The 52,228-nt window shown below is 65.4% G+C and carries 46 protein-coding genes and 1 pseudogene; 25 read left to right on the top strand and 22 right to left on the bottom strand.

The window, feature by feature from the left end; translation table 11 throughout:
* Positions 1–142: 142 nt before the first annotated feature.
* The 6 genes from moaE to ABE459_RS15130 form a co-directional block, all read right to left on the bottom strand.
* A complete protein-coding gene (gene moaE / locus ABE459_RS15155; protein ID WP_323830720.1) occupies positions 143–589 on the bottom strand; it encodes a molybdopterin synthase catalytic subunit MoaE in 447 nt (148 codons plus the stop codon).
* A gap of 2 nt (positions 590–591) precedes the next feature.
* On the bottom strand, positions 592–837 hold the full coding sequence (locus ABE459_RS15150) for a MoaD/ThiS family protein (RefSeq protein WP_125462677.1): 246 nt from the start codon (positions 835–837) through the stop codon (positions 592–594).
* Positions 837–1,307 carry a cyclic pyranopterin monophosphate synthase MoaC gene (moaC, locus tag ABE459_RS15145; RefSeq protein ID WP_125462676.1) on the bottom strand — a complete coding sequence of 157 codons (471 nt, stop codon included), beginning with the start codon at positions 1,305–1,307 and terminating at the stop codon, positions 837–839. The genes ABE459_RS15150 and moaC overlap by 1 nt, the downstream gene beginning before the upstream one ends.
* Positions 1,308–1,423: 116 nt before the next feature.
* Positions 1,424–2,818, bottom strand: coding sequence for a PhoH family protein (locus ABE459_RS15140; protein WP_110991660.1), 1,395 nt, complete (start codon positions 2,816–2,818; stop codon positions 1,424–1,426).
* A 265-nt stretch (positions 2,819–3,083) separates the two neighbouring features.
* Positions 3,084–3,431, bottom strand: a complete 348-nt coding sequence (locus ABE459_RS15135; protein WP_323830719.1) for a hypothetical protein — start codon at positions 3,429–3,431, stop codon at positions 3,084–3,086.
* Positions 3,432–3,464: 33 nt separating this feature from the next.
* The gene (locus ABE459_RS15130; RefSeq protein ID WP_323830736.1) at positions 3,465–4,583 is read right to left on the bottom strand and encodes a polysaccharide deacetylase family protein; all 1,119 of its coding nucleotides are present in this window, start codon (positions 4,581–4,583) and stop codon (positions 3,465–3,467) included.
* A gap of 149 nt (positions 4,584–4,732) precedes the next feature.
* Here ABE459_RS15130 and yaaA point away from each other — a divergent pair, with 149 nt between their 5' ends.
* The 15 genes from yaaA to ABE459_RS15055 all read left to right on the top strand — a co-directional run bounded on the left by yaaA (position 4,733) and on the right by ABE459_RS15055 (position 24,146).
* Positions 4,733–5,512 (top strand): peroxide stress protein YaaA, encoded by a 780-nt coding sequence (gene yaaA / locus ABE459_RS15125; RefSeq protein ID WP_125462675.1) that lies wholly within the window; start codon positions 4,733–4,735, stop codon positions 5,510–5,512.
* 798 nt (positions 5,513–6,310) lie between these two features.
* A complete protein-coding gene (locus tag ABE459_RS15120; protein WP_125462674.1) occupies positions 6,311–7,627 on the top strand; it encodes a UDP-glucose/GDP-mannose dehydrogenase family protein in 1,317 nt (438 codons plus the stop codon).
* A gap of 71 nt (positions 7,628–7,698) precedes the next feature.
* Positions 7,699–9,180: a mannuronan synthase gene (alg8, locus tag ABE459_RS15115; protein ID WP_125462673.1), complete on the top strand. Its 1,482-nt coding sequence runs from the start codon at positions 7,699–7,701 to the stop codon at positions 9,178–9,180.
* Between the two features lie 36 nt (positions 9,181–9,216).
* Positions 9,217–10,383: an alginate biosynthesis protein Alg44 gene (locus ABE459_RS15110; protein WP_125857514.1), complete on the top strand. Its 1,167-nt coding sequence runs from the start codon at positions 9,217–9,219 to the stop codon at positions 10,381–10,383.
* Between the two features lie 13 nt (positions 10,384–10,396).
* On the top strand, positions 10,397–11,929 hold the full coding sequence (gene algK / locus ABE459_RS15105) for an alginate biosynthesis TPR repeat lipoprotein AlgK (RefSeq protein WP_223277180.1): 1,533 nt from the start codon (positions 10,397–10,399) through the stop codon (positions 11,927–11,929).
* Positions 11,926–13,404, top strand: a complete 1,479-nt coding sequence (locus ABE459_RS15100) for an alginate export family protein (protein ID WP_125462671.1) — start codon at positions 11,926–11,928, stop codon at positions 13,402–13,404. Before algK ends, ABE459_RS15100 begins: the two co-directional genes overlap by 4 nt.
* Positions 13,405–13,423: 19 nt before the next feature.
* Positions 13,424–14,980 carry a mannuronan 5-epimerase AlgG gene (gene algG, locus ABE459_RS15095; RefSeq protein WP_125462670.1) on the top strand — a complete coding sequence of 519 codons (1,557 nt, stop codon included), beginning with the start codon at positions 13,424–13,426 and terminating at the stop codon, positions 14,978–14,980.
* Positions 14,981–14,993: 13 nt separating this feature from the next.
* A complete protein-coding gene (locus tag ABE459_RS15090; protein ID WP_323830718.1) occupies positions 14,994–16,439 on the top strand; it encodes an alginate O-acetyltransferase in 1,446 nt (481 codons plus the stop codon).
* A gap of 7 nt (positions 16,440–16,446) precedes the next feature.
* A complete protein-coding gene (locus ABE459_RS15085) occupies positions 16,447–17,550 on the top strand; it encodes a mannuronate-specific alginate lyase (protein WP_323830717.1) in 1,104 nt (367 codons plus the stop codon).
* 178 nt (positions 17,551–17,728) lie between these two features.
* Positions 17,729–19,186 carry an MBOAT family protein gene (locus tag ABE459_RS15080; protein ID WP_323830716.1) on the top strand — a complete coding sequence of 486 codons (1,458 nt, stop codon included), beginning with the start codon at positions 17,729–17,731 and terminating at the stop codon, positions 19,184–19,186.
* 10 nt (positions 19,187–19,196) lie between these two features.
* Positions 19,197–20,357 (top strand): alginate O-acetyltransferase, encoded by a 1,161-nt coding sequence (locus tag ABE459_RS15075; protein WP_125462666.1) that lies wholly within the window; start codon positions 19,197–19,199, stop codon positions 20,355–20,357.
* Positions 20,358–20,377: 20 nt separating this feature from the next.
* Positions 20,378–21,025 (top strand): alginate O-acetyltransferase AlgF, encoded by a 648-nt coding sequence (locus ABE459_RS15070; protein ID WP_125462665.1) that lies wholly within the window; start codon positions 20,378–20,380, stop codon positions 21,023–21,025.
* 35 nt (positions 21,026–21,060) lie between these two features.
* Positions 21,061–22,515: a mannose-1-phosphate guanylyltransferase/mannose-6-phosphate isomerase gene (locus ABE459_RS15065; protein ID WP_346648054.1), complete on the top strand. Its 1,455-nt coding sequence runs from the start codon at positions 21,061–21,063 to the stop codon at positions 22,513–22,515.
* Between the two features lie 175 nt (positions 22,516–22,690).
* Entirely contained in the window at positions 22,691–23,155 is a 465-nt protein-coding gene (locus tag ABE459_RS15060; RefSeq protein ID WP_125462663.1) for a multidrug transporter, read from the top strand.
* Between the two features lie 166 nt (positions 23,156–23,321).
* Entirely contained in the window at positions 23,322–24,146 is an 825-nt protein-coding gene (locus ABE459_RS15055) for an SDR family oxidoreductase (RefSeq protein WP_232882164.1), read from the top strand.
* A gap of 145 nt (positions 24,147–24,291) precedes the next feature.
* Here ABE459_RS15055 and ABE459_RS15050 read toward each other — a convergent pair.
* From ABE459_RS15050 to ABE459_RS15035, 4 genes and pseudogenes are all read right to left on the bottom strand, one after another.
* Positions 24,292–25,686 (bottom strand): annotated as a pseudogene (locus ABE459_RS15050) (efflux transporter outer membrane subunit); the annotation flags it as partial.
* A gap of 158 nt (positions 25,687–25,844) precedes the next feature.
* Complete coding sequence (locus ABE459_RS15045; protein ID WP_323830715.1) at positions 25,845–26,906, bottom strand: HlyD family secretion protein; 1,062 nt, start codon at positions 26,904–26,906, stop codon at positions 25,845–25,847.
* Positions 26,907–26,933: 27 nt separating this feature from the next.
* Positions 26,934–28,475: an MFS transporter gene (locus tag ABE459_RS15040; protein WP_323830714.1), complete on the bottom strand. Its 1,542-nt coding sequence runs from the start codon at positions 28,473–28,475 to the stop codon at positions 26,934–26,936.
* A 237-nt stretch (positions 28,476–28,712) separates the two neighbouring features.
* Positions 28,713–29,648 carry a LysR family transcriptional regulator gene (locus tag ABE459_RS15035; RefSeq protein ID WP_346648053.1) on the bottom strand — a complete coding sequence of 312 codons (936 nt, stop codon included), beginning with the start codon at positions 29,646–29,648 and terminating at the stop codon, positions 28,713–28,715.
* A gap of 216 nt (positions 29,649–29,864) precedes the next feature.
* On the opposite strand from ABE459_RS15035, the gene ABE459_RS15030 reads away from it, so the two are divergent.
* Positions 29,865–30,320, top strand: a complete 456-nt coding sequence (locus tag ABE459_RS15030) for a universal stress protein (RefSeq protein ID WP_323830713.1) — start codon at positions 29,865–29,867, stop codon at positions 30,318–30,320.
* A 146-nt stretch (positions 30,321–30,466) separates the two neighbouring features.
* On the opposite strand, the gene ABE459_RS15025 is transcribed toward ABE459_RS15030, so the two are convergent.
* The 4 genes from ABE459_RS15025 to ABE459_RS15010 are packed head-to-tail and all read right to left on the bottom strand — an operon-like array spanning position 30,467 to position 35,240.
* Positions 30,467–31,327: an HlyD family secretion protein gene (locus tag ABE459_RS15025; protein ID WP_323830712.1), complete on the bottom strand. Its 861-nt coding sequence runs from the start codon at positions 31,325–31,327 to the stop codon at positions 30,467–30,469.
* Positions 31,328–31,337: 10 nt separating this feature from the next.
* On the bottom strand, positions 31,338–31,538 hold the full coding sequence (locus tag ABE459_RS15020) for a DUF1656 domain-containing protein (RefSeq protein WP_028689551.1): 201 nt from the start codon (positions 31,536–31,538) through the stop codon (positions 31,338–31,340).
* Complete coding sequence (locus ABE459_RS15015; protein ID WP_125462654.1) at positions 31,528–33,705, bottom strand: FUSC family protein; 2,178 nt, start codon at positions 33,703–33,705, stop codon at positions 31,528–31,530. The genes ABE459_RS15020 and ABE459_RS15015 overlap by 11 nt, the downstream gene beginning before the upstream one ends.
* Positions 33,702–35,240 (bottom strand): efflux transporter outer membrane subunit, encoded by a 1,539-nt coding sequence (locus ABE459_RS15010; protein ID WP_323830711.1) that lies wholly within the window; start codon positions 35,238–35,240, stop codon positions 33,702–33,704. The genes ABE459_RS15015 and ABE459_RS15010 overlap by 4 nt, the downstream gene beginning before the upstream one ends.
* A 180-nt stretch (positions 35,241–35,420) precedes the next feature.
* Here ABE459_RS15010 and ABE459_RS15005 point away from each other — a divergent pair, with 180 nt between their 5' ends.
* Complete coding sequence (locus ABE459_RS15005) at positions 35,421–36,368, top strand: LysR family transcriptional regulator (protein ID WP_125462652.1); 948 nt, start codon at positions 35,421–35,423, stop codon at positions 36,366–36,368.
* Positions 36,369–36,483: 115 nt separating this feature from the next.
* Positions 36,484–37,458, top strand: a complete 975-nt coding sequence (locus ABE459_RS15000; protein WP_125462651.1) for a D-glycerate dehydrogenase — start codon at positions 36,484–36,486, stop codon at positions 37,456–37,458.
* A 159-nt stretch (positions 37,459–37,617) separates the two neighbouring features.
* Here the strand turns inward: ABE459_RS15000 and ABE459_RS14995 are convergent, their stop codons facing one another.
* Positions 37,618–38,520, bottom strand: coding sequence for a DMT family transporter (locus ABE459_RS14995; protein ID WP_323830710.1), 903 nt, complete (start codon positions 38,518–38,520; stop codon positions 37,618–37,620).
* Positions 38,521–38,781: 261 nt separating this feature from the next.
* On the opposite strand from ABE459_RS14995, the gene ABE459_RS14990 reads away from it, so the two are divergent.
* Positions 38,782–39,657, top strand: a complete 876-nt coding sequence (locus ABE459_RS14990; RefSeq protein WP_323830709.1) for an AraC family transcriptional regulator — start codon at positions 38,782–38,784, stop codon at positions 39,655–39,657.
* Between the two features lie 114 nt (positions 39,658–39,771).
* Here ABE459_RS14990 and ABE459_RS14985 read toward each other — a convergent pair whose 3' ends face one another.
* The 6 genes from ABE459_RS14985 to ABE459_RS14960 all read right to left on the bottom strand — a co-directional run bounded on the left by ABE459_RS14985 (position 39,772) and on the right by ABE459_RS14960 (position 46,053).
* Complete coding sequence (locus tag ABE459_RS14985) at positions 39,772–42,174, bottom strand: TonB-dependent receptor (protein ID WP_323830708.1); 2,403 nt, start codon at positions 42,172–42,174, stop codon at positions 39,772–39,774.
* Positions 42,175–42,314: 140 nt separating this feature from the next.
* A complete protein-coding gene (locus ABE459_RS14980; RefSeq protein ID WP_323830707.1) occupies positions 42,315–43,286 on the bottom strand; it encodes a FecR domain-containing protein in 972 nt (323 codons plus the stop codon).
* Positions 43,283–43,858, bottom strand: a complete 576-nt coding sequence (locus ABE459_RS14975; protein WP_125462646.1) for a sigma-70 family RNA polymerase sigma factor — start codon at positions 43,856–43,858, stop codon at positions 43,283–43,285. Before ABE459_RS14975 ends, ABE459_RS14980 begins: the two co-directional genes overlap by 4 nt.
* 4 nt (positions 43,859–43,862) lie before the next feature.
* The gene (locus ABE459_RS14970; protein WP_323830706.1) at positions 43,863–44,189 is read right to left on the bottom strand and encodes a DUF3325 domain-containing protein; all 327 of its coding nucleotides are present in this window, start codon (positions 44,187–44,189) and stop codon (positions 43,863–43,865) included.
* Positions 44,189–45,751: a PepSY-associated TM helix domain-containing protein gene (locus ABE459_RS14965; protein ID WP_323830705.1), complete on the bottom strand. Its 1,563-nt coding sequence runs from the start codon at positions 45,749–45,751 to the stop codon at positions 44,189–44,191. Before ABE459_RS14965 ends, ABE459_RS14970 begins: the two co-directional genes overlap by 1 nt.
* A complete protein-coding gene (locus tag ABE459_RS14960) occupies positions 45,748–46,053 on the bottom strand; it encodes a DUF3649 domain-containing protein (RefSeq protein WP_323830704.1) in 306 nt (101 codons plus the stop codon). Before ABE459_RS14960 ends, ABE459_RS14965 begins: the two co-directional genes overlap by 4 nt.
* A 170-nt stretch (positions 46,054–46,223) precedes the next feature.
* Between ABE459_RS14960 and ABE459_RS14955 the strand changes: the two genes are divergently transcribed.
* From ABE459_RS14955 to ABE459_RS14935, 5 genes are all read left to right on the top strand, one after another.
* A complete protein-coding gene (locus tag ABE459_RS14955; protein WP_323830703.1) occupies positions 46,224–46,718 on the top strand; it encodes a sigma-70 family RNA polymerase sigma factor in 495 nt (164 codons plus the stop codon).
* The gene (locus ABE459_RS14950; protein WP_323830702.1) at positions 46,715–47,638 is read left to right on the top strand and encodes a FecR family protein; all 924 of its coding nucleotides are present in this window, start codon (positions 46,715–46,717) and stop codon (positions 47,636–47,638) included. The genes ABE459_RS14955 and ABE459_RS14950 overlap by 4 nt, the downstream gene beginning before the upstream one ends.
* Positions 47,639–47,885: 247 nt before the next feature.
* A complete protein-coding gene (fecA, locus tag ABE459_RS14945) occupies positions 47,886–50,216 on the top strand; it encodes a TonB-dependent Fe(3+) dicitrate receptor FecA (protein WP_323830701.1) in 2,331 nt (776 codons plus the stop codon).
* Between the two features lie 178 nt (positions 50,217–50,394).
* The gene (locus tag ABE459_RS14940; protein ID WP_110991697.1) at positions 50,395–50,742 is read left to right on the top strand and encodes an HPF/RaiA family ribosome-associated protein; all 348 of its coding nucleotides are present in this window, start codon (positions 50,395–50,397) and stop codon (positions 50,740–50,742) included.
* 126 nt (positions 50,743–50,868) lie between these two features.
* Positions 50,869–51,156, top strand: a complete 288-nt coding sequence (locus ABE459_RS14935; protein ID WP_125462639.1) for a DUF3509 domain-containing protein — start codon at positions 50,869–50,871, stop codon at positions 51,154–51,156.
* A 3-nt stretch (positions 51,157–51,159) separates the two neighbouring features.
* Here the strand turns inward: ABE459_RS14935 and ABE459_RS14930 are convergent, their stop codons facing one another.
* Positions 51,160–51,630 (bottom strand): phosphate-starvation-inducible PsiE family protein, encoded by a 471-nt coding sequence (locus ABE459_RS14930; protein ID WP_125462638.1) that lies wholly within the window; start codon positions 51,628–51,630, stop codon positions 51,160–51,162.
* A gap of 241 nt (positions 51,631–51,871) precedes the next feature.
* Here ABE459_RS14930 and ABE459_RS14925 point away from each other — a divergent pair, with 241 nt between their 5' ends.
* Positions 51,872–52,135: a YebG family protein gene (locus tag ABE459_RS14925; RefSeq protein WP_012274138.1), complete on the top strand. Its 264-nt coding sequence runs from the start codon at positions 51,872–51,874 to the stop codon at positions 52,133–52,135.
* Positions 52,136–52,228: the final 93 nt, after the last annotated feature.

Raw genomic sequence — 52,228 nt, 5'->3', positions numbered from 1 at the left:
CGCTCCTACAGGCGATCTCGGTTACCTGTAGGAGCGGCCTTGTGTCGCGAAAGGGCTGCAAAGCAGCCCCAGCGGTCTCAAGTCAACGTCAGATTCGAATTACCTTGAAGGGCTGCCCCCGTAAAAGACAGGCAAGCACGCCTCACCAGCGCCGGGCCGCGTCCTCATCGCTCTGCTTGCCCTCGACCCAGCGCGGGCCGTCGCCGGTCTGCTCTTTCTTCCAGAACGGCGCCCGGGTCTTGAGGTAATCCATGATGAAATTGCAGGCGTCGAATGCCGCCTGGCGGTGTGCGCTGGCCACGCCGACGAACACGATCGGCTCGCCCGGCTCCAGCGCACCGATGCGGTGCAGCACCTCGACCTTGAGCAGCGGCCAGCGCTGCTCGGCCTCGACCACTATCTTGGCCAGGGCCTTCTCGGTCATGCCGGGGTAGTGCTCGAGGAACATCCCCGCCACCTCCTGGCCATCGTTGAAATCGCGCACATAGCCGACAAAGCCGACCACCGCACCCACGCCGACGTTGGCGGCGTGCATGGCGTTGACCTCGAACCCCGGGTCGAACGCCGCCTCTTGCACACGTACGGCCATGGTCAGCCTCCGGTCACCGGCGGGAAGAACGCGACTTCATCGTCCTCCTCCAACGGCTCATCGAGCCTGCACAGCTCTTCGTTGCGCGCGCACATCAGGTTCTGCTCGGCCAGCACGGCGTACTGCCCGCCCTTGGCCACCAAGGCCTGGCGCACATCGTCCAGCACCTTGAAGGTGCCCTCGACCCGCTCGACATCGACGCCCAGCAATTCGCGATAGCGGGCGAAATACATGACCTTGACCTTCATCACCCCTCCACCTTGTAGTGGCCGCTCTTGCCGCCGACCTTCTCCAGCAGGCGCACCTGCTCGATGACCATGCCTTTGTCCACCGCCTTGCACATGTCGTAAATGGTCAACGCGGCGACACTGGCCGCAGTCAGCGCTTCCATCTCCACCCCGGTCTGCCCGGCCAGCTTGCAGCGCGCGACGATATGCACCACGTCCTCGCCCTCGGCCGCCAGCTCGACCTTGACGCTGGTGAGCATCAACGGGTGGCACAACGGGATCAGGTCACTGGTCTTCTTCGCCGCCTGGATGCCAGCGATACGCGCCACGGCGAACACGTCACCCTTGGGGTGTTCGCCATCGACGATCATGCGCAAGGTGGCCGGCAACATGCGCACCCGCGCCTCGGCCAGCGCCTCGCGTGCGGTCACGGCTTTTTCAGTGACGTCGACCATGTTGGCGCGCCCCTGGGAATCAAGATGAGTCAGCACAGCTCTGCTCCTGTGAAGGGAAAGCAGAGTGTAAACCCGTGGGTCAGGTTTGAGCAGAGGGCATCGCGGGGCAAGTCGCATCGAGGGAATGCCGATGCGACTTGCCCCGCGAAGTGTTACAGATGCGACTCGGCGTACTCGGCCAGTACCGAGCGCGGCACACCCTGCAGGGTGATGTGCACGCCGTGGGGGAAGTCCTTGAAGCGTTCGGTCAGGTAGGTCAGCCCGGAACTGGTGGCCGACAGGTAGGGGGTGTCGATCTGCGCCAGGTTGCCCAGGCAGACCACCTTGGAACCGGCACCGGCACGGGTGATGATGGTTTTCATCTGGTGCGGGGTGAGGTTCTGGCACTCGTCGATCAGGATCAGGCTCTGCTGGAAGCTGCGCCCGCGGATGTAGTTCATCGACTTGAACTGCAGCGGGACCCTTTCGAGGATGTACTCGACGCTGCCGTGGGTACTCTCGTCATCCATGTGCAAGGCTTCGAGGTTGTCGGTGATGGCGCCCAGCCAAGGTTCCATCTTCTCCGCCTCGGTGCCCGGCAGGAAGCCGATCTCCTGGTCCAGCCCCTGCACGCTGCGGGTGGCGATGATGCGCCGGTAGCGCTTGCTGACCATGGTCTGCTCGATGGCCGCGGCCAGTGCCAGGATGGTCTTGCCGGAACCGGCCGCGCCGGTCAGGTTGACCAGGTGGATATCCGGGTCGAGCAAGGCGAACAGCGCCAGGCTCTGATGGATGTCGCGCGGTTTCAGGCCCCAGGCCTCCTGGTGCAGCAGCGGCTCCTGGTGCAGGTCGAGCAGCAGCAGTTCGCTGTCGCGGATGCCCTTGACCCAACCGACGAAGCCCTGCTCATCGATGATGAACTCGTTGATGTGCACAGCCGGCAGGTTGTCGATCATCTGTACCCGGTGCCAGGTGCGGCCCCGCTCCTGACGGGTGTCGACCTTGCTGACCCGGTCCCAGAAGGAGCCGGTGACCGAGTGGTAGCCCTTGGACAGCAAGGACACGTCGTCGACCAGCTGGTCGGTGCTGTAGTCCTCGGCGGCAATCCCGCAGGCGCGCGCCTTCAGGCGCATGTTGATGTCTTTGGTGACCAGCACCACGTCCAGGTCCGGGCGCTTGGCGCGCAGGTCCAGCAACTGGTTGATGATGATGTTGTCGGCAAGGTTTTCGGGGAGCAGGCGGTTCGGCTCGTTGCGCGTGCTCATGAGGATGGACAGGAAGCCCTTGGGCCCGCTCTTGCCGCGCTGGATCGGGACACCCTTCTCGACATCGCTGGGCGAGGCGTCGCCCAGGGTCTGGTCGATCAGGCGGATGGCCTGGCGACATTCGGCGGCGATGGTGTGTTTACCGGTCTTGAGCTTGTCGAGTTCCTCCAGCACCGTCATCGGCAAGGCGACGTGGTGCTCCTCGAAGTTGAGCAGGGCGTTAGGGTCGTGAATCAGGACGTTGGTATCGAGCACATACAGGATTGGCTGGTTGGAGGAAGGGTTGCGTCCTTGGTCATCCATACTCGGTCACCTTATGTGAAAGCCACACGGCGCATACGGCTGCGCCGCAAAGTGACTGCCGTTTCCCCCGTATCCGCGTTGTTACGGGCGGGGATTTCACCTGGCAAGGCTGGCGTGGATGACGCCACCTGTGCTGCAGGTTTCGGCTGTCTGGTTCCTTGATACCGCAAAAACCATGACGGTAAAAAGTCTTTTTACGCACAGATGAAGTTTATTTTTCCGATTGACGAACAGGGCTTGGCGTGAGGGTTGGGTAGGACTACGCTCAGAGATCAAATGCGGTGTTTTGGCTGGATTTTTTGGCGATCCGTTCGGACATTGCAGCGCCTATCAGATCGAGCGCCGCCCGCGCGGCGCATCGCTGGCAAGCCAGCTCCCACATCTGTTTCGGGCCAATCACTCCAGCAAGTTCATCACTGTCCGCCTTGTTGGTTCGACTCGATATTGAGGTGGGCACCACTGGCGCCTCGCCGGACTCAAGACATGCACCAAGGCAGGCAGCGGTACCTTCACAGACATAATTGGCCCGAAACAAATGTGGGAGCTGGCTTGCCAGCGATGCGCCGCGCGGGCGGCGCTCGATCTCATAGGCGCTGCAAATCCATCGCCCCACACCTAGCCGCCACCACGCAATCACCAGCCAAACCTACTCCACCACCCCATACTCCCGACACCCCTCCCAACCAATCCCGCTCTGCGCCGTATGCTGCAACAGCCACTCCAGCGCCGGCTGCGCCTTGGGCAGGTGGTCGCGGAACTGGATCACCCCCTTGCGCCACAGCAGCATCAGGGTCATCACCCGCTGCGCCGAAGCCTCGGCGGTCAACGGCCCGTCATCCTGGGCATCGATATCCCACAACGACACCCGCAACCGCTGGCTGGCCATGAACGCCTCGCCATCCCCGCGCCGCTGCCCGTAGGGCGGGCGGAACAACGGCACATATTGCGCTGGCAGGTCCGCCTGAACCCGCGCCTGGCTGCGCCGCAGCGAGTCCTGCCAACCCTGCCACTGGGCATGGGAGCGGTACTCCCAGCCCTGGATGCCCACGCACTGGCCTGCATACAGCCCGGCCAGCGCCCCACTGTCACGACGCTGTTGCAGCCGATTGCCCAGCACGAAGAAGATGCCGTCGAGCTTCTGCCGGCGCAGATAGTCGGCCAGGCCATCGGTGTTGCCGCCCACAGGACCGGGGCCGCCGACGAAGCTCAGGAGGAACATGCGGTCGTTGAGCTCATCGCCGTTTCGCTCGCGCGCGGACAGCTTTTCCACCTCGCTGGAGGTCTGCGGGAACACCGCCGCCTTGCGCAGCAGCTCGTCCAGGTAGCGAGTGTGGAACTGGTGGCTGGGCTCGATCCAAACGGCGTAGAACTTGCCGACTTCCGCGGCGAATGTGGCCGACTTCATGCGTAAATCAGCCATTGATTCCAGCGGATAGCAAAACGACGCATCCTGCTCGCAACTCTGCTGCGCCTGCTGATAGTTGCTCCACAGCCGCTGCCACATGCGCGCCCGCAGCGCACGGATCACCGGCAGGTTGACCTGGCGCAAGCCCAGGCGCTCCGCCAGCGCCTGCTCATCGAGCATCTCGCTTTCCTGCAGCACCCTGGCAAACGAAAGGATCTCCGCGCGCGAGGCCACGTCGAACAACGCCGGGCTGTCGAGTTTCTCGGGCCACAGGCTGCGCTCGAAGCTGACGAAATCTGCAGGGGCGGCCTGCACGCCCAGGCTCAGCAGCCCGGCCAGCAGGGCAATAGCGATACGCACGATGAACGGTCTCCATGAAGGCATGCCGCGCACTATAGCGCGACACCCGGCGAAACTCCGTGGCCATGTGCCCAGGCTATCGTCGCCATAGTTTGGCGTTGCCCCGCCAGCCCCGTAGAATCCGCCGATTGATTCCAGGAGCCGACCCGATGCTGACGGTGATTTCCCCCGCCAAGACCCTCGACTACGACACCCCGCCGGTAACCCAGCGCTACACCCTGCCCCAGTACCTGGACGACTCCCAGGCGTTGATCATGCAGTTGCGCGAGCTGTCGCCGGCCCAGATCAGCGAACTGATGCACCTCTCCGACAAGCTCGCCGGCCTCAATGCCGCGCGCTTCGGCAGTTGGACTCCGGATTTCACCCCGGCCAACGCCAAGCAGGCGCTGCTGGCGTTCAAGGGTGATGTGTACACCGGCCTGGACGCCGAAAGCCTCGGCGAAGACGACTTCAGCTATGCCCAGGACCACCTGCGCATGCTCTCCGGCCTGTACGGCCTGCTGCGCCCGCTGGACCTGATGCAACCCTACCGCCTGGAAATGGGCACCAAGCTGGCCAATGCCCGCGGCAAGGACCTCTATGCCTTCTGGGGCACGCGCATCAGCGAGTGGCTGAACCAGGCCCTGGCCGAACAGGGTGACGACGTGCTGCTCAACCTGGCCAGCAACGAATACTTCAGCGCGGTGAAGAAGAGCGCCTTGAAAGCGCGGGTGATCAATGTCGACTTCAAGGACCTGAAGAACGGCCAGTACAAGATCATCAGCTTCTACGCCAAAAAGGCCCGCGGGATGATGAGCCGCTTCGTGATCGAGCAGCGCATCAACGATCCCGAGCAGCTCAAGCGCTTCGATGTGCAGGGCTACTACTACAGCGCCGAGCAGTCCAAGCCCGATCACCTGGTGTTCCTGCGCGATCACGCCGAAGGCTGATTTTTCATCGCGGGGGCAGCCCGCGCCCCCCACCGCCGGGGAGCGGGGGTGGCCCGCCCGTGCATTGGCAGCCCAGCATGGGGCACGCCCAGAAAAGCCATTTTTCAGACGCCAAAAAACCACCACTCATACCTTTATCGCAAAACGCCATAAGACCGTTCGTACTTTTTTGACGAATTTTGAAAAATATTTTCGAATGCTGGCATATAACCATCCCGCTTGGTTTTCGCCCTTTATAGACGGGGGTGAAACTAGCGCGTGCCATCAAAGTGAAAGTATTTGCCACTGAAAAAATATTTAGAAATCTTTCATCCGCGCCGAACCCGGCCAGGAACTTCTACCGCGCCGCATGGCTCATAGCACCCGTAACAAGTTTCAAGCGCCGCAGCGTGAGAGATGACTTACAGATGACAAAGTGCCGCTATCGCGCACAACCAACAAACTTCAAAGGCGGTACAGGAAGTGCCAAAAGCCATTATCCATGCAGGAGAGAAGCGCCCATAACATACGTCCTAGTGGTTGATTTCAAAGGATTTATCCACTTGAAAGAACAAGCACAGCAGTACGCATACGGCGAACTGCAATAAAGACGGCTGCATTTCAGGGCACGCCTTTTTAATACTGGCCTTAGCATGCCAACGTTGAGTGCATAACTTTCTGCGCTCCGGATTTATTCATGCCTGCGCACGGTGAAGTGTCAATTCGCCAGGGAGCCGTGCGCCCGAAAACTGCTGGTCAATCAACCCGGCTGGCTCTTTCGAAGAAGGGCTGGCGTGATAAACACACGAGGTGAATACGATGCGTATCAGCATCTTTGGTTTGGGTTATGTGGGTGCAGTCTGTGCCGGTTGCCTGTCGGCACGCGGCCATGAAGTGATTGGTGTGGACGTGTCCAGCACCAAGATCGACCTGATCAACCGGGGCAAGTCGCCCATCGTCGAGCCGGGCCTGGAAGCACTGCTGCAACAGGGCGTGGCCAATGGCCGCCTGCGTGGCACCACCGATTTCGCCGAAGCCATCCGTGCCAGCGACGTGTCGATGATCTGCGTCGGTACCCCGAGCAAGAAAAACGGCGACCTGGGCCTGGAATACATCGAGTCGGTGTGCCGCGAAATCGGCTACGTACTGCGCGACACCAGCCGCCGCCACACCATCGTGGTGCGCAGCACCGTGCTGCCGGGCACCGTCAAGAACGTGGTGATCCCGATCCTCGAAGACTGCTCGGGCAAGAAGGCCGGCGTCGACTTCGGCGTCGCGGTCAACCCCGAGTTCCTGCGCGAAAGTACCGCGATCAAGGACTACGACCAGCCACCGATGACCGTCATCGGCGAACTGGACAGCGCCAGCGGCGACGTGCTGCAAGCACTGTACGAAGAGCTCGACGCCCCGGTGATCCGCAAGCCGATCGAAGTCGCCGAGATGATCAAGTACACCTGCAACGTGTGGCACGCCACCAAGGTCACCTTCGCCAACGAGATCGGCAACATCGCCAAGGCCGTGGGCGTCGACGGCCGCGACGTGATGGACGTGGTCTGCCAGGACAAGGTGCTCAACCTGTCCCAGTACTACATGCGCCCGGGCTTCGCCTTCGGCGGCTCGTGCCTGCCCAAGGACGTGCGCGCCCTCACCTACCGCGCCGCAAGCCTGGACGTGAAGGCACCGCTGCTCGACTCGCTGATGCGCAGCAACGAATCCCAGGTACAGAACGCCTTCGACATCATCGAAAGCCACGACAAGCGCAAGGTCGCCCTGCTCGGCCTGAGCTTCAAGGCCGGTACCGACGACCTGCGCGAAAGCCCGCTGGTCGAACTGGCCGAGCGCCTGATCGGCAAGGGCTACCAGCTCGACATCTACGACCAGAACGTCGAGTACGCCCGGGTGCATGGCGCCAACAAGGACTACATCGAGTCGAAGATCCCCCACGTTTCCTCGCTGCTCAACGCCAACTTCGAGCAGGTGGTCAACGACGCCGAGATCATCGTCCTGGGCAACCGTGACGAGCAGTTCCGCGCCCTCGCCCAGCAAGCGCCGGAAGGCAAGCAAGTGATCGACCTGGTCGGGTTCATGAGCAAGCCAACCTGCACCACCAGCCGTACCGAAGGTATCTGCTGGTAACCCCGGCCGGGCGGCGCGTCCCTCCCCAGCGCGCCGCCCGTCCACCCCCGAATTCTCGACGGATGCCGAACATGCAAAGGTTCCAGACAGTGCTGTTGCAGTGCGCCGGCTGGCTGCTCTACATGAGCCTGCTCATGCTGATCGCCCTGGCCCTGCCCAGCGATATCTTCGATTCGCAGTCGAAGCACTTCATCTTCCTGGTCGGTGCTGTCGGCATCTGGCGCTACTCCATGGGCGCCACCCATTTCATCCGCGGCATGATCTTCCTGTACATCGTCTACCCCTACCTGCGCCGCAAGGTGCAGAAGCTGGGCTCCGCGGCCGACCCGTCGCACGTGTACCTGATGGTCACCAGCTTTCGCATCGACGCCCTGACCACCGCCCAGGTGTACAGCTCGGTGATCCGCGAGGCGATCGACTGCGGCTTCCCCACCACCGTGGTCTGCTCGCTGGTGGAAAAGTCCGACGAACTGCTGGTGAAGAGCCTGTGGGCCAAGTACAACCCGCCCGCCCACGTCGCCCTGGACATCGTGCGCATCGCCGGCACCGGCAAGCGCGACGGCCTGGCCTACGGTTTTCGCGCCATCTCGCGGATGCTGCCCGACGACCACGCCGTGGTGGCGGTGATCGACGGTGACACCGTGCTCGGCGAGGGCGTGGTCCGCAAGACCGTGCCCTGGTTCAAGCTCTACCCAAACGTCGGCGGCCTGACCACCAACGAATTCTGCGAAGTGCGCGGCGGCTACATCATGAGCGAGTGGCACAAGCTGCGCTTCGCCCAGCGCCACATCAACATGTGCTCGATGGCCCTCTCCAAGCGCGTGCTGACCATGACCGGGCGCATGTCGATGTTCCGCGCAAGCGTAGTGACCGACCCCGAGTTCATCGCCGATGTGGAAAGCGACTCGCTGATGCACTGGCGCCTGGGCCGCTTCAAGTTCCTCACCGGCGACGACAAGTCGAGCTGGTTCAGCCTGATGCGCCTGGGCTACGACACCTTCTACGTGCCGGACGCGGCGATCAACACGGTCGAGCACCCGCCGGAGAAGAGCTTCGTCAAGGCCAGCCGCAAGCTGATGTACCGCTGGTACGGCAACAACCTGCGGCAGAACTCCCGCGCCCTCGGCCTGGGCCTCAAGCGCCTGGGGCTGTTCACCAGCATCGTGCTGTTCGACCAGCGCGTGTCGATGTGGACCAGCCTGCTGGGCCTGACCGTGGCGGTGATCGCCAGCTTCAAGTTCGGCCTGCAGTTCCTGCTGGTGTACCTGCTGTGGATCGGCATCACCCGCCTGATCCTGACGATCATGCTGCTGTGCTCGGGCCACAGCGTCGGCCCCGCCTACCCGCTGATTCTCTATTACAACCAGATCGTCGGCGCGCTGATGAAGATCTACGTGTTCTTCCGCCTCGACAGGCAGTCCTGGACCCGCCAGCCCACTGCCCTCAAGCGCGACCTCGCCAGCTTTCAACAATGGTTCAACACCTGGTCCTCGCGGACCATGACCTTCTCGGCCGCGAGCATCTTCGTCGCCGTGCTGTTCATGGTCGTGTGAGCCCAACCCGGATCGGATAACAGGAACGAAATCGCCATGAATACCGCCGTGAACGTCAATGTCGTGCATGAGTCCGAAGCGCAGCGCCAGCACGCCCGGGTCCGCATCCCCGCCAAGCTGCGCTACCTGGACGGCAACCGCGAGCCACACGATGTGAAGGTGGACGATCTTTCCGCCGGGGGCCTGTCCTTCCACGCCAAGAAACCCCTCGCCGAAGGCGAAGTGCTGCGCGGGCGTCTGCAGTTCGTGGTCGACAACCTGGGGCTGTCGATGGACGTCGAGCTGCTGGTGCGCACCAGCAGCCGCGACAGCGGCCGCACCGGCACCGAGTTCCAGAACCTGGAGCCGCGCGACATCGCCACCCTGCGCCACATCATCACCAGCCACCTGTCCGGTGAATTGATCAGCGTCGGCGACGTGCTCAGCACCCTGCAACGCGACAACTTCACCAAGGCGCGCAAGCAGAACAACACAGGCTCCGGCCTCTCGGCCTTCGGTCGCCTGCGGGCGGTCACCGTCACCGCCGGCGTATTCGTGGTCGGCCTGGTGGCCTTTGGTTTCGTCGCCAAGTCGCTGTACGGCCTGTACTTCGTCAGCCATGCCGAAGCCGGCGTGGTCGCGGTCCCCACCACCACCGTCACCATGCCCCGTGACGGCAGCGTGCAGAGCCTGGTCGAGAACGGCACCCCGGTGGCCAAGGGCGCACCGCTGGCGACCTTCAACACCAGCATGCTCGACCTGCTCAAAGGCCACCTGGACGACGCGCAGCTGGAGCCGGCCAAGGTCGAGGAGCTGTTCGGCAAGCAGCTTTCCGGCACCCTCACCAGCCCGTGCGATTGCGTGGTGTCGCGCCAGCTGGTGGATGACGGCCAGTACGCCAGCAAAGGCCAGCCGGTGTTCGCGCTGATCCCGCGGACCAGCAACCCGATGGTCGAAGCGCGCTTCAGCTACCGCCAGTTCGACGAAGTGAAGCCGGGCACCCGGGTCAACTTCCAGATCGCCGGCGAAGACGAAGTGCGCAGCGGCCGCATCGTCGGCAGCACCAGCCTGGACACCGACAACCTGGCCTCGGACATCCGCGTGCAGATCAAGCCCGACGACGGCCTGCCGGCCGAACTCGCCGGCCGCCCGGCCGCGGTCAACAGCGACCGTGGCCCGTCGCTGAACTGGCTGATCGACAAGGCCGTGGCCCGCGGGCTGTAAGAGGATCATGCCGATGACCAGCAGACACCCCGATACCTGTGGGAGCCGGCTTGCCGGCGATCGAGTGCGCAGCACTCGCCCAACGGATGTAGCGCCTGCACTGGCCAATCGCCGGCAAGCCGGCTCCCACAGTGATTGCATCAGCCTCGGGCTATGCACCCTGGCCCTGGCCATCACCCTGGCCGGCTGCGCCGGCCTGCCCGACCAGCGCCTGGCCAATGAAGCGCTCAAACGCGGCGACACCGCCACCGCCGAGCGCAACTACAAGGCCCTGGCCGACCTGGGCTACAGCGACGCGCAAGTGGGCCTGGCCGATATCCAGGTGGCCACCCGCGAGCCGGCCAAGCTCAAGCAGGCCGAGGCCACTTACCGCGCGGCAGCCGCCACCTCGCCCCGCGCCCAGGCCCGCCTTGGCCGCCTGCTGGTGGCCAAGCCCGACAGCACCCAGGCCGAGCGCGAGGAGGCCGAGCGCCTGCTCAAACAGGCCGCGCTGCAAGGCGAAGGCAACACCCTGATCCCGCTGGCGATGCTCTACCTGCAGTACCCGCAGAGCTTCCCCAAGGTCAACGCCCAACAGCAGATCGACCAGTGGCGCGCCGCCGGCAACCCCGAGGCGGGCCTGGCCCAGGTACTGCTGTACCGCACCCAGGGCAGCTACGACCAGCACCTTGGCGAGGTGGAAAAAATCTGCAAGGCCGCGCTGGCCACCACCGACATCTGCTACGTCGAATTGGCCACCGTCTACCAGAAACGCGCCCAGCCCGAACAACAGGCCGCCCTGCTTGAGCAGCTCAAGGCCGCCTACGCCCGTGGCACGGTGCCGGCCACCCGGGTCGACAGCGTCGCCCGCGTGCTGGCCGACCGCAGCCTCGGCCAGACCGACGAGAAGACCGCCAAGGCCCTGCTGGAGCAAGTCGCCCCGGCCAACCCGGCGTCCTGGGTGAGCCTGGCGCAGCTGCTCTACGACTTCCCCGAACTGGGCGACACCGACCAGTTGCTGGCCTACATCGACAAGGGCCGCAAAGCCGAACAGCCGCGCGCCGAACTGCTGCTGGGCCGCCTCTACTACGAAGGCAAGACCGTGCCGGCCGATGCCGCCAAGGCCGAGCAGCACCTGCAGGCCGCCGCCGACGCCGGTGAAGTCAGCGCCGACTACTACCTCGGCCAGCTCTACCGCCGTGGCTACCTGGGCAGCGTGGAGCCGCAGAAAGCCGTCGATCACCTGCTCAGCGCCGCCCGTGGCGGGCAGAACAGCGCCGATTACGCCCTCGCCCAGCTGTTCAGCGAAGGCCATGGCATCCGCCCCGCGCCCACCAATGCCTGGGTGTTCGCCCAGCTGTCGCAGGTCAACCCCACGCCGCAGTCGAGCGAGCTGTTGCAGCAGCTCGACCAGCAGCTCACGCCCGAGCAGCGCAGCCAGGCCCAGCAACTGCTGGCACAGGAAAAACAGGCGCGCAGCAGCCTGTTCCAGGGCGCCAACAGCACCCTGGCCATCGAGGCCCTGCAAGACGACGAAACAGCCGTAGACGCCGAGGATTCGCTATGACGCTCAACCCCTTCGTGAAAGCCGGCATCGGCCTGAGTTTCGCCCTGTTGTGGTCGATGCCGACCCTGGCAGCCGAAACCGCACAGAAGAACTTCGGCCTGGATGTGAAGATCACCGGCCAGTCCGAGGACGACCGCGACCTGGGCACCCGCTCCGGCGGCGACGTCAACGGCCTCGGCCTCGACCTGCGCCCCTGGGTGTACGGCGAGCGTGGCAACTGGAGCGCCTTCGCCATGGGCCAGGCGGTCACCGCCACCGACATCATCGAAACCGACACCCTGCGCCAGAACGACGACGGCAGCACCACCGACAATGGCGACGACAGCCGCAAGCCGGACAAAAGCTACCTGGCCATGCGCGAGTTCTGGGTCGGCTACAGCGGCCTCACCGCCTACCCCGGCGAGCAACTGCGCCTGGGCCGCCAGCGCCTGCGCAGCGACGATGGCATGTGGCGCGACACCAACATCGAAGCACTGAACTGGACCTTCGACACCACCCTGCTCAAGGCCGACCTGGGCGTGGCCCAGCGCTTCAGCGAATACCGCACCGACCTCACCGAGCTGGCCCCGGAAGACAAGGACCGCACGCACATTTTCGGCAACGTCGCCACCCAGTGGACGCCCGGCCATTGGGTCGGCGTGCGCGCCCACCACACCCACGACAGCGGCAGCCTGAAGAGCCCCGGCGAAACCGTCGACGCCCTCGACAAGACCCGCACGGGCGATCTCACCTGGCTGGGCCTGGAAGCCAACAGCGACGCCTACAACTGGCGCAACGACCACACCGTCAACTACTGGGGCAGCCTTACCTGGCTGACCGGCGACCGCGACACCCTCAGCAGCCAGGCAGTGGGCAACGACCAGGTCGCTACCGGCAAGCAGAGCGGCGACGTCAATGCCTGGGCCACCGACCTTGGCATCCGCCTGCGCCTGGACCCCAACTGGCAGGTCGGCGCGGCCTACGCCCGAGGCAGCGGCGGCGGTGGCAGCGACGGCTCGAACAACTTCGAGCAGACCGGCCTTGAGAGCAACCGCTCCAACTTCACCGGCACCCGCTCGCGCGTGCACCGCTTCGGCGAGGCCTTCCGCGGCGAGCTGGGCAACCTGCAGGCAGCCACCCTGTTCACCTCCTGGCAGCTGCGCGACGACTACGACGCCAGCCTCATCTACCACAAGTTCTGGCGCGTCGACGGCAAGCAGAACATCGGCTCCAGCGGCATCAACGCGGTGGTCGACGACGGCGGCGTGAACCGCCCGCTGGTCAACGGCGAGAAAGACCTCGGCCAGGAAATGGACGTGGTCGTGACCAAGTACTTCAAGCAAGGCCTGCTGCCGGCCTCGCTCAGCCAGTCGATCGACGAGCCTTCGGCCCTGGTGCGCCTGCGCGCCGGTGTGTTCAAGCCAGGCGACGCCTATGGCAAGGAAGCCGACTCGTACATGCACCGCGCCTTCGTCGACGTGATCTGGCGCTTCTGAGGCCGGGAGAGGATTTGACATGAACCTGCACCCGAACCTTCGCCATAGCCTGCTGGCCAGCGCCCTGCTGCTGGCCGCAGGCCTGGCCCAGGCCGCCGAGCCGGAAATGGCCAAGGGGCTGCAACAGGCCAAGACCTACACCGTTGCCAGCGCGCCGATCGAGCCGCTGCTGATGGACCCGCCCAAGCTGCCCGACCTGTCCGGCTACACCGCCGCCGCCGTGCAGCAAAAGATCGACCGCGCGCACAAGGGCAAGGTCAGCGTGCGCCGCATGCTCCAGGAGGACACCCTCAAGGAGTTCATCGGCGGCGACAACAAGGGCGCCGAATGGGTGCGCCGCCAGCACGGCATCCCCCAGGCGATCTTCATCGACGACGGGCATGTCGACCTGGTGGAACTGAGCAAGAAGGTCCCCAACCAGTACCTGCGCGAAACCGCGCCGGGTGTCTACCTGGCGCGCCTGCCGATCGTGGTCGGGCGCAAGGGCGTGCTGGAGATCGACGGCAAGGTCAAGGAGCTGCGCCTGTCCGAAGAGGGCGGCGCGTTCATCGTCAACGACGGCAAGCTGTTCGTCAGCGACACCCAGGTGACCGGCTGGCGTGAACAGGCCAATGGCCCGGCAACCTTCCGCAAGCCCGATGAGTTCCGCCCGTTCCTGCTCAGCTGGGGCGGCACCGAGACCTACATCGTCAACAGCAAGATGGCCAGCTTCGGTTACGCCAAGTCCAAGTCATACGGTGTGAGCATCTCGCAGTACACGCCGAACATGGCCAAGCAGATGGGCCGCCCGGAACCCACCGGCTGGATCATCGGCTCCGAGTTCAGCGACATGTGGTACGGCTTCTACTGCTACGAGACCAGCGACTTCGTGGTCAAGGACAGCACCTACCGCGACAACATCGTCTACGGCATCGACCCCCACGACCGTTCGCACCGCCTGATCATCGCCGGCAACACCGTGTACGGCACCAAGAAGAAACACGGGATCATCGTCTCCCGCGAGGTCAACGACAGCTGGATCATCAACAACAAGAGCTACGACAACAAGCTCTCGGGCGTGGTGATCGACCGTAACAGCGTCAACAACCTGATCGCCTACAACGAGATCTACCGCAACCACACCGACGGCATCACCTTGTACGAAAGCGGCGACAACCTGATCTGGGGCAACAAGCTGATCAACAACCGCCGCCACGGCATCCGCGTGCGCAACAGCGTGAACATCCGCCTGTACGAGAACGTCGCCATGGCCAATGGCCTGGTGGGCGTGTACGGGCACATCAAGGACCTCTCCGACACCGACCGCGACATCGCCCTCGACCCCTTCGACACCAAGGTGTCGCTGATCGTGGTCGGCGGCGAGCTGGCGGCCAACGGCTCCGGCCCCTTGTCGATCGACTCGCCGCTGTCGGTGGAGCTGTACAAGGTGTCGATGCTGATGCCGCGCAAGGCCAACGGCATCAGCTTCAACGGTGTGCTGGGCGAGCGCCAGGACGAAATCCTCGACCTGCTGGTGCGCCAGCAGAAGGCCGTGCTGATCGACCCGGTCGAACGCCAGACCGAAATGATCGATTAAGGAAGCCCAGACCATGACCCCACACCTGATCAAACTGCTCGGCCTGTCCGCCGCCCTCCTGGCCATCAGCCAGGGCGTGCGCGCCGAGGACGTCAAGGCGCCGACCTTCAGCGCCGAACCCTGCTGCCAACTGTGCCCCGAGGCCCATGACGCCAGCCGCTATACCACGCGCTACCAACAGAACTTCACCACCCTGGTGCAAGCCCAGGGCGACTGGCTGTTCCGCACCCGTGAAGACCTGCGCACCGAGTTCGACACCACCCCCGGCGGCTACAAACGCCTGCAGCAGGTGCACGACGCGTTCAAGAAGCGCGGCGTCGAGCTGGTGGTGGTGTACCAGCCCACCCGTGGCCTGGTGAACCGCAACATGCTCAAGCCCGAAGAGAAGGCCGCGTTCAATTATCAGAAGGCCCTGCACAACTACCAGGCCATGCTCGCCCGCTTCGCCAAGATGGGCTACAACGTGCCCGACCTGTCGCCGCTGACCAACGAACAACTGGCCGCCGCCGACCAGGGCAAGGACTTCTACTTCCGTGGCGACCAGCACTGGACGCCCTACGGTGCCGAGCGCGCGGCAAAAATCGTGGCCGACACCGTGCAGCACATGCCGGCCTTCGAAGGCATCCCGCGTAAAGAGTTCGAGACCAAAAAATCCGGGCGCATGGGCAAGACCGGCACCCTGCACAACGTCGCCGGCCAGCTCTGCGGCACCAGCTACGCGGTGCAGTACATGGACCAGTTCGCCACCGAGCCCAAGGGCGGCGCCAGCGGCGGCGACGACCTGTTCGGCGACGCGGGCAACGCGCAGATCACCCTGGTGGGCACCAGCCACAGCGGCAAGAACTACAACTTCTCGGGCTTTCTGGAGCAGTACATCGGTGCCGACGTGCTCAACGTCGCCTTCCCCGGCGGTGGCCTGGAGGGCTCGATGATCCAGTACCTGGGCAGCGAAGAGTTCCAGAACCACCCACCGAAGATCCTGATCTGGGAGTTCTCCCCGCTGTACCGCCTGGACCAGGAAACCATCTGGCGGCAGATCCTCGGCCTGCTCGACGACGGCTGCGACGGCCGCCCTGCGCAGATGAGCGCCAGCGCCACCCTCAAGCCCGGCAAGAATGAGCTGATGGTCAACGGCAGGAATGGCGTGATCAAGGACCTGGTCAACCGCAACCACCAGCTCGACATCAAGTTCGAGGACAGCTCGGTGAAAGTGCTGCAGGCCACCCTGTGGTACCTCAACGGCCGCCACGAGGACATCAAGATCGAGAAGCCCTCGACCTCCGACACCGACGGCCGCTTCGTCTTCCAGATGCGCGAGGACGAAGACTGGGCCGGGCAGAACCTGCTGGCCCTGGAAGTCCAGGGGCCGGAAAGCGGCACCCAGAAAGTCGAAGCGAAACTGTGCAAACGCAACAACTTCGCCAGCCCAGCGCAACACACCGCGCAAGCTGGCCAGTGAGGCGACCATGACATCCATCAGCCACAAGACCGCTCCCGCCCTGCTCGCCCTCGCCCTGTTCGGCGGTGCGGCGCAGGCCGCGCTGGTACCGCCCCAGGGGTACTACGAGGGCATCGAAAAGCTCAAGACCGGCGACGGCAACTTCCGCTGCGAAGCGGCGCCCAGGCCCTACACCGGCTCGCTGCAGTTTCGCAGCAAGTACGAGGGTTCCGACAAGGCCCGGGCGACACTCAATGTCGCCTCGGAGAAAGCCTTCCGTGACTCGACCAAGGACATCACCACCCTTGAGAAGGGCGTGAGCAAGATGATCGGCCAGTACATGCGCGACGGCCGCCCGGCCCAGCTCGACTGCGCCCTGGACTGGCTCGGCAGCTGGGCCCGCGCCGACGCGCTGATGTCCACCGACTACAACCACACCGGCAAGTCCATGCGCAAATGGGCGCTGGGCAGCATGAGCGGTTCGTGGCTGCGCCTGAAGTTCTCCAACTCGCAGCCGTTGGCCGCGCACCAGGCCGAAGCCGAAGCCATCGAAAAATGGCTGGGCCGCCTGGCCTCGCAAACCGTGCGCGACTGGAGCGACCTGCCGCTGGAAAAGATCAACAACCACAGCTACTGGGCGGCCTGGTCGGTGATGGCCACCGCCGTGGCCACCGACCGGCGCGACCTGTTCGACTGGGCCGTGAAGGAATACCGGGTCGGCGCCAACCAGGTCGATGCCCAGGGCTTTTTGCCCAACGAGCTCAAGCGCAAGCAGCGCGCCCTGGCCTACCACAACTACGCCCTGCCGCCGCTGGCGATGATCGCCAGCTTCGCCCAGGCCAATGGCGTGGATGTGCGCGGCGAGAACAACAACGCCCTGCGCCGCCTGGGCGAGAAGGTGCTGAACGGCTCGAAAGACCCCAGCGCGTTCAAGACCCGCAACGGCGAGAAGCAGGACATGGGCGACCTGAAGATCGACAGCAAGTACGCCTGGCTCGAACCCTGGTGCCAGCTGTACCGCTGCGACGCCCAGACCCTCAAGCGCAAGCACGGCATGCAGCCGTTCAACAGCTTCAGGCTGGGTGGTGATTTGACCCGGGTCTACGACCCGAGCGCAGAGCAAAAGAAATAGGAGATCCCTGTGGGAGCGGGTTTACCCGCGAACAAGGGCGAAGCCCTTGCCAGGCACCTCGGTGGCTGCTTCGCGGGTAAACCCGCTCCCACAGAGTAATAAGTTGCTCCCCGGTCCACGGCTGGGGGGTTTGGGGGGCGCTGTGCCCCAGGTGCTGTGCATAACTAGGAGAACCGGGATGGTCTTCTCGTCCAACGTGTTCCTGTTCCTGTTCCTGCCGGTCTTCCTCGGCTTGTACTACGTGAGCGGGAACCGCTATCGCAACCTGCTGCTGCTGGTTGCCAGCTACATCTTCTACGCCTGGTGGCGGGTGGACTTCCTCGCCCTGTTCGCTGGCGTGACCCTGTGGAACTACTGGATCGGCCTCAAGGTGGGCGCCGCTGGCGTACGCACCAAGCCCGCCCAGCGCTGGCTGCTGCTGGGCGTGGGCGTCGACCTGTGCATCCTCGGCTACTTCAAGTACGCCAACTTCGGGGTCGACAGCCTCAACGCGATCATGACCTCGATGGGCCTGGAGCCGTTCATCCTCACCCACGTGCTGCTGCCGATCGGCATCTCGTTCTACATCTTCGAGTCGATCAGCTACATCATCGACGTGTACCGCGGCGACACCCCGGCCACCCGCAACCTGATCGACTTCGCCGCGTTCGTGGCGATCTTCCCGCACCTGATCGCCGGCCCGGTGCTGCGCTTCAAGGACCTGGTCGACCAGTTCAACAACCGCACCCACACCCTGGACAAGTTCTCCGAAGGCTGCACCCGCTTCATGCAGGGCTTCATCAAGAAAGTGTTCATCGCCGACACCCTGGCGGTGGTCGCCGACCACTGCTTCGCCCTGCAGAACCCCACCACCGGCGATGCCTGGCTCGGTGCGCTGGCCTACACCGCGCAGCTGTACTTCGACTTCAGTGGCTACAGCGACATGGCAATCGGCCTGGGCCTGATGATGGGCTTCCGCTTCATGGAGAACTTCAAGCAGCCCTACATCAGCCAGTCGATCACCGAATTCTGGCGGCGCTGGCACATCAGCCTGTCCACCTGGCTGCGCGACTACCTGTACATCACCCTGGGCGGCAACCGCAAAGGCACCTTCAACACCTACCGCAACCTGTTCCTGACCATGCTGCTGGGCGGGCTGTGGCACGGCGCCAACTTCACCTACATCATCTGGGGCGCCTGGCACGGCCTGTGGCTGGCCATCGAACGCGCACTGGGCCTGGACACCAACCCACAGCGCTTCAACCCGGTGAAATGGGCCTTCACCTTCCTGCTGGTGGTGGTCGGCTGGGTGATCTTCCGCGCCGAGAACCTGCACGTGGCCGGCCGCATGTACGGCGCCATGTTCAGCTTCGGCGACTGGCAGTTGTCGGAACTCAACCGCGCCAACCTCACCGGCCTGCAAGTCGCGACCCTGGTCGTGGCCTACCTGAGCCTGGCGTTCTTCGGCCTGCGCGACTTCTACCGCAATGCCGCGCCTGCCCCCAGGGCCACCCCGCTGCAGATCAACGCCGATGGCTCGGTCGGCCTGGACTGGACGCGGATCATGACCCGCGCCCTGGTGCTGCTGCTGTTCATCGCCTCGGTGCTCAAGCTCTCGGCGCAGAGCTACTCACCCTTCCTGTACTTCCAGTTCTGAGGCCCGACACATGAACCGGACACTTCGCATCACCTACTCGCTGTCGTTCATGGGCCTGCTGGTCGGGCTGGGCGCCTGGTCGGTCGGTGGCCTGGACAGCTTCACCCGCACCGGGCAGATGACCCTGCTCGACGGCAAGCTGGCCAAAGCCGCCGAAACCCACTACGACGAGCAGTTCCCGATCAAGCGCCTGGGCACCAACCTGTGGGCCGCGCTGGACTTCAAGCTGTTCAATGAAGGCCGCCCCGGCGTGGTGCTGGGCCGCGACCAATGGCTGTTCAGCGACGAAGAGTTCAAGCCCGCCGTCGACGCGCAACAGCAGATGCAGGACAACCTGGCGCTGGTGCGCGGCATCCGCGACACCTTGCAGCGCCAGGGCGTGCAACTGGTGCTGGCGATCGTCCCGGCCAAGGCCCGCCTGTATGCCGAGTACCTCGGCAAGGAGACCCCGGCCAGCCTGCACGACGACCTGTTCAACCAGTTCCACGCCCAGGTGCGCCAGGCCAATGTGTTCGCCCCCGACCTGCTGGCCCCGCTGGAGCAAGCCAAGGCTCGTGGCCAGGTGTTCCTGCGCACCGACACCCACTGGACGCCGCTGGGCGCCGAGGTGGTCGCGCAATCCCTGGCCGAAGCCGTCAACCGCCAGGGCCTGCTCAGCGGCGAGCCCCAGGCGTACATCACCGAGGCCGGCGCCAGCGCGCCGTACAAAGGTGATTTGACCAACTTCCTGCCGCTGGACCCGCTGTTCAGCAACCTGCTGCCCACCCCGGACACCCTGCAGCAGCGCAAGACCCAGCCGGTGCAGGCCGAAGGCGAAAGCGGCGACGACGCGCTGTTCGACGACAGCCAGATCCCGGTGGCGTTGGTGGGCACCAGCTACAGCGCCAACCCGCACTGGAACTTCCTCGGCGCCCTGCAGCAGGCCCTGCGCAGCGACGTCGCCAACTACGCCGAAGACGGCCACGGCCCACTGCTGCCGATGCTCAAGTACCTGCAAAGCGACGCCTTCAAGAACGCCCCGCCACAGGTTGTGGTGTGGGAATTCCCCGAACGATATCTGCCAATGAAGAACGACCTCAGCGCCTTCGATCCGCAGTGGATCGCGCAGCTGAAGAACTCCCGCAAATCCGAAGAAAACCTGGCCCTGTCGTCCAACCGGACGGACCACTGAAGATAGAGAGGAACACGCACATGACCACCAAGACTTCCATTGCCAAAGCCCTCACCCTCGCTGCCGGCCTGACCCTGGCCTCGATGCAGGCCTTCGCCGGTGCCGACGCCGCCCTGTACGGCCCGAGTGCGCCGAAAGGTTCGACCTTCGTGCGCCTGTACAACGCCACCAGCGCCCCTACTGCGGCAAGCGTGGGCAATACCCAGATCAAGCAGGTCGGCGCCCAGGCCAGCAGCGACTTCAGCTTCCTGCCCGGCGGTGACTACACCGCCCAGGTCGGCGGCAAGAACGTCCCGGTCAAGCTGGCCGCCGACAAGTACTACACCCTGGTCAACAACGCCAGCGGCAACCCGCAGCTGATCGAAGAGCCACCGTTCAAGAACAAGCAGAAAGCCCTGGTCCGCGTGCAGAACCTCAGCGACCAGCAACTGACCCTGAAAACCGCCGACGGCAAGACCGAAGTGGTCAAGCCGGTGGCGGCCAAGGGCCGTGGCGAGCGCGAGATCAACCCGGTGAAGGTCAACCTCGCGCTGTATGCAGGCGACAAGAAAGTCGGCGACGTCAAACCCGTCGCCCTGGAGCGCGGCGAAGCAGCCGTGCTGTATGTCACCGGCTCCGGCAGCAGCCTGTCGCCGGTCTGGGTCACCCGCCCAGTGTCCACTAACTGATCCCTGCCTCTTAACGACCTTATTGGAGAAACAACATGATCCCGGTAATTCTTTCTGGTGGTAGCGGTTCGCGTCTGTGGCCTTTGTCGCGCAAGCAGTTCCCCAAGCAGTTCCTGGCCCTGACCGGCGAGCACACACTGTTCCAGCAGACCATCCAGCGCCTGGTGTTCGACGGCATGGACACGCCCATCGTGGTCTGCAACAAGGACCACAAGTTCATCGTCCAGGAGCAGTTGGGCGCGCTGAAGCTGCAAACCCAGGCCATCCTCATGGAGCCCTTCGGCCGCAACACCGCACCGGCGGTGGCGATGACCGCCATGAAGCTGGTCAATGAAGGCCGTGACGAACTGATGCTGGTGCTGCCGGCCGACCACGTGATCGAGGACCAGAAGGCCCTGCAACGCGCCCTGGCCCTGGCCACCGTGGCCGCCGAGCGCGGCGAGATGGTGCTGTTCGGCGTGCCGGCGACCAAGCCCGAGACCGGCTACGGCTACATCCGCTCAAGCCAGGATGCGCTGCTGCCCGAAGGCGTGGCCCGGGTGGCGCAGTTCGTCGAAAAGCCCGACGAAAAGCGCGCCGCCGAGTTCGTCCGTGCCGGCGGCTACTTCTGGAACAGCGGCATGTTCCTGTTCCGCGCCAGCCGTTTCCTCGAAGAGCTGAAGAAACACGACCCGGACATCTACGACACCTGCCTGCTGGCCCTGGAGCGCAGTGACGAAGAGGCCGATGTGCTGAGCATCGACGAAGCCACCTTTGCCTGCTGCCCGGACAACTCCATCGACTACGCCGTGATGGAAAAGACCCAGCGCGCCTGCGTGGTGCCGCTATCGGCCGGCTGGAGCGACGTGGGCTGCTGGTCGTCGCTGTGGGACGTGCACGAAAAAGACGAAAACGGCAACGTCACCAAGGGCGACGTGGTGGTGCAGGACAGCCACAACTGCATGATCCACGGCAACGGCAAGCTGGTGTCGGTGATCGGCCTTGAGAACATCGTGGTGGTTGAGACCAAGGACGCCATGATGATCGCCCACAAGGACAAGGTTCAGGGGGTCAAGCAACTGGTCAACACCCTCGATGCCCAGGGCCGCAGCGAGACCCAGAACCACCTCGAGGTGTACCGCCCGTGGGGCTCGTACGATTCGGTGGACATGGGCGGGCGCTTCCAGGTCAAGCACATCACCGTCAAGCCGGGCGCCGCGCTGTCGCTGCAGATGCACCACCACCGCGCCGAGCACTGGATCGTGGTGTCCGGCACCGCCGAGGTGACCTGTGACGAGAACGTGTTCCTGCTGACCGAGAACCAGTCCACGTACATTCCAATCGCCTCGGTGCACCGCCTGCGCAACCCGGGCAAGATCCCGCTGGAGATCATCGAAGTGCAGTCCGGAAGCTACCTGGGCGAGGATGATATCGAGCGCTTCGAGGATGTGTATGGGCGTACTTCCACGCCGGTAGAGCGTGGGATTTCGGTGAAGACCATCGCGCAGTAAAACGTTGGGACCGCTTCGCGGTCCATCGCGGCACAAGGCCGCTCCTACAGGGGAATGCAATCCTCAGTTGGAGCGGGCTTGTGCCGCGAAAGGAGGGCAAAGCCCTCCCGCTTTTGAGGCATTCCCCATTTCCCGCTAGGATGATCAAACCCCCGCCACCAAGGCCTGCTCCACCATGATCATCGGCGCCCTGCTCGTCCTCACCTGGCTGGTCCTGCTGCTGCGCTACCCGGCCAAGGCCCTGCCGATTTCCCTGGCGGCCGTGTGCGGCCTGGGGCTGGTGGCACTGGGCGTCGCCTGGCAAGACAACCGCGAAGCGTCGCAACTGGCGCGCCTCGATCTGCGCCTGAGTTACGCCCCCGACCAATGCCCCGCCGACCGCGCCCTGCAGGTGCGCATGAAGAACGGCAACGACGTCCCCTTGTCAGAGCTGCGCTGGCGCGTGGGCGCCTATGCCCCGGGCGATACCGTGAACCTGGCCGAGAACACCTATGCCGCACCGCGCTATCGCGGCCCGGGCGAATTGCAGCCCGGCGCCGAGTGGAGCGACTGCCTGCCAGTGCCACCGTTGCGTTCGGGGTATCGGCCGCAGACCCTGGAGTTTCGTGCCGAGCATCTGCAGGGTACATTCGCCAATTGATTCTTTGCCTGTACCGGCCTCTTCGCGGCGGTTCGACGCTTCGATGAACCCGCTCCCACAGGTACCCCACAGTATTCAAGGCCTGTGCGATACCTGTGGGAGCGGGTTTACCCGCGAAGAGGCCAGAACAGCCAACACAAACCTCCCTTCATGAAAGGCCTCAAAGATGCCCACCGTCCTCATCACCGGTTGTTCCAGCGGCATCGGCCGCGCCCTGGCCGACGCCTTCCGCGATGCCGGCCACGAAGTCTGGGCCACCGCCCGCAAGCTCGACGATGTCGACACCCTGCTCGCCGCCGGCTTCGCCGCACGGCAACTGGATGTGAATGACAGCGAGGCACTGACCCGCCTGGCCGACGAGCTGGAAGACCGCCACGGCGGCCTCGACATCCTCATCAACAACGCCGGCTACGGCGCCATGGGCCCACTGCTCGACGGCGGTGTCGAGGCCATGCGCCAACAGTTCGAAACCAACGTCTTCGCCCTGGTGGGCGTGACTCGCGCGCTGTTCCCGCTGCTGCGCCGTTCGCGTGGGCTGGTGGTGAACATCGGCAGTGTCTCGGGCGTGCTGGTCACGCCATTCGCCGGTGCCTACTGCGCCTCGAAGGCGGCGGTGCATGGGCTGACCGACGCGCTGCGGCTGGAGCTGGCGCCGTTCGGTATCCGGGTGATGGAAGTGCAGCCGGGGGCGATTGCCTCGCAGTTCGCCAGCAATGCTCAGCAACAGGCGGAACAGGTGCTGGCGAGCGATTCGCCGTGGTGGCCGTTGCGTGAGCAGGTGCAGGCCCGGGCGCGGGCTTCGCAGGATCGGCCGACTTCGGCGGCAGTGTTTGCCCAGCGGTTACTGGCCGCTACGCGCAAGTCGCCAGTGCCGGCGCTGGTGCGTATCGGCAATGGCAGCACGGCGTTGCCGTTGATGGCGCGGGTGCTGCCGCAGAGGCTGCTGGATTGGGTGCTGCGCAAGCGGTTCGGATTGTTGCGACCGCTCTGACGTCATCGCGGGACAAGTCGCCCCTCATCGAACTGTGGGAGCGGCTTTAGCCGCGAACACCGGCAGAGCCGGAGCCATCCACCGCGCCGCCTGCTTCGCGGCTAAAGCCGCTCCCACAGGTTGTGTGGCGCGCTGGCGAACACAGTTCCTGGTCGAACGCCTGCCAGCCGCCACCCAGGGCCTTGTACAACCCCACCAACGCCTGCGACACCGCCGCCGAGCTGTCGATCCACTGCTCTTCGCTGGCCAGCAGCGCCCCCTGCACGGTCAGCACATTGAGAAAGTCCACCGCCCCTTCCACGTACTGACGCTGCGCCGTCTCCAGGGCGATGCGGTTCTGCCGCACGGCCTCGGCCAAGTGGTCGCGGCGCAACTGGCTGGCGTTGTACAGGCGCAGCACGTCATCGATCTCATGCCAGGCGCCCAGCACCACCTTGCGGTAGTTCAGCGCCGCTTCCTGTTGCTGGGCTTCGCGCAGCTCCAGCGTGCCCTTGAGCCGCCCACCCTCGAAAATCGGCAGCGACAGTTGCGGCCCGAAGGCAAAACGGCGTGAGTCCCAGCCGCCGAAATCGGACAGCTGCATAGCCTGGAAACCGACACTGCCCGACAGGCGAATGCTCGGGTAGAAGTCAGCCTTGGCCACGCCGATGCTGGCGGTGGCCGCATGCAGGCGGGCTTCGGCCTGGCGGATGTCCGGGCGGCGCTCGGCCAGTTCGGACGGCAAGCCGATGGCAAACTTCTGCTGCGGCGCGGGCAGTTCGCCGCCCCGCAGCAACTCGGCCTGCAAGCTGCGCGGCGGTTCGGCGGCGAGCAGGCTGAGGGCGTTGATCAGGTCGTCGCGGCGGGCTTCCAGGCTGGGCAGTCGCGACTCGATCGACGCGACCTGGGCGCTGGCCTGGGCCACATCAAGGCGCGTGGCAACACCCTCGGCCTGGCGGTCTTCGGACAGTTTCAGGCTGTGACGGGCAACCTTGAGGTTGTCCTGGGTCACCTCGAGGGTGTGCTGCACGGCGCGCATTTGGATGTAGTTGCCGGCGGTTTCCGACAGCAAGGCCAGCAGCACCCCACGGCGGTCGTTCTCAGCCACTTCGACACTGGCATCGGCCGCCTCGACCTGGCGCCGCACACGGCCCCACAGGTCCAGCTCCCAGCCGGCGACCAGGTCGCCCTGCCAGAGGTTGAAGGCCGATTTGCCCGCCTTGCCCGACGGATCGCTCAAACCTTCGGCGCTGTTGCGCGCACGGCTGTAGCCGGCGTTCGCGTCCACCGAAGGCATTTCGTCGGCGGCCACGGTGCTGCGCAGGGCGCGGCTTTGCAGCAGGCGCGCGCTGGCCATCTGCAGATCGAGGTTGCGCTCGGCGACCTTCTGGATCAGCGCACTCAACTGCGCATCATGGAAACTGTCCCACCAGCGCAGCTCCAACGGCTCAGCCACCGGTTGGCTTGGGGCCGCCTGGGCCTGCAGCGCGGCCCAGTCTTTTGGCGCGTCACCGACAGGGCGCTGGAAGTCCGGCCCAAGGGTACAGCCGGCTAGCAACATGGCCAACAGGACGGGGGCCGCTGCGCGCCCCTTTCGCGACACAAGGCCGCTCCTACAGGGAATCGCGCTCGCCTGTAGGAGCGGCCTTGTGTCGCGAAAGGGCTGCGCAGCAGCCCCGACGCTCTCAAGTCTTTCAACCACATCGATCAGTTGGCCACTCATCGCGCAGTCACCTCTTTGCCGTCGAGCCGGTCCCCCTGGGTATCGATGGTCGCCTCCACCGACATGCCCACCCGCAGGCGAGCAAGCAGCGGCTGGCCGTCATCGAAGACGATCTTCACCGGGATGCGCTGCACCACCTTGGTGAAGTTGCCGGTGGCGTTGTCGGGTTTGACGGCGGCGAAGGTAACGCCAGTGGCCGGGGCGATGCTTTCGACATGACCGTGCAGCTTTTCACCGGAGAAGGTGTCGACGCTGATGCTCACCGGCTGGCCCGGCTGCACGTGGGTCAGCTGGGTTTCCTGGAAATTGCCGACGATATAGGCGCGCGCCAGCGGTACCACCGACAGCAGCCGCGCCCCCGGATTCACGTAGGCACCCACGCGCAAGGCGCGCTCGCCGACCATGCCGTCCACCGGCGCGGTGATGCGGGTGTAGGACAGGTCCAGCTGCGCTTTCTCCAGCCCCGCTTCGGCACGTTTAAGCTGGCCATCGGCGCTGGCCACCTGGGCGCTGAGGATGTCCACCTGCTTGCGCGTGGCCACCAGCGCCGCTTGTACGTTGGCCAGCCGTGCCCGGGCCTGATCGACCCGGCTGCGCGCCTGCTGAGCATTCTGCACGGTGCCAGCGCCCTGCTCGGCCAGGCGGCCGTAGCGGGTGACTTCGTGGTCGGCGAAAGCGGCTTCGGCCTGGGCCGCTTTCACCGCCGCCTCGGCCTGGGCAATCACGGCAGCCTGACGTTCCAGGGTGGCGCGGGCATCCAGGCTCTGGGCCTTGGCCACCAGCAATTGGGCCTGGGCAGCATCGAGGGCCGCCTGGTAATCGCGTGGGTCGATGGTCGCCAGCAACTGGCCGGCCGTGACCTGCTGGTTGTCTTCCACCAGCACCTCCTTGATGAAGCCCGCCACCTTGGGCGCGACCACGGTGTAGTCGGCGGTGATGTAGGCATCGTTGGTGCTCTGGCGATGATCGCTGCCGAGCATCCAGGGCCCGACGATGGCGGCCAGCACGGCCACGGCCAGTACAGAGCCAATGAACAGGGTTTTGCGGTTGTTGGTCATTTCAATGTCTCGAATTCATCCACAGGCTCAGGCCACCGCACGCGGTGGATAGATGCGGGTAGGCACGAAGGGGATCAGGCAGATCAGGGCGACGGCGAAGCCCGCCATCACCAGGTAAAGGTCGGCCGAGGTCAGCACCAGAGCCTGGTCATGAATGCGCTTGGCCAGGCCGGCGGTGTTGTCGTCGATCAGTGGCGCATTGCCCAGGCGGTCGACCAGGTGGTTGGAATGGAAATGCCGGCGCACGGTGCCCAGGGCATCGAGCAGGCCACCGGCGATCACCGCCGACAGGCCCTTGACCGTGTTGAACCAGCTGGAGGCGAACGGGCCTTCCTGTGGGGTCATGCCGTTGGTCGAGAGCATCAGCAGCGGCAGCACCGCCATCGGCTGGCCGAACACCTGCAGCAGGTAGAAGGGGTAGAAGTCGCCGCGGATCCACTGCGAGGTGAGCAGGCTGCTGCCCACGCACGACGCCGCCAGCATGGCCAACCCGAGCGCCAGCACCCAGCGGCAGTCCACCGCGCGGATGTTGCACAGCGCCGCCGTCAACGGCAGGGCAATGAGTTGCGGCATGGCCACCAGCATCATCAGCGGGCTGGTCTGCGCCGGGCGATAGCCCTGGATTTGCGCCAGGTACGCAGACGGAATGCTGCCCACGCCAGAGAGCACGATCAGCACCCCGGCCAGTGTCACCAGAGCAAAGCTCAGGTTGCGCCGCGACAGCATGCGCAGCTGGAAGAACGGCAGCGGCTCGGACCATTCGTTGTACATGAACAGCACCAGCAACAGCAGGCCGCCGCCGAGCAGCCAGCAGATCAGCGGCGAATCGAACCAGCCCCAGCGATCGCCCAGCGACAGGCCAAGGACGATGCTGCTGATCGCCGGCAGGCCGAGCAGCACGCCGCGCCAGTCGAACTGCTTGAAGCGCTCCAGGCGCAGCGGGTCCTGGGGCAGGCCCCAGCCCACGCAGGCGATGGCCAGCAAGGAGGGCAGGATGATCTGCCAGAACGCCCACTGCCAGCCGACGTATTCGGTCCACAGGCCCGCCAAGGGTGTGCCCAGGTTGGGCCCGAAGGTGGCGGTCAGGGCGTAGCAGGCCAGGCCGTAGACCTTGATGCCCGGTGGCAGGAAGCGCAGCGCCACGCTCATCAGCATCGGTGGCAGGGCACCGGAGGCGAAGCCCTGCAGAATGCGCAGCAACATCAGGCTGTGCAGGTTGGGGGCGAAGGGTTGGATCAGGCCAAGCACGGCGAACAGGCCGACGGCGGACATGGTGAAGCGGCGCAGCGAAAAGGTGGTGGCCAGCCACGGCGCAAAGGCCATGGCCGACACCGAGGCGGCGCTGTACACCGCCAGCAACCAGGCGCCTTCGTCGGCACCGATGCCCATGGCGCCACGGATGTCGCTCAGGGAAATCTTGGTCACCGACTCGTTGAGCCCGGCGCACAGCACCGCCAACAACACGCCGAACAGCCCCACTACCACCCGCAGGCCGAACGCCGTCTGCACAGGGGCGGCCGGCGCGGGGGCGGCGGCCAGCGCGGCAGAGGGCGCGGTCAGGGAACTCATGGAATGACATCTCCAGCAACAAATTCAGGGCTGGGGGAAGTCTAAGAAGGTCGAATGCTGACGAAAACTGACTTGTTGGCAGGTTTATGTTGCGTCAGACGCAATCCATGGAAATCGCGCATCCCCTGTAGGAGCGGCCTTGTGTCGCGATGGGCTGCAAAGCAGCCCCGGCGATCTTAGCGTGATCGCCGAAATCCGGGGGCCGCTGCGCGCCCCTTTCGCGACACAAGGCCGCTCCTACAGGGGATGCGCAAGGCTTGAGGCTGGCATGGGCTCGCCCGCGCAGCAGGCCCGCATGGTCCGGCGCAACCAGCGATGCGCCGGGTCGTTGTCGAATCGCGGATGCCAGGCCTGCATCACCCGCACCTTTTCCAGCGGCACCGGGATATCGAACGAACGCAACGGCAGGCCGAACTTGGCCACGCTGCCGAGGATGTTCGCCGGCATCGGCAGGAGCAGGTCCGACTCCGGCAACGAGAACATCGCCGAATGAAAGCTCGGCGTGATCAGCGCTACCCTGCGCTGCACGCCATGGGCGCCCAGCTCCACATCGATCGGGCCGTTGGCCCGCCCGCGTCGCGATACGCTGATCTGCGGGTAGCGGGCAAAGCGCTCCGGGGTGATCTCGGCGTCGAAGATCGGGTGGTCACCCCGCGCCAGCCCGACGAACCAGGTGTCGAACAGGCTCTGCACCTTGATCTCCGGCCCCATGTCGATGCTCGAACTGACCACCAGGTCGATCTGCCCGTGGCGCAGCACCAGGTCGTCGTCGCCCTGGTGCTCAGGTACGAAACGCAGCACGGTGTTGGGTGCCTGTTCGAGCATCATGTGCAGCAGGCGCGCGCCGTACAGGGCAATGAACAGGTCGTTGGTGCGGATGTTGAAGGCCCGGTCGAGGTTCGCCAGGTCGACCTCGTCGCCACTGCGAAACACCAACCCGGCCTGCTCCACCAGCGCCCGAACCTGGTCGCGCAGGGCCAGCGCCCGGGGCGTCGGCACCAGCCCGCGGCCGGCGCGCACCAGGATCGGATCGCCCATGGCCTCGCGGATACGCCCGAGCGTGCGGCTCATGGCCGCCGGGCTCAGGTTCATGCGCTGGGCGGCACCGACCACACTGCCTTCGTCGAGCAGGGCGTCGAGGGCGACGAGCAGGTTCATGTCCGGGAGTTGCATGGCCGTTTTCCGTGACAGCTGTGGGAAACGAGATGGTATCAGGTTGGTGGATTGCGTCTGGCGCAATGGCACCGTGCGTGGGGGGCCATTTATCCCGGCCGATCGATGCGTCAGCCTGTAACGGCCCAATCGCGGGGCAAGCCCGCTCCCACGAGGGAGACCTGTGGGAGCGGGCTTGCCCCGCGATTGGGCCGCCACTGCCAACAAGGAACTCCCATGCCCCAATCAGTCCTGATCGCCATCGACGCGTCCCCCGCCAGCCACGCCCTGCTCGACCTTGCCCGCCGCTACTGCCGCTCGGGCGAACACACCCTGCACGTGCTGCTGGCCATCGACGCGACCTTCGCCGTGCACGAGCAGCGCACGGCCTACACCGAGCAAGAGCTGGAGGAATACCCCGCCGCCTGCGACGAGCAGCAGTTGGCTGAACATGCCGTGAGCAACGCCGTGAAGACCCTGCGCGAAGCCGGCTTCGACAGCCTGGGCTGCATGGTCGCCGGCCAGCCGGAGGACGTCATCGTCGCCAAGGCCCGGGAGTTGGAGTGCGTGCTGATCATCATGGGGCACCGGCATCTGTCGCGGCTGGGGCGACTGCTGGATCCGTCGATCAGCGCCAAGGTGATCGACCGGGTACAGGTGCCGGTGCTGGTAGGTGCAGCGACAGGGGCGTGAATCTGGCATGGCCGGAATCTGTAGTGGTTTCGCCGACGCCATCGCGGGGCAAGCCCGCTCCCACGTTGTTGAGCTTCAACTGCCCAGTTTTCCTGGGGACAGTCCATCTCGTGGGAGCGGGCTTGCCCCGCGATAGCGTCCTCGAATCACTCCCCGCTCGGCTTGACCACCACAGTACAAGTCGTCCCCGCCGCCAGCAGGTAGCCGTCCGGCACTTCATCGATATGAATCCGCACCGGCACCCGCTGCGCCAGCCTTACCCAGTTGAACGTAGGGTTCACATCGGCGATCAACTCGCGGCTCTGCGGGTTGTCGCGGTCGTAGATACCCCGGGCGATGCTCTCCACATGCCCGCGCAGGCGCTCGCCGCTCATCATCTGCAACTCGGCCACGTCGCCCACCTTTACATGGGGCAACTTGGTCTCCTCGAAGAAGCCGTACACCCAGAACGAGTTTTCATCCACCACCGCCATCACCGCCTCGCCGGTGCGGGCGTAGTCGCCCTTGTGGATGTTCAGGTTGGTCACGTAGCCGTCGACGGTGGCGACGATCTGCGTACGCTTGAGGTTCAGCTCGGCCGCCGCCAGCTGGGCCTGGGCCTGCTGGTAGTCGGCCAGCGCCGAGTTGGCGATGTTGCTGGCGTCGTCGCGGTTCTCCTTGGATATCACCAGGTTGTCCATGTCGGCACGGCGCTTGGCGTTGACCTTGCGCATTTCCCAGGTGGCCTTGCGCGAAGCGACCAGCGCCTTGGCCTGGTCCACCGCCAGCTGGTAGTGCTCGGGGTCGATGCGGATCAGCACATCGCCCTTCTTCACCCGCTGGTTGTCCTTGACCGGTACATCCACCACATAGCCCGGCGCGTCGGCGGCGACGTTGATGATGTCGGCGCGCACCCGGCCGTCGCGGGTCCAGGGCGTGGTCATGTAGTGCAGCCACAACTGGCGGCCGATCACCACGGCAGCGGTCAGCACCAGCAGGGTGGCGATCAGGCTGAAGAACTTTTTCATCGAGGGTTTCTCACCAGTAGAGCGATAGCGCCAGGGCGCCGAACAGGCAGACGAACAGGGAAAGGCGCAGCAGCGCCGGGTGCCAGAAGAAGCGGTAGCCATCAACGCTTGCAATGAACCGGTCGAGCCCCCAGGCCAGGCCCAGGGCGAACAGGAACATCAAGGTCATGGTGGGCATGTACACGCCATGGAAGGCGATCTCACGGGGCATCGTGCAATCCTTTCGCCGGAGCCAACGGCGACTGTGGGTCGAGCAGGGAGGTTCGGATGAAGTGCAGGTAGCTCTGCGCCCGGCGCAGCACCGAGGTGTCGAAGTGCCGGGCGAAGGGCTCGTCGGTGGCCTGCACCCGGCTGATGGCATGGTCCACTGCCACCAGGGCGCGTTCGTGGTTGCTGGCGCTGGGTTGCAGGAACAGCCGCGCCAGCGCCCGGCCCATGACGCGGATGGCCTGGCGCCAGGGCTGCGACTCGGCATAGGCCGGGTGCACCGGCGCGCGGGCCTGCTCCTTGCGCAGTTCGATGACGGCGTGGCCGATCTCCAGCACCGTGAACATCCAGCCCATCAGTTGGCTTTGCACCTGCGGCTTGCCGGCGGCCAGGCCATAGGCCTGGTGCAGCAGGTCGCGGGTGCGGCTTTCGAAGGCCGAGCCCAGGCCGCGCAGGCGCCCGCTGATGGCGAACAGCACCTGCTCGCGCAGCTCCTGCTCCAGGCGGCTCCACAGCCAGCGGCTGTTGGGCGGCAGGATGATCGCCCCGGCCGCGGCGCAGACGAACATGCCGATGACCATGCCGATGTAGTCGTTGATGAAGGTGTAGGGGTTGTAGACGGTGAGGTTGTTGGGTACCGAGCCGATGGCGAAGAACACCAGCAAGCCCAGGCCATAGCCGGCGTAGGCCGGGCGTGAGGCAAGGAACGCACCGAGCACGAACACCGGCGCCAGCACCATGCACAGCAAGGGGAAGCCGTCGATCCAGGGGAACACGAAGAAGGTTTCGAAGAAGCCGATGAAGGCGCCGATCGCCGTGCCGCAGGCCATCTGGAACGACATGCGCTTGGGGTTCGGCGAGGCCGCCGACAGGCCCACGGTGACGGTGGCGATCAGGGTCATCATGGCGCCGCTGGGCCAGTCGCTGAGCAGCCAGTAGCTGCCCAGCAGCAACAGCACCGCCGAGGCGCGCACGCCAGCGGCCGCCGACACCAGCCAGCTGGTCTGGGCCACGTAAGGCTCGTCCCATTGCTCGCGCTCGTGGCTATGCACGGCCAGCGAGGCGTGGGTCTCGGCGTAGCTGTACATCTCGTCGACGAAGCGGTAGAGCAGCTCGAAGGCCGTGTGGAAATCGAGCAGGTCGGACTCGCTGGGGTCGGTTTCCAGGTAGTCCGCCCGCAGCCCGCGGACCTGGGCTTGCAGGCCTTCTTTATAGGTGCCCAGTTCGAGCGCCAGGCGCAGCGCATCGGCGTCGGTCAGCGCACGCCCCACATAGGGCTGCAACAGCTCGGCCAGTGTCTCAAGGCCCGGCTCGATGGCGCCGACGATCTGCAGTGGGCCACGGGCGCGCAGGCGCTCCAGCAGCCGGTGCAGGGCGTTGAAGCGGGTGGTGATAGCCATGAACTCGCTGTTCATGCGGACCAGCCGGCCAGAGCGGCGGCGCATGTGCGGGTCTTCGAAGGCGGTGACGTTGCGTAGGCTCTCAAGCCCCACCGCTTCGGCGACGAAGCGCACGTTGCTGGTCTCGTAGCGGTCGCGCTGGCTGTCGCCGCGCAGCGCTTCCACCACCACCCCGGCGAAGGTGCCGAAGCGCTGGTACAGGGCGTTGCGCATGGCGGCGCTGGCCGACTGCGGCAGGATCGCGGCGCTGACGAAGGTCGACACCAGGATGCCCAAGGCGATTTCCAGCACCCGCCACACCGCGGCCATGAACGCCTGGTCGGGGTGTTCCAGCACCGGCAGGCCGATCATCGCCGCGGTGTAGCCGGCCAGCACGAAACCGTAGGCGCGGAAGGTGCGGTAGCGCATGGCACCGGCCGAGCACAGGCCCACCCACAGGGCCAGGCTGGGCAGGAACAGCTCGGTGTTCTGCGGGAAGATCGCGATCAGCGCAACCATCATCGCCGAGCCAGCCAGGGTGCCGAGCACCCGGTAGAAGCTCTTGGCGAACACATGGCCGCTTTGCGGCTGCATGACGATGAACACGGTGATCATCGCCGTGCGCGGCTGCGGCAGCTCCAGGCGCATGGCCAGCCACAGGGTGATGAAGGCCGCGGCCAGGACCTTGAAGATGTACACCCAGGTAACGCCGTCGGTGCGCGCCCAGGCGAAGAAGCCCCGGCGCCATTCCAGGCTCTGCAGCCAGCGCAGGGGCAAGCTCAGTGCGCTCATTGGGCGTGGTCCGCGTGGTCGAGGAGTTTGTCGACCACCGTCAGGGCGGCCGGGGTCTTCGGTGCGGCCTGGCGCTGTCCATCCGGCACGTCCTTGCCGGCTTCCAGGCCGCCGCCCAGGGCGGTGACCAGTTCGGCATGGGCGATCAGGCGCGCGGCCTGCACTTGCTGTTGCACCTGTTGCTGGCGGAACAGCAGGGTCTGGGCGTTGAGCACGTTGAGGTAGTCGGTGAGGCCGCGCTGGAAGGCCACGGTGGCGATGTCGTAGGTCTTCTGCGCGGCGGCCACGGATTCGGCGGCGAAGTGGGCCTGCTCCTGCATCGATTCTCGGCGGATCAGCTGGTCGGAGATATTCTTCAGCGCGCCGATCACCGTCTGGTTGTAGCGCGCCACGGCCACGTCATAGCCGGCCGAGGCCACGCCCAGCTGCGAACGCAGGCGGCCACCGTCGAAGATCGGCAAGCTGATCGCCGGCCCGACGTTGTAGTTGAACTTGCGCCCGGTGAGGAATTCCAGCGGGCCGCCGCCGGTGGCCATGAAGCCGAGGCTGCCCACCAGGTCGACATTGGGGAAGAAGCCGGCATGGGCCACATCGATGCCGCGCGCCTGGGCGGCGACCTGCCAGCGGCTGGCGACCACGTCGGGGCGCTGGCCGACCAGTTCGGCGGGCAGGTTCGACGGCAGCTTGAGCGGCGCGCCGAGGGTCAGGCTTGGCCGCTGCAGTTTGCCGCCCTCCCCCGGGCCCTTGCCGGCCAGGGCCGCCAGCTGATTGCGGGTCAGGGCGATTGCTTCGTTGAGGCTGTCGATCTGGCGGTGGGTCTCGGGCAGCGGCGCTTCGGCCTGGCTGAGCTCGAAATGGGTGCCGATGCCACCGTCGAGGCGGCGCTTGGCCAGGGCGACGATCTGCTCCTGCTGGGCCAGCTCGGCCTGGACGATATCGCGCCGGGCAAACTGCAGGCTGAGCTGGATGTAACTGCGCACCACGTTGTTTTCCAGCTCCAACTGGGCCTGGCGCGCCTCGGCGACGCTCATGTGGGCCTGGTCCACGGCCTGCTCGCTGGCATTGCGTTCGCGGCCCCACAGGTCCAGCGCGTAGCTGAAACCGATGGCGGCGTTGTTGTCCCAGGTGTTGGCGCCGGACAGCGCGCCGGGGCCGTAGAACTGATCCTCCGGCCAGTTGTGGCGCTTGAGCGAGGCCTGGCCGTTGGCCTGGAACCGCTCGGCCGACTCGACCACGCCGGCCATGGCCTTGGCTTCACGCACCCGCGCGGCGGCCATGGCCATGCTCGGGCTGCCCTGCAGGGCCAGCGCTACCCAGGCATTCAATTGTGGGTCGCCATAGGCGCGCCACCACTGCTGGGCCGGCCAATGGGCATCACGCGCCGCCTCGCCAATGGCAGCGTCGGTGGTCAGTTGGTTGGCTTGGATTGTCTTGCTTTGCGGGGCAATGCCCCAGGTTCCGATACAGCCGCTCAAGGACAAGCTAAGGGCACAGGCACTGAGCGCTCGGAGCGCTCCGATGTGGCGACGCGGCACAGCTGCGATTTCCCGAGGAAGAGGTGGAGGGGCTGGGCCATTCTAGGGGTGGCTTTCATTGGCGATAAGCGCATATTCCTGCGAATCTTTGTTACCAAAACAGCGATAATCCGGCTTTGGTCGAACGTGCATTCACGTTACTTCATGTCACAATTTTGTCCTCTAACCCGAGAGTGACCCATGGACACCCTGCAAAACATGCGTGCTTTCAGTTGTGTGGCCCAGCTCGGCAGTTTCACTGCCGCCGCCGTGCAGCTTGATACGACCACCGCGAACGTCTCGCGCGCGGTCTCCAACCTGGAAGCCCATCTGCAAACCCGCCTGCTCAACCGCACCACCCGGCGCATCGCGCTGACCGAAGCAGGCAAGCGCTACCTGATGCGCTGCGAACAGATCCTCAGTTACGTCGAGGAGGCCGAAGCCGAAGCCAGCGATGCCCACGCTCGCCCTGCCGGGCAGCTGAAGGTGCATTCGATGACCGGCGTGGGCCAGCACTTCGTGGTCGATGCCATCGCCCGTTACCGCGAGTCGCACCCGGACGTGACCTTCGACCTGACCATGGCCAACCGTGTGCCCGACTTGCTCGACGAGGGCTACGACGTGTCCATCGTGCTGGCCACCGAGCTGCCGGACTCGGGCTTCGTCTCGCAACGCCTGGGCATCACCTACAGCATCGTCTGCGCCTCGCCCGAATACGTGGCACGCCACGGCACCGCGCACAAGCCGGCCGACCTGCTCAAGCATTCGTGCCTGCGCATGGTCAGCCCGGTGATCCCGCTGGAGAAGTGGCTGTTCGACGGCCCCGAAGGCCAGGAGCTGGTCAACATCACCACCTCGCCGTTCCAGGTGAACTCGGCCGATGCGATGAAGACCGCGATCCGCAGCAGCATGGGGGTTGGCGTGCTGCCGATCTATTCGGCCATCGATGCCCTGCGTGACGGCAGCATCGTGCGGATCATGCCCGACTACCGCCTGCAGGAGCTCAACCTGTACGCGATCTACCCGTCGCGCCAGTACCTGGATGCCAAGATCAAGACCTGGGTCGAGTACCTGCGCAACTCGTTGCCGGAGATCCTGGCGGCCCATGAGGCGGACCTGAAGACCCACCAGGTGCTGATCGCCAACTGAATGGGCAGCTGCAAGCTGCAAGCTACAAGCTGCAAGAAGAAGCGTAACTACACATATCCCGCTTTTGCTTATGACTTGCAGCTTGTAGCTTGTAGCTTTTCCCAGGAGAAGCCCGATGAAAAAGACCGTCCTGGCCTTCAGCCGCATTACCCCAGCCATGGCCGAACGCCTGCAGCAAGACTTCAACGTGATCCTGCCCAACCCGAAACTGGGCGACATCGCCGCGCAGTTCAACGAAGCCCTGCCCGAGGCCCATGGCCTGATCGGCGTGGGCCGCAAGCTCGGCCGCGCGCAGCTCGAAGGCGCGGGCAAGCTTGAGGTGGTATCGAGCGTCTCGGTCGGCTACGACAACTACGACCTGGCCTACCTCAACGAGCGCGGCATCGCCCTGACCAATACCCCCGATGTGCTCACCGAAAGCACCGCCGACCTGGGCTTCGCCCTGGTCATGGGCTGCGCCCGCCGTACCGCCGAGCTCGATGCCTGGACCAAGGCCGGCCAGTGGCAGGCCACCGTGGGCCCGGCGCACTTCGGCAGCGACGTGCATGGCAAGACCCTGGGGATCGTCGGCATGGGCAACATCGGCGCGGCCATCGCCCGCCGTGGCCGCTTCGGCTTCAACATGCAGGTGCTGTACGCCGGCAACAGCCGCAAGGCGGCGCTGGAGCAGGAGCTCGGCGCACAATTCCGGAGCCTGGATGAGCTGCTGGCCGAGGCCGACTTCGTCTGTATCGTGGTGCCGCTGTCCGAGGCTACCCGCAAGTTGATCGGCGCACGGGAATTGAAGCTGATGAAGCCCAGCGCGTTCCTGATCAACATCGCGCGCGGGCCGGTAGTGGATGAGGCGGCGCTGATCGAGGCGCTGCAAAACGGCACCATCCGTGGCGCCGGGCTGGATGTGTACGAGAAAGAGCCACTGGCCGACTCGCCGCTGTTCAAGCTGCCCAACGCCCTGACCCTGCCCCACGTCGGCTCGGCCACCGCCGAAACCCGCGAGGCCATGGCCAACCGGGCGATCGACAACCTGCGCGCGGCGCTGCTGGGCGAGCGGCCGCGGGATCTGGTGAATCCGCAGGTGTGGAAAGGCTGATAGTCGCTTACTGACCGGGCTGGCCCTATCGCCTGTAGGAGCGGCCTTGTGTCGCGATAGGGCCGCAAGGCGGCCCCGGCGATTTTGCATGATGCCGAGATCTTGGGGCTGCTGCGCAGCCCTTTCGCGACACAAGGCCGCTCCTACAGAAAAGCTGCCTTATTTAGTTGCCAGCGCTCCAGTCACTGGCCGTGCTTTGGGCTTGCGAAACACCAGCACATTCCCCGCCATCACCACCACCAGCCCCAGCAGCGCCGGCGCCGTCCACTGGTAGCCTTCGGCGAACGCCGACACATTCAGCGCCACCAGCGGGAACAGTACCGTGCAGTAGGCCGCGCGCTCCGGCCCCATGCGCCCGACCAGGGTGAGGTAGGCGGTGAAGCCGATCACCGAGCCCGGGATCACCAGGTACAGCAGCGAACCGATATAGCGCGTGTTCCATTCCATCTCGAACGGAATGCCGCTGACCAGGCAATACATCGCCAGCATCGATGCGCCGTAGAGCATGCCCCAGGCATTGGTGGTCATGGGCTTGAGCCCGGCCCGCTGCTGCACGCTGGAGAGCATGTTGCCGGCCGAGAAACACAAGGTGCCGAGCAGCGCCAGGCCCAGGCCGTAGAGGGTTTCGCGGCTGGCGGCGTGGTGCGAAAGCTCCGGCCAGAACAGCAGCCCCAGGCCGAGCAGGCCCATGGCCCCGCCGCCGAGCACGTTGGCGGCAACCTTCTGGCCGAAGAAGATCCGCGCATTGAGGGCATTCCACAGGGTGGCGGTGGAAAACACCACGGCGATCAGGCCACTGGCGATCCACTGGCTGGCGGTGAGGAAGCACATGAAGTTGACGCAGAACAAACAGAAGCCCTGGGCCAGGCACACCAGATGGCCGCGCCTGTCCATCGGTTGCAGGCGCCGGGTAAGTAGCAGGATGGCGAACAGGATCAGCCCGGCCAGGGCGAAGCGGTAGACGATCGACACCGGGATGGCGACCACGCCCAGTTGCAGTTTCAGGGCGATCCAGGTGGTGCCCCAGATCAGGACGGTGAGCAGGTAGAGCGACAGGTTCATGGTGACGGTTCCTCGGGCCTCTCAGAATCGGTGCCTGGCTCTTCGCGGGTGAACCCGCTCCCACAGGAATGGCGTCGCTGGCAAGGCTGGCGCTGATTCTGTGGGAGCGGGTTCACCCGCGAATCGAGGGCGCAGCCCTCGCCAGGCCTCACAGTCTTCAATGCCTGTCGCTCCCGCGCTTGCACAAACTTGCGCTTTTCCTCGCCAGGTAGCTGCCAGCCCCTCGCCATCGCAGTACGATGGCCACCAGAGGACCCGCCCATGCCCGCACTCGATCACCTGCAAGTCTTCAACGCCATGCACGCCTCCCCCCACGCCCGCCTGGAGCTGAGCGCGCACCTGGGCGACGGGCTGGCGGCGGCGTTGTGGAGCAACCGTGACGATGCCCGCGACTATCAGGCCCCCAGCCACCACACCCTGTCCTGCTACATCGCCGACGGTACCGGCACCTTCCGCCGCCAGCGCCCGTCGGACAAGGGGTCGCCTGGCAAGCTGTGCATCATGCCCGCCGGCCACGAGTCGAACTGGGTGGTCAACGGCTCGATCCGCCTGGCCCACCTGTACATCAGCGAGGCGCAATTCGCCCTGGGCTGCACCCGCCTGCTCGACCGTGAGCCACGGGAGATGCAACTGCGCGAGGCGACCTTCCTTGAAGACCCTTTGCAGGCCGCGCGCTTTCGCCAGCTGATCCAGCTGGACTGGGCCGAGCCCGGCGAACGGCTGCTGGCCAGCAGCCTGGGGCACGCCATCATCGACCATGCCGTGCTGCACCAGGCGGGGCTGCGCCAGGGGCTGAAACTCAAGGGCGGGCTGGCGCCGCACCAACGCCGGCAGTTGGTCGAGTACATCGAGGCCAACCTCGACCAGCCGCTGACGCTGGGTGAGCTGGCGCTGCGCTGCAACCTGTCCGAATACCACTTTGCGCGGATGTTCCGGGCGAGCTTCGGTTTGCCGCCGCATCAGTACCTGCTGGCCCGGCGCCTGCACCGGGCCGGCGAGCTGTTGCGCCTGGGGCAACTGCCGCTGGGGCAGGTGGCGTTGCTGTGCGGGTTTGCCAGTGCCAGCCATTTCAGCAACCGGTTCAGGCAGGCGCTGGGGGCGACGCCGGGGGAGTATCGGGCGGCGTTTGCCTGTTGAACCCTGGGGCCGCTTTGCGGCCCTTTCGCGACACAAGGCCGCTCCTACAGGAAATCGCGGTCCCTTGTAGGAGCGGCCTTGTGTCGCGAAAGGACCGCAACGCGGTCCCAGTCCTCAGAACTCCAAGGTACTCGACAGGCTCACCTGCCGCGCATCCCCCACCGCGACGAAGTACCGGTTCACCGCCGAGCTGTAATACACCTTGTCGAACAGGTTCTTCACGTTCAGTTGCAGCAGAACCTTGTGCTCGTCGAGCTTGGTCTCGTAGCTGGCAAAGGCATCGGCCACGGTATACGCCGGCAGGTCGAAGTCATTGGTCGCATTGCCGGCACGTTCCCCTACATAGCGGGCGCCCGCCCCTACACGCAGGCGGTCGCCGCCAAGCAGGCTGCCGTAGTCATACACCGCCGACAGCGAACCACTGTGGCGAGCGACATTCTGCAGGCGATTGCCCTTTAGGTCCGGGTCCTTGGTCACTTCGGCATCGGTGAAGGCGTAGGCGCCGATCAGGCTCCAGCGCTCGCTGAGCTGGCCGGTCAGGTCGAGTTCGACGCCGCGGGAGCGCACTTCACCGGCATTGCTGTAGATGATCGTGCCGGGCTGAGTGTCGCCGTCGGCCACCAGCACATTGCGCTTGTTGATATCGAACAGCGCCAGGGTGCCGGTCAACCGGCCGGGGATATCCAGCTTGGCGCCCAGTTCCCACGACTTGCCTTGCTCCGGCTCGATGCCGGAGTCGAGGGTGAGGGTCTGGCCACCGCCGATGCTCAGCGGCGCGATGGTCGAGTTGGGTTTGAACGACTCGCTGTAGCTGCCATAGAACGACAGTTGCTCGTAGAGCTTGTACACCAGACCCGCATGGGGCACCCAGGTCTGGCCGCTGTTGTCGGTGTTGACCTTGAACGGGCGGCCACGGCCGGCGTACTGGTCGAACTGCTGGAAGCGCCCGCCGGCCACCAGGATCCAGTGATCGTCCAGGTGCCAGGCATCCTGCAGGAACAGCGAATCGCTGCGCAGCTCGTCGGTCTGGTCGCTGTCGCTGGCGCGCACGCTGGTGCCTTCCACTTCGCGGCCATAGACCGGGTTGAGGTAGCTGAAGGTCGAACGGCTGTTCTGGCGGATCAGGTCGGCGCGGTAGATCTTGCGGTCTTCGTGATCGACACCAACCAGCAGGTCGTGGCGCTGGCCAGCCAGTTCGACGTTGCCGTTGAGGCTGAAGGTGGCGAACTGGTCGCGGCTCATGGCGCCCAGGGTGCCGTCGATGCTGCGGGTCAGCGTGCCTTTTGCCTCGTTCACCCCGGTCACACGGACCTGGCTGGCATCGTAGGTTTCGCGGTTGAAGCTGTAGCCGAAGTGCGCTTTCCAGTCGTCGCTCAGCTGGTGATCGACCTCCAGGCGGTACAGGTCGGAGCGGCCTTCCATGTCGTTGAACGGCTCGTCGAGACGGCGGCTGGCGGGAATGTTCAGCGGGTGCCCGTCACTGCCGAAGGCGGTGCCGCGGTCGAACGGGTAGCTGAACTCACGGTGCTCGTAGGCCAGCACCACCTGGGTGGCTTCGCCCAGCCAGGCGAACGACGGCGCCACCAGCGACTCGCGGTGCACGCCGAAATTGCGCCAGTAGTCTTCGTCCTCATGGTCAACGATCAGTCGATAGGCGAAGTTGCTGTCGCCCAGCGCGCCGGTGCTGTCCAGGCCGCCGCCGCTGCCGTTCTTGCCACTGCCGTAGCTGGAGCCGCGCAGGGTGACGGCGTTGTACTGCTCAAGCTGCGGGCGCTTGCTGACCACGTTGATCACCCCGCCCGGGTCCTGGATGCCGTACAGCAGCGAAGCGGGGCCCTTGAGCACCTCGACCCGCTCGGTGCTGGCGTTGAGGGCGCGGCCCTGCACGATGGGCATGCCGTCGCGCATGATCGAGCCGTCGCGGTTGTCGCCGAAGCCGCGCTTCATCACGGTGTCGGCGGTGCCGCCGAAGTTGTTGCCCTGGGTGATGCCGCTGACGTTGTACAGCGCATCGTCGAGGTTGCGCGGCGCCTGGTCGCGGATCACCTGCGCGGGCACCACGTTGATCGCCTGAGGGATGTCCTGGGTCGGGCCCTGGCCGCGCATGATCGAGGCGCTGGCCGGGGGCTGGTAGCTGTAGTCGTCGGCCTGGGATGTGACGGTGGTGGCTTGCAGGTTCACGGCCCCTGAGGTGTCGGCCAGTTCGAGGGTCAGGGTGCGGCCATCGACGCGGCGCCAGGCCAGGCCGGAGCTGCCCAGCAGCTGCTGCAGGGCCTGCTCGGCGCTGAACGTGCCGTGCAAGGCCGGCGCCTGCAGATCGGGCAGCGCCAGGGTGTAGACCACGCTCTGCCCGGTGGTGCGGCTGAAGGCGTTGAGCGCCTGGGCCAGCGGCTGGCTCGGCTGGGCGAAGGCATAGGCCTGGCTCTGCTGCTCGGCCATCGCCTGAGGGACCATGGCCAGCACCGACAAGGTGCTGAGGCCGAACCAGAGCGGGACGCAACGCGGGGTGAACTTCATGGACGCTGACCTGTGAGAGGGATGATCTTTTGCGAATGAATCGCACTTCCACTCACTACACGGATGCCGTGAACGGATACCTCACCGTCCTGGTGAAAAAAGTTGAGCTCGCCGGCGATTGGGCCAGTTGTAACTAACACCTAGCGCAGGACAGTGATCCGCCCCAACAGCGTCTGCCGCGAGAACCCCAGCACCTTGCCCAGCGAGTCCAGCGCCAGCAGCGGCTCGGCCACCGGGAAGCTGCCACTGACCTTGCGCTGCGCCAGCTCGCCGTCGAGCAGCACGATCCGCCCGGGGTAGTAACGCCCCAGGTCCTCGACCACCTGCCCCAGCGGCACCTGGTAATAATTCAGCCAGCCCTGGCGCCAGGCCAGGCGGCTGTCGCTGTCCACCGCCTCGACCGCGCCCGCGCTGCCGGTGGCATAGGCCAGCTGTTGATTGGCGGTCAGCTCGCGCGCCGGCTGGCCCTGGGCAGGCGTCACCGCCACCCGGCCGCTGCGCACCGTGACCTGGGCCCCCTCACCCTGCTCGCGCACTTCGAACTGGGTGCCGAGCACGCGCACCTGCCCGCCGTTGGCGTCGACCAGGAACGGCGCGCCGGTGTGGGTCACCTGGAAGTACGCGGCGCCGCGCAGCAGGCGTACGCGGCGCTCACCCTGGTCGAAGTCCACGCCGATCGCCGTGCCGGCGTCCAGTGTCAGTTGCGAGCCATCGGCCAAGGTCACCTGGCGCACCTGCTCGGCGCTGGTGTAGTCGGCGCGCAGGTCCTGCAACCAGTTCTGCGGCTGCCAACCGGCCACGCCACCCAGCGCCAGCAGCAGGCAAGCGGCCACGGCGAAGCGCAGCCAATGGGGTTTGCGGGCAGGCCGGCGCATGGCTTCGAGGTACTGCTGCAGGCCTGCCTGGTCTTCAGCGGCCAGGCGCGCGGCCGGGGCCTCGGTCTGGCGCCACAACGCCTGGGCCTGGGCGTAGGCTTGGCGATGGGCCGGGGCCTGCAGCAACCAGCGCTTGAATGCGGCGCTTTCGGCCTGCTCCGGCTGCTGGTGGATGTGCATCAGCCAGCCCAGGGCGGCCCGGGACTGTTCGGCAGTAATCGGCGGTTCGAGGCTCATCGACGGGCGCTCCCTGGCCGGCGCGGTGGGGGTGCGGCTTCGGCGACACTCGCCTTGCACGCTTCGAGGGCGCGCATCATATGCTTTTCCACGGCGCTCTGGGACAGCTGCATGGCTTTGGCGATCTCGCCATAGGTGCAGCCGTGGATGCGATTGAGCAGGAAGATCTGCCGGGTGCGCTCGGGCAAGGCGCGCAGCGCCGCCTCGATGCGCTGCAGGTCATGGTCGACCTCCAGGGCCTGTTCGGGCGCCTGGGCGAAGGCTTCGTCGTCGGTGTGCTGCAAGCCTTCGGCCACGCGGTCGCGGCTGCCTTCGCTGCGCAGGTAGTCGATGGCCAGGTTGCTGGCGCTGCGCAGCAGGTAAGTATCGAGGGCTTCGACCTTGACCTCGGGGCGGCGCCAGAAGCGCAGGAACAGCTCCTGCACCAGGTCGGCGGCGGTGGCGCGGCAGCCGATGCGCCGGTTGACCAGCGCCTCCATGCGCGCACGCTGGGCGAGGAACACCTGGACGAAGCGCGCCCGGCCACGGCTGGCCTCGGCGTCGGCGTCGATCACCTCCCCCGGCTCGCGCAATGCCTTACACCGCCAGCACGGCCAGCAACGGCCCAAGCACCAGGCTGGCCGCTGCCAGGCCCAGCAGCAAGCGAGGCTGGTACGGCAGGCCGAACACCCACAGCGTCACCCCGGCCATCAGCACGGCGATCCACTCCACCAGGCCAAAGGCCAAGCCCTGCACGTGCACGGCCAGCACCAGCGACAGCAGCAACAGTGACCAGCCACCGATGCGCAGGGCCTTGAGCTGACTGGCCGTGGGCTTGAGCCCGAGCAGGTCGTTGAAGTGTTTTTCCATGGCCAGGCACAGGCCGGCGAAACCGGCGAAACCGAGCAGCGCGACGCTCAGCATCAGCTCACCTCCACGGCTTTGGCGACCTTGGGCGCGCGCTTGGCCACAACTTTGGGCGCGCGCAGCATCTTGCCGGCAGCCCAGGCGAGGAATAGCCCTGTACCCAGTGCAGTCAGGTCGAACCCAGCCATGGCCCAGTCACCGACGGCAATGGAGTGGTTCAACCCCTGGCCGGTGGTCAGGGCGTTGAGCAGCGGCAACAGGGCGAAGGCCAGCGCGCCCAGCGCCAGTTGTTCGCCCCAGGCCCGGCGCCCAGGGCGCAGCACGGCATGGGCCAGCGCCAGGGCCCAGGCCAGGAAGAAGGCGTTGATCTCCCAGTCGGCACGCCCCTGCAACGCCACCGGCAGCAGGCGGTTGGCCCAGAAGAACGCCGCCACGCCGAGCAGCAGGCCGCCCATGCTGGCGATGTTGAGCACCTCGACCAGGCGCAGCTCGACCGGCATATGCCCGCTCTTGGCATGCTTGAGCTGACGCTTGCCCAGCCACATCACCAGGCCCGTGCCGATCACCGCCGTGCCGGCCACGCCGAAGGCGAAATACAGCCAGCGCAGCCACGGCCCGGCGAAATTGCCCATGTGCAGGCCGACTAAGGTAAACGAGGTCATCATCGCCGCGCTCTCCGGCGCGCCTTGGCTAAGCAGGGCGCCGCTGACACCATCGAAGGTCCAGTTGGCGCTGCGCTTGTAGGCCACGCTGTCGGCCGAGGCGCGGCTGAAGGTGACCCGGGCATTGCCGTCGCCAGGGTTCTGCACCTGGATGAAGCCCATGCGCGCGCCCGGCGCCTGCTCCTGCACCTTGGCGTACAACTCCGGCAATGGCGCCAAGGGTGCCGCCACGCTTGCCAGCGCCGGGGTTTGGTCACGGCCGAACAGGTCGTTGAAATAGTCGCCGCTGTCGCCATAGCTGGCCATGATGCTGGCCGGCATCACCATGTACATGAAGATCACCAGGCTGCTGTAGCTGATCATCAGGTGGAACGGCAGCACCAGCACGCCGATGGCGTTATGGCCGTCGAGCCAGGAGCGCTGGCCCTTGCCGGGGCGGAAGGTGAAGAACTCCTTGAAGATCTTCTTGTGGGTGATGATCCCGGTCACCAGACCCAGCAGCATGATGAAGGCGCAGAAGGTCGCCAACCAGCGCCCCCACGGATAGGGCATCTGCAGCTCGAAGTGGAAACGGTAGAAAAACTCGCCGCCACGGCTGTCGCGGCCCACCACTTCCTGGCCGCTGACGGCGTCCAGGTCCTTCCTGACCATGCCGCGTCGCCCACCTGCATTCGGGTCGCGCCAACTGACGCTGAGCGCCGGCTCGCGCTCGCTCGGCAGGCGGATGAACCAGCTGTTGGCGTGGCCGGCGTTGCTTTGCAGGTAGCGCTGCGCCAGCGCCAGGCTGGCCACCGGGTGGAGCGGGTGGCTGTGGACTTCGGGCGTGCTCCAGTGGCTGATCTCGTCCTTGAAGTACGACAGCGTCCCGGTGAGGAAAATGGCGAACAGCAGCCAGCCGAAGATCAGCCCGGTCCAGGTGTGCAACCAGGCCATGGCCTGGCGAAAGCCCTCTTTCATCCGTTTTTCATCCAGTAGGCAAGCCCGGCGATCAGCCCCAGCACCAGGCTGGGCAGCAGCACGCCTAGCCAGGCGCGCCAGGCGCTGCGGCAGGCGAAGCAGCCGATGAAAGCCAGCAGGTAGACCACGAACGACAGCATCATGCCGGTGAGCGCGGCATCGACTTGGGCCATGGGCGTGAGCAGGGTGATGCACACGCTGGCCAGCGACGCCAGCAGGTAGCCGCCCAGCAGTGCCGCCAGGCTGCGTGAGGCCACGGCCAGGCGATAGCTCAAGGGGAGGCCGGCGGCTTTGCTCTTCATCGCGGTGGTCCGGGGAAATGGGGGTGCAATAGTAATGATTTCAATTCTCATAAGCAAAGAGTCGGGGATGAACTGCGGCCCCAGTCACCGATTGCCGAAAGGTCGAGGCCTGAATACAATGCGAACAATTCTTACTTCCAGTCGCGCCACAGAGCGCCGGAGTCGCATCGGTGCCCAGCGCCCTCTCCTCCACCGTCGAAGGTCTGTACCTCAACCACCACAGCTGGCTTACCGGTTGGTTGCGGCGGCGCCTGGGTTGCCCGCAGAGCGCCGCGGACCTGGCCCAGGACACCTACGTGCGCCTGCTCCAGGCCCGCGAAACGCCGAAACTGGTAGAGCCCCGCGCCTTCCTCGCCACCGTGGCCAAGCGGGTGCTGTGCAACCACTTCCGCCGCCAGGAACTCGAGCGCGCCTACCTCGAGGCGCTGGCCCTGGTGCCCGAGCAGGTGGCGCCGAGCGAAGAAGAAAAGGCGATCATCTTCGACACCCTGCTGGAACTCGACCGCCTGCTCGATGGCCTGCCGCCGCTGGTCAAGCGCGCGTTCCTGCTGGCCCAGGTCGACGGCCGGGGCCAGGGCGAGATCGCCCGGGAGCTGGGTATCTCGCTGGCGACGGTCAAGCGCTACCTGCACAAGGCAGCCCTGCGCTGCTACTTCGCCCAATGAACACCTCGTTCGCCCCCCGCGTCGCCGAGCAGGCCGTGCATTGGCTGATCGAATCCCAGGCCGAGGGCTTCGACCAGCACCTGGCGCTGGAACGCTGGCTGGCAGCCGACCATGAGCACCAGCGCGCCTGGGCGCACATCCAGCAGGTCAACCAGCGCCTGCGCGGCGTGGCCTCGCCGGTGGTGCACGCGACCCTGCAGGCGCCGCCCTCCCCGGCCCGGCGCCGGGCGCTCAAGGCCCTGTTGCTGGTGGGTGTGGCCAGTGCCACCGGGTTAGGCCTGCAGCAGCACAACCCGCTGCCGGGGCTGATGGCCGACTATCGCAGCCCGGTCGGCCAACGCCGGCGCCTGACCCTCGACGATGGCAGCCAATTGCACCTGAACACCCGCAGCGCCGCCGATGTGCGCTTCGATGGCCAGCAGCGGCTGGTGCGCCTGCAGGAGGGTGAACTGTTGCTGGAGGCGGCCAACGATGCGCGGCCGCTGCGGCTGCGCACCGGCGAAGGCGAGCTGCTGCTGGACCGGGGCCGTTTCAACGTACGCCAGTTCGACGGTTTCAGCCTGGTCACGGTGTTCAGCGGCAGCGCCAGCGTGGCCGGGCAAAGCCTGTTGGCCGGGCACCAGGCGCGTTTCGCCGGGGATGGGTGGCAGGCGATCGCGCCACTGGACTCGAACCGCGCAACCTGGGTGGACGGCATGCTGGTGGTGTCGCAGATGCGCCTCGGCGACTTTGTTGCCGAGCTTTCGCGCTACCGGCTTGGGCAATTGGGTTGCAGCGAACGGGTGGCCGATTTGCGGATTTCCGGCTCGTATCCGCTGGAAGACAGCGAGCGGATCCTGGCCATGCTGGAGGTGGCGTTGCCGGTTAAGGTGCGCCGGTTTACCCGGTACTGGGTGTCGGTCGAGGCGGCTACGGGGTGAGGGCAGCAAGCCTGCGCGACCGGTGTAGGAGCGGCCTTGTGCCGCGAAATGGCCGCGAAGCGGCCCGGCAATAGTTGCTTCGATCGTAGATCCCGGGGCCGCTCTGCGGCCCTTTCGCGGCACAAGGCCGCTCCTACAGGAATCGCGCCTTGAAGAAAAATTGAAAAAAGTGCAGATCAGCTGAGCCATTTCCCCGACCTCGCGTGACAGAGAAGGCAGAACCCCCTTCTCACAGGACCACCGCCCCATGCTTCTGCGCCCAAGCCCCCTCGCCCACGCCCTGCTGCTCGCCATCAGCCTGGGCGGCGCCGTGCCCGCCACCCAGGCCGCCGAAACCCGCAGCTACCACATCGCCTCCGGCAGCCTGGAAGACGCGCTCAACCAGTTCGGTCGCGAAAGCGGCGCGTTGATCTCGTTCGGCTCGGCACTGACCCAAGGCCTGATCAGCCCTGGCCTGGACGGCCAGTACGAGGTGGGCCAGGGCCTGGATGCCTTGCTGCGCGGCAGCGGCCTGCAGGCCCGCCAGGAAGCCGACAACGCCTACAGCCTGCAACCGCTACAGGCGGGCAACAGCGGCGCGGCCGTGGAGCTGGGGGCCTCGACCGTGGTCGGTGACTGGCTGGCCGACGCGCGCCAGGACAACGTCTTCGAGCACCCCGGCGCCCGTGACGTGGTACGCCGCGAGGCGTTCGAGCGCAGCGGCGCCAGCAGCGCCCGTGAAGTGCTCAACCGCATCCCCGGGGTGAACGCGCCGGAGAACAACGGCACTGGCAGCCACGACCTGGCGCTGAACTTCGGCATCCGTGGCCTCAACCCACGCCTGGCGTCGCGCTCCACCGTACTGATGGACGGCATCCCGGTGCCGTTCGCTCCCTACGGCCAGCCACAGCTGTCGCTGGCGCCGATCAGCCTGGGCAACATGGACGCGGTGGACGTGGTGCGCGGCGGCGGCGCGGTGCGCTACGGGCCGCAGAACGTCGGCGGCATCGTCAACTTCGTCACCCGTGCCATCCCCGAAGAGGCGACGTTCAAGGCAGCGATGCAGAACCAGATCAGCCCGTCGTCCAGCCAAGATGGCTTGAAGAACAACGCCAACCTGCTGATCGGCGGCACCAACGCCAACGGCCTGGGGGGTGCCCTGCTGTACTCCGGCACCCGGGGCAGCGACTGGCGCGAACACAGCGACACGCAGATCGACGACTTGATGCTCAAGGGCAAGCTGCAGCTCGACGAAGCCAACAGCCTGCATGCCATGGCCCAGTACTACGAGGGCGAGGCCGAGATGCCGGGCGGGCTGAGCGCCGCGGCGTTCGACGATGATCCCTACCAGTCGACTCGCCTCAAGGACAAGTTCTGGGGCCGCCGCACGCTGTTCAACTTCGGCTACGACTACCAGCAGGACGACCGCCAGTTCAGCGTCAACAGCTTCTTCACCAAGACCCTGCGCAGCGGTTACCTGGACCAGGGCAACTTCGTTTCGCTGTCGCCACGCGAATACTGGGTGCGCGGTATCGAGACGCGCTTCTCCCAGGGCGTAGCGCTGGGTGACAGCTGGCACGAACTGGGCATCGGCTACCGCTACGTCAACGAAGCCGGCCACGAACTGCGCTACCGCGAACCGACCCGCAGCAACCTGCTGCCCACCACCGACAGCCGCAACGACCGCGACACCCGTGGCAGCACCGAGGCCCATGCGATTTACCTGGACGACCGTATCGACATCGGCCGCTGGACCATCACCCCGGGTGTGCGCTACGAGATGATCGACTCGCAGCAAAGCAACAAACTCAGCGGCCAGCGCTACCAGGGCAGTTACAACACCGCCCTGCCGGCACTCAACGTGATGTACCACCTCACCGACAACTGGAACCTGTACGCCAACACCGAAGGGTCATTCGGCAGTGTGCAGTACAGCCAGATGCCCAACCGGGTCAGCAGTGGCGAGGTAAAACCGGAGAAAGCACGTACCTGGGAACTCGGCACCCGTTACGACAATGGCGACCTGCAGGCGGAGATCGGCGTATTTCTGATCAATTTCGACAACCAGTACGAAAGCAACCAGACCAACGATTCGGTGATCGCCCGCGGCGAAACCCGCCACCAGGGCATCGAGACCAGCGTGCGCTACGCCCTCGATGGCCTGAGCCCGGCGCTGGCCGGTTTCGACGTGCATGCCGGCTACGCCTTCGTCGATGCCACCATCCGTGAGGACGGGCCGAACAAGGGTAACCAGGTGCCGTTCTCGTCGCGCCACAAAGGCACCCTGGGTGTGGGTTACACCGACGGCCCGTGGCAGTTGAACCTGGACAGCAGCTTCCAGAGCAGCCAGTACGCCGACAACGCCAACACCGGCAGCGAGAGCGCCGACGGCAGCACCGGGCGTATCCCCGGCTACATGCTGGTGAGCAGCCGTGCCGGCTATGACTTCGGCCCTGCGCTTTCCAACCTGAAGGTGGCGGTGGGGGTGAAGAACCTGTTCAACCGCGAGTACTACACCCGCTCGTTCGACGACAACAACAAGGGCAAGTACGTGGGCGAACCTCGTACTCTATACCTGCAGACCTCGGTTGAGTTCTGATCGGCGACAACAAAAGCCCGGCGATCGCCGGGCTTTTTGCAACAGGAAATTTTTCTTGCGCAGGGGGTTGAATTCGTCGCGCGGATGCCTGACCTTAGAGTCAAGAGGCGCAAAAAGACCAACGCCCTCAGTGGCTTGAAAGTGCCTCCCGCGAGCAAGCTGAATAAGGATTGAAGTCATGCAAATCCAGGTCAACAGCAGCAACCATTTCGAAGGCAACAACCGTCTCGACGAGTGGGTCCGCGCCACGCTGCACAGCAGCCTCGAGCGCTACGAAGAAGACCTCACCCGCATCGAAGTCCATTTGCGCGACGAGAACGGCGCCAAGCCCGGACCGCACGACAAACGCTGCCAGATGGAGGCTCGCCCCAAAGGCCACCAACCGATTTCCGTGACCCATACCGCCACTTCGCTGGACCAGGCGGTCGATGGCGCCGCCAACAAGCTCAACCACGCACTGGAGCATTTCTACGGCAAACTGCGCAGTAAACGTGGCGTGCTTGAACTGAGTGACCCGGACGCCTGATCCAACCGCATCAGTAAAAACGCCCGGCCTTGCGCCGGGCGTTTTCATTTGCACCGATCAGCGGGCCTGAACCAACCCCGGCACGCCCCGGTCAACTCCTGCAGTCATTCAATGCAGGCCTCGACCATGAACAACCCCTTCGACCAGATCAGCGCTGCGTTCGCACCCGAATACCGGGTCAACCTGAGCATCGAGCGCCTCGATGGCAGCATCATGCTGACCCTCTCCGATGACAGCGGCGTGGTTGCCAGGCGCCTGGTCAGCGCGGCCCAGCGCAACGACCCGGTGCGCCTGCAACGGGTCATCGACAGCATCCGCCTGGGCCTGGCCATCGAGCTTGGCCAGAACCCGCTGCAAGTGCTGGCCGCACTGACCCGCGATCATCGCCACCCGGCCTCCTGCCTAGCCAACTGAGGGCTATTTGCTCTCGTCCACTTCCTTGCCGTTGGCGTCCAGCACCTTGGTCGACGGGTAGCGGTAGGAGGCGTAGCGCACCACCAGGATGGCGAACGCCAGCAGCAGGATGCCGCCACACACGTACAGCAGCCCGACATCCGGCGCCTTGTGGTGCGACACATCGCCGATCAGCAAACGGGTCAGCGCGGTGATTGCCACGTACAGCAGGAAGCGGATGGGCATGTGGTTGGTCTTGAAGTAGATCCCCACCATCGCCCCCAGCTCCAGGTAGATGAACAGCAGCAGGATGTCATCGACGCTGACCCCGCCCTTGCCCAGCATGTCCAGGAAGGTCACTACCGCCGCATAGGCGGTGATCGCGCCGATGCCGAACAGTGCCAGGTAGTGGAATGCCTCCACGCACAGGTTGCCCAGTGAGTCGGCGGAGCCATGCAGGCCCTTGCGCAGCTTGTCTGCCCATTTGGTGTTCACGGTGTTCAATTCCCCGATACGGCTGAAGGATGGTGCGTCACGCCTGTGACATTTGTTGTGCCATGCAGTTAAAGGGCCAGGCCCCCTGCCTTGGAAGGTGGTGAATTGCCGCAGGGCACTTGTGCGCTAGGCTTTTTGCTCGCGAATGGCCATCACTGTGGTTGCAGTGAGCAGGCCTTCACCTGTACTGTATAAAAATACAGTTAATACCCCAACCAGCAAAAAGGCATAGAGGTGATGAATGGCCGTCGAAGTGGTGTACCGCAGCAGCCGCGACCCGGAGCGCTTGTTCATGGATAAGGCCGAAGCAGATCGTCACGACAAGATGCTCGAACTGGCCGAGCGCCTGGCTGAAGTGCTGCACAAAGCAGTGCCGTCGCTGAGCGAGCAGCAGGTCGAGGAAGCCGGTATCTACATGGCCAAGAACCGCGATGTGTTTGCCCGCGCGTTCAAGAGCCAGCCGGATGCGCTGGCGGAACTGCTCGAAGGCGGGGCAGCCGAGTAGAATCGGCACGCCACCTGTAGGAGCGGCCTTGTGTGGGGGGAACGGGGCCCCACCCCCCCCCCCCCAACAAATGGGGTAAAAAGGGGCGCCCAA

This window comes from Pseudomonas sp. TWI923 (assembly GCF_039673365.1).
Classification (GTDB): Bacteria; Pseudomonadota; Gammaproteobacteria; order Pseudomonadales; family Pseudomonadaceae; genus Aquipseudomonas; species Aquipseudomonas sichuanensis.
Note: the sequence above shows the minus strand (reverse complement) of the source record. Positions and strands in the feature narration are given on the sequence as shown.

Bases quoted from the DNA above. Each gene is read 5' to 3' on its own strand.
- moaE (WP_323830720.1), bottom strand. From the start codon at position 589: ATGGCCGTACGTGTGCAAGAGGCGGCGTTCGACCCGGGGTTCGAGGTC.
- ABE459_RS15150 (WP_125462677.1), bottom strand. From the start codon at position 837: ATGAAGGTCAAGGTCATGTATTTCGCCCGCTATCGCGAATTGCTGGGC.
- ABE459_RS15140 (WP_110991660.1), bottom strand. From the start codon at position 2,818: ATGGATGACCAAGGACGCAACCCTTCCTCCAACCAGCCAATCCTGTAT.
- yaaA (WP_125462675.1), top strand. From the start codon at position 4,733: ATGCTGACGGTGATTTCCCCCGCCAAGACCCTCGACTACGACACCCCG.
- ABE459_RS15120 (WP_125462674.1), top strand. From the start codon at position 6,311: ATGCGTATCAGCATCTTTGGTTTGGGTTATGTGGGTGCAGTCTGTGCC.
- alg8 (WP_125462673.1), top strand. From the start codon at position 7,699: ATGCAAAGGTTCCAGACAGTGCTGTTGCAGTGCGCCGGCTGGCTGCTC.
- ABE459_RS15110 (WP_125857514.1), top strand. From the start codon at position 9,217: ATGAATACCGCCGTGAACGTCAATGTCGTGCATGAGTCCGAAGCGCAG.
- algK (WP_223277180.1), top strand. From the start codon at position 10,397: ATGACCAGCAGACACCCCGATACCTGTGGGAGCCGGCTTGCCGGCGAT.
- ABE459_RS15100 (WP_125462671.1), top strand. From the start codon at position 11,926: ATGACGCTCAACCCCTTCGTGAAAGCCGGCATCGGCCTGAGTTTCGCC.
- algG (WP_125462670.1), top strand. From the start codon at position 13,424: ATGAACCTGCACCCGAACCTTCGCCATAGCCTGCTGGCCAGCGCCCTG.
- ABE459_RS15090 (WP_323830718.1), top strand. From the start codon at position 14,994: ATGACCCCACACCTGATCAAACTGCTCGGCCTGTCCGCCGCCCTCCTG.
- ABE459_RS15085 (WP_323830717.1), top strand. From the start codon at position 16,447: ATGACATCCATCAGCCACAAGACCGCTCCCGCCCTGCTCGCCCTCGCC.
- ABE459_RS15080 (WP_323830716.1), top strand. From the start codon at position 17,729: ATGGTCTTCTCGTCCAACGTGTTCCTGTTCCTGTTCCTGCCGGTCTTC.
- ABE459_RS15075 (WP_125462666.1), top strand. From the start codon at position 19,197: ATGAACCGGACACTTCGCATCACCTACTCGCTGTCGTTCATGGGCCTG.
- ABE459_RS15070 (WP_125462665.1), top strand. From the start codon at position 20,378: ATGACCACCAAGACTTCCATTGCCAAAGCCCTCACCCTCGCTGCCGGC.
- ABE459_RS15065 (WP_346648054.1), top strand. From the start codon at position 21,061: ATGATCCCGGTAATTCTTTCTGGTGGTAGCGGTTCGCGTCTGTGGCCT.
- ABE459_RS15060 (WP_125462663.1), top strand. From the start codon at position 22,691: ATGATCATCGGCGCCCTGCTCGTCCTCACCTGGCTGGTCCTGCTGCTG.
- ABE459_RS15055 (WP_232882164.1), top strand. From the start codon at position 23,322: ATGCCCACCGTCCTCATCACCGGTTGTTCCAGCGGCATCGGCCGCGCC.
- ABE459_RS15045 (WP_323830715.1), bottom strand. From the start codon at position 26,906: ATGACCAACAACCGCAAAACCCTGTTCATTGGCTCTGTACTGGCCGTG.
- ABE459_RS15040 (WP_323830714.1), bottom strand. From the start codon at position 28,475: ATGAGTTCCCTGACCGCGCCCTCTGCCGCGCTGGCCGCCGCCCCCGCG.
- ABE459_RS15035 (WP_346648053.1), bottom strand. From the start codon at position 29,648: ATGCAACTCCCGGACATGAACCTGCTCGTCGCCCTCGACGCCCTGCTC.
- ABE459_RS15030 (WP_323830713.1), top strand. From the start codon at position 29,865: ATGCCCCAATCAGTCCTGATCGCCATCGACGCGTCCCCCGCCAGCCAC.
- ABE459_RS15025 (WP_323830712.1), bottom strand. From the start codon at position 31,327: ATGAAAAAGTTCTTCAGCCTGATCGCCACCCTGCTGGTGCTGACCGCT.
- ABE459_RS15020 (WP_028689551.1), bottom strand. From the start codon at position 31,538: ATGCCCCGTGAGATCGCCTTCCATGGCGTGTACATGCCCACCATGACC.
- ABE459_RS15015 (WP_125462654.1), bottom strand. From the start codon at position 33,705: ATGAGCGCACTGAGCTTGCCCCTGCGCTGGCTGCAGAGCCTGGAATGG.
- ABE459_RS15005 (WP_125462652.1), top strand. From the start codon at position 35,421: ATGGACACCCTGCAAAACATGCGTGCTTTCAGTTGTGTGGCCCAGCTC.
- ABE459_RS15000 (WP_125462651.1), top strand. From the start codon at position 36,484: ATGAAAAAGACCGTCCTGGCCTTCAGCCGCATTACCCCAGCCATGGCC.
- ABE459_RS14995 (WP_323830710.1), bottom strand. From the start codon at position 38,520: ATGAACCTGTCGCTCTACCTGCTCACCGTCCTGATCTGGGGCACCACC.
- ABE459_RS14990 (WP_323830709.1), top strand. From the start codon at position 38,782: ATGCCCGCACTCGATCACCTGCAAGTCTTCAACGCCATGCACGCCTCC.
- ABE459_RS14985 (WP_323830708.1), bottom strand. From the start codon at position 42,174: ATGAAGTTCACCCCGCGTTGCGTCCCGCTCTGGTTCGGCCTCAGCACC.
- ABE459_RS14980 (WP_323830707.1), bottom strand. From the start codon at position 43,286: ATGAGCCTCGAACCGCCGATTACTGCCGAACAGTCCCGGGCCGCCCTG.
- ABE459_RS14970 (WP_323830706.1), bottom strand. From the start codon at position 44,189: ATGCTGAGCGTCGCGCTGCTCGGTTTCGCCGGTTTCGCCGGCCTGTGC.
- ABE459_RS14965 (WP_323830705.1), bottom strand. From the start codon at position 45,751: ATGAAAGAGGGCTTTCGCCAGGCCATGGCCTGGTTGCACACCTGGACC.
- ABE459_RS14960 (WP_323830704.1), bottom strand. From the start codon at position 46,053: ATGAAGAGCAAAGCCGCCGGCCTCCCCTTGAGCTATCGCCTGGCCGTG.
- ABE459_RS14950 (WP_323830702.1), top strand. From the start codon at position 46,715: ATGAACACCTCGTTCGCCCCCCGCGTCGCCGAGCAGGCCGTGCATTGG.
- fecA (WP_323830701.1), top strand. From the start codon at position 47,886: ATGCTTCTGCGCCCAAGCCCCCTCGCCCACGCCCTGCTGCTCGCCATC.
- ABE459_RS14940 (WP_110991697.1), top strand. From the start codon at position 50,395: ATGCAAATCCAGGTCAACAGCAGCAACCATTTCGAAGGCAACAACCGT.
- ABE459_RS14935 (WP_125462639.1), top strand. From the start codon at position 50,869: ATGAACAACCCCTTCGACCAGATCAGCGCTGCGTTCGCACCCGAATAC.
- ABE459_RS14925 (WP_012274138.1), top strand. From the start codon at position 51,872: ATGGCCGTCGAAGTGGTGTACCGCAGCAGCCGCGACCCGGAGCGCTTG.